Here is a 57,671-nt window from a genome sequence, read left to right on the forward strand (position 1 = left end):
TTTTTTCAACTCCATCCATGGCGGAAACCAATTGCTCGGCTGCGTCACGCACCGCGCCCAAACGCGCGGCCATTTCAGGCGTTTCGCCCTCGATAACGAAACTAACGGAACTGCCATCAATCTGCATGGCACGTACCATATCCCGACTTACGACATCGCCGCCGTCCGGTAACGTGATACGTTTTAATTCAGCTAGAATGCGATCGCGCGTGATGCTCATGGCTTTTCCCCATCTTGTTCGATGGCATTTCTTTAGGGCTTTTAACCAAAGCGCAAGGCCCGTAACGCCATTATGTGACAATGCCAAGACAATAGGTCAGAATTACGTATGCATTTTCTGCATAGCGGCATTGACGCGTTCAGGGATTGTGCAATCGCAGCAACTCCCTATTTTCATCCTTGTTAGCGCAATACGGCGTTCACCGAATGAAGATGAGAAAGACGAACCAATGGCAACTGTATCAACAACCCGCTCCTTTGACGCTGGCATTTTTGACCGCGCAACCACTGCATTTACTTCCGCAACTGAGCGTTTCGCGCAGTATCGGACATTCCGTAAAACAGTGCGTGAACTTTCTGAGTTGAGCGGCCGTGAACTTGCTGATCTGGGTATTGCACGTAGCGCAATTCACTCAGTCGCATACGAAGCCACCTACGGCGCATAAGAATTTTTCACTGCGCTTTCCTCCCTTAGCGCACTGAAAAGCGGTCGCATCGCTCCTCCCTGATGCAACCGCGTGACTAGGGCTTTGCCCACCAACATTGCACCGGATCTTCTCCTCCCTTGAAACGGTGCATCAAGCGATAGCGCGCTCCTCCCTTAGCGTTGTCGCTTCTCTTTCTGGACTTCGGTCCGACGATGTTTGTCTCTTTTCTCCTCCCTTAGGAGATGAACATTGAAAGCGCATCTTTTTCTCCTCCCTGATTGGAGATGCGCAGCAAAAGAACGGCGACTCCCCTCCTCCCTGGGGTCGCCGTTTTTTTATGTTTAAGCGCGCTCATCCTTAGGGGATCCCATAACAACAAGCGATGTGATCGAATTCACCTGCGGTAATGTCCCCAGAAGATCTGTATGAAAAAACTTGTATGATTGCAGATCAGCGGCTTCGACACGAAGTAAGTATTCATGCTGCCCTGCGATGTTATGACATTCACGCACCTCTGGCGACAAAGAGATAGAGCGCTCAAACGCTTCTTGCGATGCTTTGGAATGATCCGAAAGCCCCACCATCACATAAGCGGTAAAACGATCCCCAAGCTTTTCACGATCTAAAACCGCTCGATACCCTTTGATGATACCTTTTGATTCGAGATCTTGCACACGGCGCAAGCAAGCCGAAGGCGACAACGACACGCGTTCGGCCAATTCAAGGTTACTGATCCGCCCATCCTTTGACAGTTCGCGCAATATCTGTTCTGTTTTTTGATCCATCTTCACACTTAAATGCGAAATATGATCAAAAACAAGCAATATAGGAGATTAATTGCGGTAACATCGCGCAATAATTGCGTGAAACAGGAAATATGGCAATGACATTAGAAATATTACTCGCCCTCACGACTTTCGCGTTCGTAAGCTCAATCACCCCCGGCCCAAACAACCTCATGCTGATGACATCGGGAGTGAACTTTGGAATTTTGCGAACTATTCCACACATGCTGGGCGTCGCGCTTGGATTTATGCTAATGGTATTTCTAGTTGGCATAGGGTTGGTGCAGCTTTTTGACACTTATCCGATTAGCTACACCATTCTCAAAATTGTGAGCATTGCCTATTTATTGTACCTCGCATGGAAAATTGCGATGACGCGCAAGGTTTCAAAACTGGAAGGCGAAGAACAAGGCACGCCCATGACATTCATGCAGGCCGCGCTATTTCAGTGGGTGAATCCGAAAGCATGGACAATGGCCCTAACCGCGATCACAGTTTACGCACCCCAACCATCGACGACCATCGGCGTCACGATTGTTGCGGTTATCTTTGGCCTTGTGAACCTTCCAAGCGTCAGCGTTTGGGCTTATCTAGGTCAGGAAATGTCGCGCTTTTTAGGCACACCCACACGTGTTCGGGCGTTCAACATTTCTGCAGCATTGCTATTGGTTGCTTCGCTTTATCCATTGCTTACCCCAGCAACCTAAAACGGCACGTCATCCGCACGGGTGGCGGCAATCACAAATGCAGCTTTGGCTTTTTTCGCGCCGGCCTTGTCGAATTCAATATCCAAAGTGTCTGCTTCGATTCCCATAATCGTGCCATAGCCAAATTTATCATGGAACACACGATCACCTTGCTTAAAACTGGAAACTACCTTGGCATCAATAACCATATTGCGCGCTGCACTTGGGCCGGCACTGGGGCGCGCAGCATTTCTAGCCTGCATCCGTTTCCACCCCGGAGAGTTATAGGCGTCAGCCCGCTGCGCACGCTCTTCCATTTGTGCTGTTGGCCGCGCGGCACCATATCCACCGCCATGCACACCGGACGGCGTTAGAATTTCCACGTGGTCCTCAGGCAGTTCATCAATGAATCGCGATGGCATCTGTGTTTGCCATTGCCCATAAACCAACCGATTTTCCGCAAATGAAATCGTACAAAGGCTTTCGGCCCGTGTGATCCCAACATAGGCGAGGCGGCGTTCTTCCTCCAAACCCTTAAGCCCACTTTCATCCATAGAACGTTGAGACGGAAACAGACCATCTTCCCAACCGGGTAAAAACACGACCGGAAACTCCAAACCTTTGGCCCCGTGCAACGTCATGATCGTGACTTTTTCTTCGTGTTCGTGGCTATCATTTTCCATGATCAACGCGATATGTTCTAAAAATCCCTGAAGATTTTCAAATTGCTCAAGCGCTTTGACCAGTTCTTTGAGGTTTTCCAACCTACCCGGCGCATCAACTTCTTTGGATTTCTGCCACATATCCGTATAGCCGGATTCGTCGAGAATGATCTCAGCAAGCTCAATGTGGCTCAGCGCAGTTTCTGTCTCAAGCGGTTGTGTTTCATCGTCAAACAGAGATGTGTCGTCAGTCACTAAAACAGGGGATAGATGTGCGCGCCAACGGTCAAAGCTGGCCACGAGCTTCGCAAGCTCAATTTTGGCCTTGCCTTTTAGGTCACCAGATTGCGTTAAAACGCGCGCGGCCTCTATCAGAGGCAAGCCTCTTTCGCGCGCGGTTACTTGAATCGTCTGCAACGCCTTATCGCCGACACCACGCTTTGGCGTATTCACAATACGTTCAAACGCAAGGTCATCCTCGGGCGAAGTTACGACCCGGAAATACGCCAGCGCATCCCGAATCTCTAAACGTTCATAAAATCGCGGCCCGCCAATCACGCGGTACGGCAAACCAATCGTCAGAAAACGATCCTCAAACGCGCGCATCTGATGGGACGCCCGCACGAGTATCGCCATATCCTCTAAACTAACCGGGGCGTTTCCACGTGTCCCCCGTTGCTGCGCCTCGATGTCGTCCCCAATCCAGAAGGCTTCTTTTTCGCCATCCCAATGACTGATCAGACGAACAAGATCCCCCTCTTCGCGATCCGTCCAAAGTGTTTTACCAAGACGTCCTTCGTTACCCGCAATCACCGAAGACGCCGCAGCAAGGATATGTGGGGTGGAACGATAATTTTGCTCCAGCTTCACAACCTTTGCACCGGGGAAGTCTTTTTCAAACTTCAGAATATTTCCGACCTCAGCCCCACGCCATCCGTAGATGGACTGGTCATCATCGCCTACACAGCAGATATTCTTATGCCCACCTGCAAGCAATCGCAGCCACATGTATTGCGCAACGTTGGTATCCTGATATTCGTCCACCAAAATATACTGGAACCAGCGTTGATATTGGTTCAGCAGGTCATCGTACTTCTGGAAAATCGTCACAACATGCAGGAGCAGATCACCAAAATCGCAGGCGTTCAGGCTTTTTAATCGCTCCTGATACTGTTTGTACAATCCCGGCCCGTGGCCGTTGAATGCACTCCCCTCCGACGAGGGCAGAGTTTCGGGTGTAAAGGCACGGTTTTTCCAACTGTCGATAATGTTGGCCAGCGTACGCGGCGGCCAGCGTTTTTCGTCCACACCAGCAGCGCGGATCAGTTGTTTTAACAAGCGTACCTGATCGTCCGTGTCTAAAATCGTGAAATTGGTTTTAAGACCAACCAATTCCGCGTGGCGGCGCAGCAGCTTGACACAAATCGCATGGAAGGTCCCTAACCATGGCATCCCATCAATGGGTTGATCCATCATGGATGCGACGCGTTCTTTCATCTCGCGGGCTGCTTTATTGGTAAACGTCACCGCCAAGATTTCATTTGGCCGCGCGCGCCCTGTGCGGATCAAATGTGTAATCCGACTGGTCAAAGCTTTGGTTTTACCCGTACCTGCCCCTGCCAACATCAGCACAGGACCATCTAGAGTTTCGACTGCCTCGCGTTGGGCCGGGTTAAGCCCATCCAAATAAGGAGCGGCTTGCCCCGCAGTGGTTATACCACGGGCACGTTGAGACAACGAGGGTTTAGCTGCCGCATCGGAGGCGTCGAATTCATCATAACTGCTCATGCGAGTCAGCTTAGCGAAAAAACCGCCTGAGTTAAAGAAACGTTCTCAAATTGTTCTTATGATTTTTTCAATTGAATTTCATTGAAATCACATCGTTTTTCTCAGTTAGCGCAACCAATTCCACGATAAGTAACAGAATTATAAAGGTGCTTCGCGCTCGGCTGTGAATTTGTCGTTTTTCGCTCGCGACAGATTAATATGAAACCTTACACAATGCTTGCAAGGATAGCTAAGTCCTGCTTATGCTGCGCCGCAGCAATACCTGCGACATCTGGTCCACATTTTGCACCCGCAAAAGAATAGGAGAGCCACCTGTGCCCGAGTTTAAAAAAATCCTAATCGCCAACAGAGGCGAAATTGCCATTCGCGTTATGCGCGCTGCCAATGAAATGGGAAAACAAACCGTAGCGGTTTTTGCTGAGGAAGATAAACTCAGCCTACATCGCTTTAAGGCAGATGAAGCCTACCGCATCGGTGAAGGCATGGGTCCTGTTGCGGCTTACCTTAGCATCGAAGAAATCATTCGTGTTGCAAAGATGTCCGGCGCGGATGCGATCCACCCTGGATATGGTCTCTTATCTGAAAACCCCGATTTTGTTGACGCTTGTGATGCTGCTGGCATTACCTTCGTCGGCCCAAAAGCGGCGACAATGCGCGCACTTGGTGATAAAGCTTCTGCGCGCAAAGTCGCGGTTGAAGCAGGTGTTCCCGTCATCCCAGCCACCGAAGTTCTCGGCACAGACATGGCTGCGATCCGTGAGGAAGCAGCCGAAGTTGGTTATCCTTTGATGTTAAAAGCGTCATGGGGCGGCGGCGGTCGCGGTATGCGTCCGATCATGGGCCCGGATGAAGTCGAAGAAAAAGTTCTCGAAGGACGTCGCGAAGCCGAAGCCGCTTTTGGCAATGGCGAAGGCTATCTTGAAAAGATGATTCTACGTGCCCGTCACGTCGAAGTTCAAATTCTTGGCGATACGCACGGCGGAATGTACCATCTGTTTGAACGCGACTGTTCTGTTCAGCGCCGTAATCAAAAAGTGGTTGAACGCGCCCCCGCCCCGTATTTGTCAGAAGAGCAGCGCGCAGAAATCTGTGAACTTGGCTACAAAATCTGTAAACACGTAAACTACGAATGCGCCGGCACTGTTGAATTCCTAATGGATATGGACAGCGGCAAATTCTACTTCATCGAGGTGAACCCACGCGTTCAGGTGGAACACACTGTTACCGAAGAAGTGACGGGCATCGACATTGTTCAGGCTCAAATCCGGATTGCCGAAGGTAAAACAATCGCGGAAGCAACAGGCAAAGCATCGCAAGATGAAGTGCGCCTAAATGGTCATGCGCTTCAGACCCGCATCACCACCGAAGATCCATTGAACAACTTCATCCCGGATTATGGCCGTATTACAGCCTATCGTTCTGCGACGGGTATGGGCATTCGTTTGGACGGCGGCACAGCTTACTCTGGCGGCGTCATCACGCGCTACTACGATTCTCTACTAACAAAAATCACAGCAAGCGCCCAAACACCTGAGGCAGCAATCGCCCGGATGGACCGCGCATTGCGTGAATTCCGTATTCGCGGCGTTTCAACGAACATTGCGTTTGTTGAAAACCTGCTGAAACACCCGACCTTCCTCGATAACACTTACACGACTAAGTTTATTGACACGACGCCAGAGCTGTTCCAGTTCAAAAAGCGTCGGGATCGAGCGACCAAAATTCTGACCTACATCGCGGATATTTCTGTCAACGGTCACCCCGAAACCGAGGGCCGTGTAAAACCTGCGGCAGACCTGAAGACACCTAAAGCCCCACGCGTTCTAGGCGAACAAACCTCTGGCACACGCAATTTGCTTGAGGAAAAAGGCCCGCAAGCTGTTGCCGACTGGATGGCGGCGCAAAAGCAGCTTCTGCTCACCGATACAACCATGCGTGACGGTCACCAATCGCTGCTCGCAACGCGTATGCGCTCGATCGACATGATCAAAGCAGCACCAGCCTATTCTGCAAACCTGCCGCAACTGTTTTCTGTAGAATGCTGGGGCGGCGCGACATTTGATGTTGCTTACCGTTTCTTGCAGGAATGCCCGTGGCAGCGTCTTCGTGATCTGCGCAAATCCATGCCAAACCTCATGACGCAAATGTTGTTGCGCGCTTCAAACGGTGTTGGCTACACAAATTATCCTGACAACGTGGTGCAGGAATTTGTCGGCCAAGCCGCGAGCAGCGGCGTGGATGTTTTCCGTGTCTTTGACAGCCTCAACTGGGTTGAAAATATGCGCGTTGCAATGGATGCCGTTGTTGAAGCCAACAAGGTTTGCGAAGGCACAGTTTGTTATACGGGTGACATCCTAAACCCAGATCGCGCGAAATACGATCTTCAGTATTACGTCAACATGGGTAAAGACCTAAAAGCAGCAGGTGCGCATGTACTCGGCCTGAAGGATATGGCCGGCCTTCTAAAACCGGCAGCCGCCCGTGTATTGGTCAAAGCACTTAAGGAAGAGGTTGGTCTACCAATTCACTTCCACACGCATGACACATCCGGCATTGCCGCCGCGACCATCCTTGCAGCCGCGGATGCAGGTGTTGACGCGGTTGATGCGGCTATGGATGCGTTCTCGGGCGGCACTTCACAGCCATGTCTGGGCTCTATCGTTGAAGCACTGGCGCACACAGATCGTGATACCGGCCTTGATATCGAAGCTGTGCGCGAAATGTCTGATTACTGGGAACACGTGCGCGGTCAATACGCCGCCTTTGAAAGCGGCACCTCTGCGCCTGCCTCTGAGGTATATCTGCATGAAATGCCCGGCGGTCAGTTCACCAACTTGAAGGCACAAGCGCGCAGCCTAGGTCTTGAAGAAAAATGGCCTGAGGTTGCCCAAACTTATGCAGATGTGAACCAAATGTTTGGTGACATCGTCAAAGTCACCCCGTCTTCCAAAGTGGTTGGCGACATGGCCTTGATGATGGTGTCACAGGGGCTAACACGGGATGAGGTTGAAAACCCTGATGTTGACGTGGCCTTCCCTGACTCAGTGATTGACATGATGCGCGGCAACCTTGGTCAGCCTCCCGGCGGCTTCCCTAAGGCGTTCCAGCAAAAGGTTCTGAAAGGTGACGCACCAGCGACGACACGTCCAGGCGAACATCTTGCGCCAATCGATCTTGAGAAAGTGCGCAGCGAGCTGTCAGAAGAACTAGAGGGCTTTAAGGTCGATGACGAAGACCTCAATGGTTACCTCATGTATCCGAAGGTATTTCTAGATTATATGGGCCGTCATCGTACCTACGGGCCTGTTCGCACCCTACCGACAAAAACGTTCTTCTATGGCATGGAACCGGGTGAAGAGATTTCAGCCGAAATCGATCCCGGGAAAATTCTCGAAGTTCGCATGCAGGCCATGGGCGAAACCGGTGAAGACGGTAATGTGAAAGTGTTCTTTGAACTAAACGGTCAACCACGTGTTATTCGTGTTCCCAACCGTGCTGTTCAGGCACAAACGGCAAGCCGTCCCAAAGCCGAGGCAGGCAATGCAAACCATATCGGCGCACCTATGCCGGGCGTTGTTGCATCGGTCGTTGTAACAGCTGGTCAGCAAGTCAAAGAAGGCGATTTGCTTTTAACTATTGAAGCCATGAAAATGGAAACCGGCATCCACGCTGAACGCGACGCGACTGTATCAGCGCTGCATGTGTCAGCAGGTGGGCAGATCGACGCAAAGGATTTGTTGGTCGAACTCGAATAACCACAGACCATCTAAAAGCAGCAAACACTTGCTGCTTTTACCACTCATAAGGTTAGGCAGCCACATCGCGGTGCCTAACCTTTTTTTATTGGTCACTCCTTAGCACCCCTCCAACAATAACGCTGCGGATGATCTCGATCCCCTGGACTGCTATCGGGTGATGGGAATGTTTCATTTTATCAAATCTCAAGTTGTAATGTTATAACATATCATTTAAACGATTCCAAAACCACATTGTATCGCTTTCGATTTTCTCTCGCCGCAAAGGTATCAATCAGATGTTAGACACCCGCCTTCCCGTAACCGTTTTATCTGGATTTCTTGGCGCTGGAAAAACCACCCTTTTGAATCGTGTTCTTAACAATCGCGACGGCCTTCGGGTTGCTGTGATTGTCAATGATATGTCTGAAGTGAACATCGATGCAGATCTTGTACGCGCTGACACTGAATTAAGCCGTACCGACGAAACCTTGGTGGAAATGTCGAACGGCTGTATATGCTGTACACTTCGGGATGATTTATTAGAAGAGGTCCGGCGCCTCGCATCCGAGGGGCGTTTTGATTATTTATTAATTGAATCCACAGGCATCTCCGAACCACTCCCTGTTGCTGCGACCTTTGACTTTCGAGACGAAGCCGGCGACAGCCTGTCAGATGTTGCACGCCTAGACACTATGGTCACTGTCGTTGATGCTGCAAACCTTCTGCATGATTATTCGTCCCATGACTTCCTCAAAGATCGAGGAGAAACCATGGGAGAAGAGGATGAACGCACCCTCGTGCATTTGCTCACCGATCAGATCGAATTTGCAGACGTGGTCATTCTGAATAAAGTTGACGACGCAGGACATGAAAAAACAGATGCCGCCCGGAAGATCATTCGCAGCCTAAATGCTGATGCCGAAATTATTGAAACCAACCGCTCAATCGTAGAGGCAGGAAAAATCCTTAACACGGGTCTTTTTGATTTTGATCAAGCACACGAACACCCCATGTGGGCCAAGGAATTGTATGGTTTTGCGGACCATGTGCCCGAAACAGAGGAATACGGCGTTGGCTCATACGTATATCGTGCCAGATTACCGTTCATTCCAGAGCGTATCCTCGAAGTTTTAAACGGGACTCTTCCTGGGGTGATCCGCGCCAAAGGCCATTTCTGGATTTCGACCCGCCCTGATTGGGTCGCTGAGTACTCTTTGGCCGGTTCTCTCTCAAGTGTTAAACCTCTTGGCACGTGGTGGGCCTCCGTACCAAAAGATAGATATCCCACGAACGACAGCGCACAGGCCTATATGCAGGCCCATTGGCAGGAACCATGGGGGGATCGACGCCAAGAACTCGTTTTCATCGGGGCTGGAATTGATTGGCCTGCGCTAAAAACACGATTGGATACCTGTCTTATCCCTGCACTCGCGGCTGTTGGGCCTGACAACCTACCGGACTATCCTGATCCATTTCCAAGCTGGCGTAAGTCGGAGGATGCTGCATGAACGCCATTAGCAATTTGGCCGACGCCACGACGATCAGTGTTCAGAACGTCGACACCCCTAACGCCCTCAGTGCTTTTTTGAACCCAGCATGCGCCGCAGCGATTTGGAATAAACACACTCCCGCCCATATCCAAAGCGGGTTAAACAATCTGAGGCCAGAACAACTGCCCCGCGGACGTATCACCCTTCGGTCTGAACTCGCAGCTGAGGCCGTAACCCACCTTTGCGACATCGCAGAAATGCCTTCGGGACCAGAACGTGATTGGCTTGAGAGCGATATCGCCGCGCTTGCTACGTTATTTTCTGAATTGCTTAATACAAAATACCTAAGGCTTCGGCTGGATGTTGTCACAACCAACGCCTGTCGGAAATTTCATATAGATGCTTTAACCGCACGGTTGGTCTGCACTTATCGTGGAACAGGCACACAATATGGATTCGCCCAGGCAGGCAATGATCCAAAGCGTATCATCACTGTTGATACTGGCGCGCCTATACTTCTACGTGGAACGCTGTGGCCAGAAAAGCCTGCATCGGGATTGCTGCATCGCTCCCCACCTATCGAAGGCACGAATGAAACACGGTTGGTTCTTGTCTTAGACCCCGTTCTTGATCCGGAAGGCGATGCATGACCCGAAACCTTGGACAAAGCAGCCTACGGCGGAAACGCCGTTCACGCGATCCAATGGCTGCTTATGACAGCCTTCCCGCCCCGCTGCGCGAGTGGCTTTCACAGGCAGCACTTCCTTGGTCGCCAGCATCCGCGCGGCGTCTTTGGTCGAAATCTTTGGCAAAAGGGCGCACGCCTGAAGAAACACTAATATTCTTGAGCCACGCAGAAACCCGCACACTTGCCCGAGACCAAGCAGCAGTAAAGCTAGAAAACTAAGCAGTCCCACCTCACGTAAACAGAAACGCTCAACCACCTTTTTTACCTAGACGGGCACATATTCACTTTGACAACGTATTTGACTTCGAGTCTTCTGATACAAATTAAAGGAACACTGTATGCCCTTTGTGACACCGCTATACGCCGGAATTATCGGTCTTTTTTACGTTTTCCTTAGCTTTCGAGTAATTTTCCGTCGGAAGAACGCTCGCGTTTCTATCGGAGACGGAGAAGATAAAGAACTTCAGAAGCGTATTCGGGTACAAGCTAATTGTGGCGAATATGCCCCGATCACACTTTTGCTAATACTCATGGCGGAACTGCAGGGCGCCCCGATCTGGGTAATCCATCTACTGGGTATTGCATTCATTTCAGGCCGGATTTTGCATGCACGGGGTTTCGGTGCACGACCCCAAATTATGGCGCTACGCCAAGCGGGTATGATCCTGACGTTTATAGTCATTGTCGTCGCCAGCCTCGCGAACATTGGACATGCCTTTTATTGATAAAGCCCCACGGATCGGGACTTTACCATTGTTATCGCTTTATAAAACTGGGGTCGACATTCCCCATCAAACACCGCGGGATGATGGGATAATCTACGGTTAAAAAATATGCATAAGTCCCATCTGGATAATCTGCCGTTCTTACCACGGCACCGTTACATTCATCCAGAGTTCCCGATCCAGCAACATAGAGATAGTCCTGAACGAATGCCCCGTCGTAGGCTCCTGTTGGTGCCTGCCCACCGGGCCTATCCCCAGACCTTAATTGATAAGCACTTTCCATCATGACAACCGCGCCATCGACCTCAGCAGTCAAAGCATAGATCGGAAAACCATCGGCCGCCCAGCCAATCAGTGGGCTTTGTTCAGTCGCGGACCAGCCCAACTCCTGCATTAGTCCCACGGGTAAACCGTGATAATGATATGTTCCATCAGGCTGAACATGGGCGTAGTTTGTGTCTAACCCCAATGTCACCGCCCCACCAAGCGCTTCATATTGCCAGCCAAGGTTGGGGTTGCCTTGCCAAAACTCAGCAGCACCTGGGTCAAAGACCACCCCATTCACGGCGACACCGAACAAATCCCCCAACCCCAAGTCATCCATGCGTCGCGTTTCAGGGTCAACGGGCATCTGCAGATTAACATCTTGCATCTGTATTTCGTGTGGATTGCCCGCATTAGGAAAGGCACCAACGGCGTGGGTTGGTAGCCCATTCCCCGACAGACGGCGCGTGGTGCCGCTTTGTTCGATAGAAACCTGTGCATTGCTCATTGTGTATTGAGCAGCGTTCAGCATTAATTCCTGCGCAGCCGTTGTGGTATGCTCTCGCATTTTAGGTCTACCCTGTGCGGTGCTTTCGGCAACAAACCCAATTGCGATCAAAACTGCTAATGACACGCCTTTCAACAATTGCTTATCCATATCTTACCCCTCCACGATAACCAAAACGGGACCGCTCCCGTGGGGACCAAAATCGAGCAGAAGTGAAAACAAATTAGGCGTGGCCCCAATTAAAGTTGCCCGCAACGTTTGCATGGATCCAGCTGGCATTGTGAGCGGCATATCAGCAATCACTTCCATCCCCTGACTCTGGAGGCCATAGAGCGTCACATCGGCCTCTTCGCGGCTCTTGAGTTCTACAATGACCTCCACCCCATCTGGCGTCCTTGTGGCACGTATGACATTGGCATCTATTGCCAAATTTGAATGACCCTCATGCGCAGAACTCGGACCAACGATCCCCCATACGGTCACAAATGCCATCGTTGCACCATTTATGAAACTTCGTCGTGCGATCATGATCCCTGTCCCTTTGCATTTCTTAAGAGTGATACGCAGCGCGATCAGATTTCCGTCGCGCCCCAGCAAAGTTTTTTTCCCGAAGTCTCATTTTCCGCTTGCAGGTTAGGGCTATAATATTTAGATCAGCCCTCACCAGACAGGATGCGGGCGTAGCTCAGGGGTAGAGCATAACCTTGCCAAGGTTAGGGTCGAGAGTTCGAATCTCTTCGCCCGCTCCAGTCTGATAAAATACAATCCGGTTGCGGGCGTAGCTCAGGGGTAGAGCATAACCTTGCCAAGGTTAGGGTCGAGAGTTCGAATCTCTTCGCCCGCTCCAGATTGTAAAACTTCCCAGAACTCAGAATGATCTTCCCAGACAAGCAGCCTTAAACGCTGCGCTGCTAAGCAATTCTCATTATAGTTTTGACGATATTACGCCGGTGTTAAATCCCCCCATGCGTAATTCCCCAAACAAACGCTGATATTCAATTTTCGGGCACCGGTTTTGAATGACCTCAACACCCCTTGCTTCAGCCATTTTCGCTGCATCAACGTGTTCAACGCCGATCTGCATCCAAATTGTCTTCAAATTTGGCAAAACCTCTAGCGCCTCCTCCAGGATTGCGGGCACTTCTTCTGACCGGCGAAAAATATCGACCATATCAATCGAAGATCTATCTGGAATGGCCGACAGGCTTGAATGGACATCCTCTCCAAACAACCTTTGCCCAACGGCAACGGGGTTTACTGGAATCACCCGATACCCGCGCAACGACAAATAGCGCCCAACAAAATGACTTGGGCGAATTGGATTAGGAGACATACCAACACATGCAATGCATTTTGTTTGGGTCAGGATATTTTTCAAAAGTCGATCAGAATACGTCATAAATGGTGATTATCACCGTTCCCCAAAAGAAAAAAGCGCCCCTTGCAGTTGCAGAGGGCGCCAGTAGCGGAACGAGGGACAGTATTAGAAATCAGATGTTCCAAATCTGGCTTCTACTCTTCAATGTAGGTTCTCAAAACTACATTTAAAGATCATGTAAAACACTTGTGAAGACGACGTTAACAGCCAAGACCTATGCCAGCACGTTTGGCCAGTTGTTATCGGCCAACGCAACATTGCCAGCAATATCTTGTGACCAAATCCCACGAACCGTTAAATTATAGTTCAAAAACAACTTACCTTCGTGGATTGTCCATGCATCTGGTTCCGTTGTAGCAACTGCTCCGCGAGAAACAGCATAAGCACAATATCCACCATACTGAGGCGCGTACGCGCTGGGATTCATTTCAAAGGCTTCTAAATTTTCAGCAGTAGCAAACCGCCAGATCGCGCCACCCCACATTAATCTATAAGCGTCATCACCATAAACAGGTGCGGAATCGGTAAAATACGCAACGGGGTCATACCCATTTATCGCCACGCCTTCGTGCTGATACACCATAGGCGACGAAGCCATTGCAGGGCGTACCAATGCTCCGCTTACGGGAATGGTAGCAAGTAATCCCAAAAATGCGCGACGGGTGTTCATTGGTAGTCCTTTCATTCAGATTTACTTAAGAATGATTGCTCTTTGACAGGAAAGCTAGCCGCCTAACAGAACTGTGAAGAAATACCCAATTTTCGCAACAATTCATGGCTGAAATAGACTGAGGAAAAAAATGGTGACTTAAAAACAAGAATTTTTGCTGGACAGTTCTCTGATTTCACTCAGAAACTTAGCATGAATAATTTCTTTGCAGCTTCTGCGAGGAAATATTCTTAGGCACAGAATTCTGGATGTTGCCTAATCTCTTTGTAACTTTAGAAATTTCTTGGAACCTACAGCGCAATCGAGAAATTCGCAATTCTAAGGGCAGCGCGATTCTAAATAGTGCCGCCCTTAGAATTATCGCTTAAGCTTGTCCAACAGCATACAGCCCAATCGCCGCTGCGTTAGAAACATTCAACGAGCCAAAGTTCCCCGCGAAGTTAATTTTCACCAAATGATCTACGGTTTCTTTGGTTTTTTGACGCAACCCCGGCCCCTCTGCACCAAGTACAAGTGCAATCGGGCGGTTTAGAAGGCCAGCGCTTGCCTCTTCGATCGTCATGTCAGCGGTGCCATCCAGCCCAAGCACAAGATAGCCCATATTTTGCAACTCAATAATCGCATCCGCGAGGTTCTTAATTCGTAGATATGGCTGACGTTCCAACGCGCCGGACGCAGTTTTGGCCAAAGCACCCGTTTCAGGCGCGGAATGACGATGAGGCGCAATCACAGCCCGCGCGCCGAATACCTCTGCCGAACGCAAAATGGCCCCGACGTTGTGCGGATCTGTCACCCGGTCCAAGAGCAAGACACGAGGCACCTGTCCGTCTTTGGCCATACAGCATTCATCAATGCTCCCCCAGTTCAGCGGTTTAACCTGTAACGCCACCCCTTGGTGGACAGATTGCGGGTCGATTGGCGCTGAGAACCGCCGAGAATCGGTAAGCTCGGCATCCAGTCCGCTAAGCTCAATCTCATCCGCCAGTTTATCGTAGGCGTTCTTTGTCACAATCAAACGCAGCTTTTCGCGTGCTGGGTTTTTCAACGCGTCACGGACCGCATGTATTCCAAACAACCACACGGTTTCAGCCGCCGCCGCGCGACGCCCCTGCTCTTTTTCGATGACCCACTTAGGCTTTTTCATTGCCATGACCTTTATTTTCTTACTGGCGCGGACAATGCGCTGAGCCTTTCTCAGATACAAGCGATTTTCCTGTTGACGCCCCCGGTCTTACTCTCTAAATCGACCCTTGTTGGGCGATAGGCCGCAAGGTGTGGCAGGGGACTGTAACTCCCTCGAGGCGACTCACGCCTGGTTCGATTCCAGGATCGCCCACCATCATACTATTTCAGTCAATGAAAACAGTATGGTGGTGTCCCGCTCTTTCGTGCATCAGCTCCACTCGGTCCTCGCCCTACCCACTACAATAAACCACCCACTGGCACCCGATTTGAGATGGTCAATTCTCGCGCTTTATCAGCCTACTCTGTTGAAAAACTCTTGTTGATCTGAAGCGTTGTCGTTGATTCAATTGCCTTGTTCATATTGGAGATTGATCGCGATGATGGGACCACGCCAGGAAGCACAATCTGCTCTGTTCTATTATTTCTCGATAGAAGATCATGTTCCATTTGATCAACCTGTTGCGTGCGATTGATGGTGTCGTTGATTTGTCCAGCGTTCGCGCCCATCTGACCGAATTCTACAGCTCCACTGGCCGCCCTTCTGTCGATCCTGATTTGATGATGCGGATGCTGTTGGTTGGATACGTTATGGGCATTCGCTCTGAACGGCAGCTTTGCGAAGAAGTTCATCTGAACCTTGCTTACCGCTGGCTTTTGCAAGATGGATTTATCGGATCCAATTCCGGATCACTCGACATTCTCAAAGAACCGACATGGCCGTTTCCACGACAAAGATGTGCTGTGCCATGTGTTCGAGACGGTGGTCGCCCAATGCACCAAAGCAGGTCTAGCAAGCGGACAACGATACGCGGCTGATGCGAGTATCATAGCAGCCGACGCCAACCGTCAAAAGTCCACCCCAAAGGCGGATTGGAACTCTGAGGCCATTGATCCTAATGACGCGCCACGCGCAGTTCGCGAGTGCCTCGGTACATTGGACGATGCCGCGTTTGGAGATGCCAGCCGAGTTGTGCCCAAGCTCATCTCGCGTTCAGATCCAGCATCTCAATGGACTGGTGCGCGCGGTGGGCCTGCATATTTTGCTTATTCTACCAGCTATTTAATCGATACAGATAATGCTGTGATCCTAGATGTGGAACCAACTAGGTCCATTCGGCAAGTCGAGATTGGGGCCATAAAAACTTGATTGATCGCGTTCGCAAAACGCATGATCTCAAACCTGAACGTTTGATAGCTGACACCGCTTTTGGCTCAGGCCCCATGCTGGATTGGCTGGTTGAGAAACGCGGAATCGCGCCACATATCCCTGCAATCGATAAGTCGGGCCGCAAAGATGGAACATTTGAGCGGCCTGACTTCACTTTCGATACTGAGACGATTTATATATCTGTCCCGGTGGCAAAGAACTCAAACTATTTCGCCGAGCGTATAAAACGCCGCGAACAGGCGTAAACAACGATGAGACAATCCGTTATCGCGACCGCAAACCAGATTGTGATGCCCGTCTATTAAAGCCACGCTGCTGCCCAAAAGAACCGCAACGCAAAGTCACCAGATCAATCTATGAAAGTTCACGTGATGTTGCGCGACAACTGGCCCAGACAAAGCAATACAGCGTCTCATGCAAACCGCGCAAAAAGATCGAGATGTCCTTTGCTCGTCTCAAACACATTCATGGCCTTGGCAGGCTCCGATTGCGCGGCCCATGCGGCGCACATGATGAATTTATCCTCGCTGCAACCACCCAAAACCTCAAAAAGCTAGCAGAACTGGCCCCAAACCAAAACTGCATTGGAAAAACCGCGTAACAGAGACGCTTGGTTAGAATCTTCTACTGGAACCAGTTTTAAAACCTTCGAGTTTTTCAACAGAATAAGTTCAAAGCCGCCGTTGATTTGAAGCACGGCGAATGGCAGGAACGAGCCCCAGTTTACTCAATGCTGCAGTGCGCACCAATGACTGCTAACCCTGAGGTCCAACAGGCTAACATCCTAAGAGCGGTCGGCGCGCATTTCTGCATTTGAAAGATTAGTCAAAAGAGCGTTGACAACCTGAAGGATACCGCCCTAATTTTCGACGCGTCGACTGACGATCTGATTATTAAAAACTTTCGATCAATTCTCATATAAATATATGGAACAATCAGTTTGAGATTTTTTTGCATTGCCGCCTTACTCTTTGTTTTTATTAGTTCTCCCGTTCATGCTCAGTACGTACTGCAGGACGACACACAACTTTCCCCACTCGACATGTTTCAGGAGTGTGATGTTTGCCCTGAAATGATTGTTCTACCTCAGGGTGATTTTACAATGGGTGGACCAATTGGGGACTCCATCAATGGGTTGGTCATACTGGATGGAAAGCTGGCGATGGTTGAGGTCGGACATCCCGCAATTGGTGCTGATGAACGCCCACTTCACCGCGTTGAAGTCGATATCCCGATCGCTATGGGTAGGAACGAAGTCACTCATGATCAATGGATGGCTTGTGTCGATGATGGCGGTTGCAATGGGTATGTTCCCGGCGACACAGTTTTATATATTAACGAGGCACGCGAACGCGTTGAAACTATCGTTCGGGGCAGCCACCCAGTAATCGATGTGTCTTATCTTGACGCGCAAGCCTATGTCGCATGGCTTAACGAAAAGCTTGGCGTTGACGTCTACCGATTGCCAACTGAAGCCGAGTGGGAATATGCCGCCCGTTCAGGGACGCAAACACGCTTTGCGCAGGGCGATGCATTGACCTCTGATCAAGCAAATTTTTTGGGAAGTGGAACAGAACAACTAACTGGGGTTGCTCGTCCTGATCTTCTATCGCGGCGAGTACCCGTTCCAGTGGACGACTTGGACGCAGCGAATGGCTGGGGTCTGCGCCATATGTCCGGAAATGTCATTGAACAGACCCGATCCTGCTACACGAGTGAATATGCTGGGTGGTCAACAACAAGCGAATGGCTGCGTCAGAGCATGGTTGATAGCTGCAAACGGGTATCTCGGGGCGGTGGATACAGCACCGCTATGGATTTTACACGAGTTGCGTCGCGCGGGGCTGGCGAAGAAGATTACAGAAGCACATATTCCGGCTTTCGAATTGTACGGCAAATGATTTGAACCAAGGAAAAAATATGACAATTATAATAGGTAGCACAATTTGTGGACCATTTCAGGGCCGGCCAACAACGCCCACAAAGGTGATTGGAATAATGAAGCAGTAAGTCGACTTTGGGGCTACCGCTGAGAAGGTCGGCTATGTCCCGCATCGTGTAAGTTCGACGCCTGATCTATGCTGCGACATCTACGAATGGCCGGTTGAACCGCAGCGCGGCAGCACGAACTTTTTCGTTCATGCCGAATTTTTCACGCTGCGAGCGCACGCAGCGAAGAATGTGATCGTCTCCTGTGGGCTCTCTTGAGACATTCGCTGCGCAAATCATAGGTGTCCGCTTTTAGTTTCGATCTTCATTGAAGTTTTTTTGCATCACCAAAGTCAAACAAACCTCTCTCACACATCGACATTCGGCAAATCAAGCGCGGCTCAGCGCTTCCCGTTGTCGTGACCACATTTTGGCAAGAAAGGCCTGCTTTATGAGTAATAGAATTTGGGAAAACATCGCGCTCTGGCTTGGCATGGCGCTCACGTGGATGGGAGGCGAAGTTGGCCGGGTGCTTGTTGCTGGAGGCTTTGGCGGGTTCTTTCGCTGGATGCTGTCCAACAAACGCCGCCTTTGGGATGGGTTGTTTTCAGTCCTTGGTGGGTTGATCTCGGCTAAAAACCTCTCCCCAGACGCGCTTGTCATCGTTGAAAAATCCATCGACGATCTGGGGAATGGCCCGGACGTTGTGGCCTCTGCCGCCTTCATTGCGGGATTGGCCGGCATGTCGGTCACCAAGATCGTTATCGCCATTGTTGAAACTCAAGCGGCCCGGATCAAGGGGCCAGCCAATGAGTAAGAAAGCCACAAAAGAAGAGGGTCGCGTCTGGTTGGTCGCGATCCTTGCGCTGGCCACATATTGGGGCGTGAAAGCCCTGTTCTTCTAAGGAGATCAAGGAAATGATTTACCAAGGGAAAAAGCGTTATCCGTTGACTGAAGTGGTTCTGCATACATCTGCAACCACATCCGACTGGTGGAAAGGCAAAGATGTTAATGAAATGCAGGACGAGATCCGACGCTGGCATGTCGAAGATCGTGGCTGGCGTGATATCGGTTATGCGCGCGTATTCTCCCCTGATGGCCGAATGGCACTCGGACGTTCAATCTATTCCATCGGAGCCCATGTCAAAGGCCGCAATCGCGGCACCATCGGCATTTGCATGATCCCGATTAAAACAATCACCAAGATGGGCATCGTGACCGATTACTACACCGACGATCAAATTTACGCAGTTAAGCATTACATCAAAGAGTTGAGCGAGCTCACTGAAATCAAAAAGGGTTCCGGTCACAACGACTATGCGAACAAACTGTGCCCTGACTTCAAAGTACGATCTGAGGATTGGCTATGATCGCGGCCTTACGCCTCCTGCCATTTGTGGCCTCTGGGTTGCTGGTGGCGGCGCTCTGGTGGGTTTGGTCAGATCGGGCCAGCCTGCAAGCTGACAACGCTGCCCTGACGCGGGAGCTGTCCGTTCAGACACAGATTGCCGCCCAAATGCAAGAGGCGCGCGCTGTGGCCCAAGCCCACGCCGCCCGCGTTCAATCCAAAGCCACAGAGTTTGACACTCTGCGCGAAACCATCCTGAGAGGAGAAGACGATGCGGATTTACCTGATTGGTTCACTGATCATCTTGACCGCCTGTTCAGCGCCCCGAACTGAAACCCGATTTGTGGCGCCGGAAATCCCGGCCGCTTTGCTCGCGCCCTGCGAAGTACGAGAGCGCCCAAGGCAAACATTGCGCGACGTGGCGCTGATCCTCACCGATCACGTCGAAGCACTGGACGCTTGCAATGGGCAGATTGAGGGAATTGCGAAGATTGTAGGGGTGAAGGGCGAGAAATAATCCCTACAAGCTTCAATAGCACCCTTATTCATGCGCTTCCTGATCAGAGTCTTTTGAGGAAAACGCTTGGCAATCCCGCTCTGACGGGCCAAGAATAGAGTAAGTGTTCACTATCGTAGTAATAACCCTTCTAAGCGCATCAGACGATCACTCAACGCTACGCCCGTTCCACGATCTTGATCGCGGTCAATAACCCATTCCCCCGCCCTCTCGTTCTTCATCTGGTTGCCGACTCTCGCGGAGTGAAATTCCGAATGCCGTTTCACATCCCCTCACTGTGGATGCAGTTACCGCGCCAATGCCTGTCCTACATTGTGCGACCACATTCAAATGGTGCGGGTCTGCACCCTTAGGAACCAAAACGAGGTAACTGTCGTTCGTTACGCCGTCAGTATGTTCGACGTCATCGGCGGTATAAACGTCAAATTCTTCACCCTCGTATGCATAGACTCCAACGCGCTGAAAATTCTCGAATGCTGAACAAGCACTCATCACCGCAAGAGTGCCAAATACCGCTAAAATTTTGATTGTATCAAATCGTACCCTCATTCCTTCGCCCTCCAATATCGATCCAGAGGGTAGCACAATCGGCATGACTAGTCGAGAATCGGCCCTATGGTCAGTTCGCTCCCTTTAGATCATCATTCCCAGCGCCGTCTTGAATTACCGTTTTGGGCAGTAAGTGACATTTGCAAAGTTTGGCCCGTCTCCCGACAGCGGCCTTTCGTGTAGCGTGCGGCGAAAGCCAGGTGAGAGCCCGAACTCACCGATGCTGCAATTGGAACGAAGGTCCGCTGTTCACTTACCTCAGCACAAACCTCTTGAATCATTCTTCTGGATTAACCAGATCGCCCCGCTCGACGATTCCGTCCTCTAGTATATCCGCGCGCAGACCTCCACGATGCACGAGACCGCGTAACATGCCCGGGGGTGTTGTCTTTTGCAGCCATGCGCAGGGCTCGGCGAGGCGTGATCCCTGACAGAGAAGACCGCCGATGCGAAAGCGCTTTCCCATCAGGGAGTTTAGGTCGATGTTGCGCGTGACAATGTTACGACGAGCCTCAGCAGCAGGCATCTCAACACCATGTTCTGATGCCAGAAACTCAATAGCTTCCGCCTCGATTAATGTAAGTGCTTGCCCCCAACGGCCTACTTCCGAAAAATGGCCTTTTCCAAAGGCATAGCGGTCCCCATCGATTCCAACTCCAGAAATCAGCCGGGCCGTTTGCAGCTCCTCAGCTGGCGCACCGGAATCAGCAAACCGATATATAGCCTCGACTATTCCGCTCTGTGCATCACGCGAGGGCAAAGCCAGCGCGGGTGCGGCGACAACCCAGCCTTCTACTATCTCCTGCGAGCCGCGTGTCACACCCCCCGGAATCCAGGCAACATCGGACGGCGTGCCAGCCATCACGACGTACCCATCGCCATCAGCCAAACGTGCGATCCACCAACCTGCCCACTGAAATTCGGCCGGATCTCTCACAGGGATCAAAGCGAGGTTCTGCGCAGCCAGCCAATATCCGATACCATCCAAGCCAATGCCAGTTGAAGAGGCAGGCACTTCATCAACATCTACGCCAAGAATTTCGGCAAGACAGATCGAAAACGTTGCGTTTTCTGTTGAGCGAACGGCAGGCGTAGAAGTGGCTGTTGTCATATCCGGTTGTACTCCTTTTGGTGGTCGGTTTCTTGTCCAGCACGGTCGAAAGAAATACCCAGACCGCCGCCAGAATACGTCAGGAGACAGGCCCTTACATCCACATTTTTTTCTTCCGTATTGTCCAAAATGCCAGTATTCGGTCATATTATGCCAAACGTACAAAACGCACCTGAAACAGACGGTTCCGTGACCAGTCATTTGCCCGCAAACCGAGATAATTTGCGCGTCAGCCTACTCGCCTACGATGGGCTATGCGCGTTCGAATATGGGATTGGCCTTGAAGTGTTCGGGCTTCCTCGGCCAGAGTTTGATCGTTGGTATGACCTAACAACTGTTGCTGCGGAGCCAGGGCCTCTAAGGGCAATTGGCGGCATAAGTGTTTTGCCGGATGCTGGGATCGAACAGATATCTAAGGCAAACGTCGTTATTGTCCCTGGCTGGCGCAGCGCCCACGCGACAGTGCCAAATGACCTGATTGAGGTTTTAAAAGCAGCTCATTCCAACGGTGCAAAAGTGGCATCCATTTGTTCAGGTGCCTTTGTCCTCGCTGCGGCTGGCCTCTTGGATGGGAAGCGGGCGACAACCCACTGGCGTTATGCCGAAATACTCGCGGACAGATACCCGAAGGTTCAGGTGGAACCGAACGTGCTGTACGTTGATGATCAATCGGTTCTGACATCAGCGGGTTCGGCCGCCGGTCTGGACCTGTGCCTGCATATTGTCCGGCAAGACTTCGGCGCAGAGTTCGCAAATACAGTCGCACGAAGGTTGGTGCTTCCAGCGCATCGCGACGGCGACCAACAGCAGTTTCTTACGGCACCTGTGCCGCATGAATTAGGAGGACGAATATCTCCATTGCTCGACAAAATCCGCGCAACGCCTGACCAACACTGGCCGCTGTCTCGGATGGCGGACGTCGCAGGCCTTACACCTCGCACCTTTCAGAGGAAATTTCACGCTACCACTGGGAAAACCCCACTGGCATGGCTGACGAAAACTAGAGTGGCTCATGCAGCGGATCTTTTGGAAGTGACCGATTTATCGCTCAGCAGCGTTGCTCAAGCATCAGGATTTGGCAGCAGTGAAACTTTTCGCAGAGAGTTTCGCCGCCTACGCGGAGCATCACCATCGCAATACCGAAATATGTTTTGGCGCAATTGAGCACCAAATATTATCCAAACAGAAGCGGACACTCGCGCAGTCGCGGCGAAAGTTAACTGTGTCCGCATTGTGTGAATTTCCCAGTTTCGCGGCGAAGGTCTGCAATTCCAAATATGCGTGTTTGCTTGACGACTGCTTTGGGCTGGGTACAGTCATAGGCGGCTTAGGGCAGAAAAGTGACATTTGCAAAGTCTCTCATTAGGCACCAGCCTAGCCTTAACATTGCTTGGTTTCGCTGCCGCGCGGCAATCCCAACGGGGATGGGGTGGATAGCTCCTGACCCACCCCGCGTCGCAATGCGCCATACTGCAGTTGTCTATCACTGCTAGGAAAGGAGCTACCTAATGCAAGTTACACCAGTCGGCATCGATCTGGCCAAACATGTTTTTCAGGTCCATGGGATTACTAAGGATGGGGAGGTTGTTTTCAATCGAGCTATCCGTCGCGCACAACTCATGCAGTTCTTCACCAAATTGGAACCCTGTTTGATCGGTATGGAGGCATGCGGGTCCAGCCACTATTGGGCGCGAGAACTCACCAAGCTTGGGCACGATGTTCGCCTGATCCCCGCCAATTATGTGAAGCCCTATGTCAAACGCTGCAAATCTGACGCCAATAATGCCGAAACAGTGACACGTCCGACGATGCGGTTTGTTGCGCCCAAGTCCGAGGAACAGCAAGCCGTCTTGTTCCTGCATCGTGCGCGCGATTTGGTCGTCAGGCAGCGAACTCAACTGAGTAACATGCTTCGCAGCCTGCTCGCCGAGTTTGGTGTCATCATTCCACAAGGGACTGGGGCTGCCGTCAAATACGCAAAGGGTGTTTTGGAGGGAGAAAAACCTGCCCTTCCCGAGATTGCCATAGATGTCCTGAGACTACTCAGCCATCAACTTGTTGCGATGCACCTACGTTTCCGTTGGTACGAGATGCGCATGTGGCGGCATTCGAAATTAGACAAACGTGTCATATTGTTGCGCACGATCCCAGGCGTTGGACCTGTGACCGCTTCAGCCATTGTAGCCACTGTCGGCGACGCAAAGCAGTTTAAGAATGGTCGGCAATTTGCAGCTTGGTTGGGCCTAACACCCCTGAACTTATCCAGCGGCGGAAAAGAACGCCTGGGGCGGATCACGAAAATGGGCGATCGCTACATCCGGCGTCTTTTGGTGACCAACATGACTGCGCGATTGCGACAAATGAAAGTGAACCCTGACCGCGTCGATCCATGGGCCATCGCCCTTCTTGAGCGCAAGCCTGCACGACTGGCGACCTTCGCAATGGCAAATAAGACCGCACGAATAGTCTGGGCGGTGTTAGCCAAGAACGAATACTATCGGCCTCACTCAGCCTAACAAAAGGAACACCTGAGACAGCAAAACCTATGAAATAATGGCGCACAGTCAGCCCGCCAACCAATACACCCCGTCGAATGTCCAGGACACATTGTTGTTCGATAAGCCGTTTGGGACTTGGTCGCGGAAACCATCAGGGCCAGCGGCTACGAGTGCCGCGCAAACAGGCCGGACACACGTCTGCTTCTGACCAGTGCAAAATTACTTCAAATATGTCTTGCTATGCAGGAGCTATCCACACAAGCCGTTCGCGCATCGCGCAGCATTTTTGTCGGCTAAAACGTCGGTGTGCGGACGAAGTTAACTTTCGCTGCGTTTGCTTCCAAGGCCTGCTTTCTAGCATTGGTCAGGCAGACGCCGAGTTGTAGATTACCGGCATCTTGCCCCGCCAAATGTTCCAAGTGCTTTCTGTAGTGATCAGCTTTGTCATAAAGTGAGCGACGTTGATACGGCTGGTAGTCCCAGCATCAAAAATTGCGCTTCGGGTTGGTGACTTGTAGATTTTGTAACCCGTGGCCTCAGTCTCATCCACTAGCTCATCAGGTCGCACTGCAACCCATTCGATCATCGGATGATTCTGACCAACGTTTAGCCAGCAACGCGACCTGATCCAGTGCAGCGTTTTCTATTCCTTCAGCACGTGCACGCCGGGTATGCGAGTGTATCGCCCCTTCAAGAGCCGCACCAATAGCGAGTGCCAGTTTGACCAATCGTCTTTCGCGATCACTTAAAGGACCAGCGTTGGCGCAAGCTTTGCCCAAATCACAATAAGCCAACCAGATGTCTGGATGTTGTTCGGCGAGGTCTCCTGCAGCACCGGGGCATCGCTTTTGTCATTTTGTTTTCCTTAGATTGAGTAATCGTCGATTAGCGAGAAAGGCTTCGCAAATTTGACGAGATCATCCTGGTCAGAAATTCGAATAAGATTTCCGTTCACTTCCACGCCGTAGGGTTGCAAGCCCTTAAACGCCCGGCTCAGGTTTTCAGGTGTCATGCCCAGGAAAGATGCCAGCCGCCTCTTTTCCATCTTGAGCTCAAATTCTTGCGGCCCTTTTGCCAAATGTTGTTGGCGCAGCAAGTAGTTTGCCAGCCTCTCAAGAGATGTTCTAAGTTTCAGGTCCTTTTGAGATTTGATCACCGATCGGTAACACTGAGCAAGTTCAGCAACGATTGCACGGGCAAAGTTGTTATCAGTGTCGAATACCCTGCGGACATCGAGACTTGGGATCAAAGCAATCCGGCTCTTTTCCAGCGTTTTGGCAGACATCAGATATGGCGCATCTTTGATTGTCGCCGCCAAAATGAAGGTAGAAACTGGCCGCACCGTCGCCATTGTCGTCTCGCGCCCGTTCCAGCTTGCAGATAGCTCAACTGATCCAGAGAGAATGACATGCAAAAAGTCGCTTTGTTCGCCCTCTGTTATAAGGTCAACTTGTGGCGGAAAATTCTGAAGATATGTTCCGCGCATTAGCGCATTAAAATTCTCGTGCTCCATATCAGAGAAAAGATGAAGCTCCCGGATATCCGGATAGTCCGACTCGGGCATACCCATATGCATCTCAAAAATCTCCTTTAACATTTATCAGTTTCAGACTTGATAAATGTCAAGGGTGCGATTGATGGTTTTTCGAACAGCAATTGACACCTCGTAGAGCCTTGCCTGACAAATATTGCTAACTCATTTATTTTGCTATGCTTTTTTACATTTCTTGATCTGGATCAAACTCACCCAACCAAGAAAGCCCGAACATCCTGTCAACGCGCAAAACCCGAACGGCGGGTCGTCGCAAGACAGTGAAGGGGACATAAAATGACAAGACTAAACAAAGCAAAGACCTCGTGGTCCAAATTTTTCAGCGTAAGAATAAAGAAGATCAATCCTGTCCACGCTATGCGGTTCTCATTTTTTGCAGGAATTGACCCGTCTTTTCCTTGGTCGTTTTCTGGCGTGAACCCGGTCCAAGCCAACTTGCCCAGCCCCGTCCAGCCAACGGGTCACGTTCGTCAGGAGAGTTGAGTTATGCACAATATCGATGATGTAACATCAGGTGAACAGTATCGCGCGCTTGGCCTTAGCACGCTGGCGTTCACGGTGTGCTTCGCCGTTTGGACAATCTTTTCGATCATCGGCGTTCAAATTAAACAGGATCTCGGTCTCTCTGAGACGCAATTCGGACTATTGGTTGCGACACCGGTTCTGACTGGATCGCTTAGTCGCATATTCCTAGGCGTTTGGACAGATCAGTTTGGCGGGCGCATTATGTTGCCGCTGCAAATGCTGATTACTGCCGTATCTGTTTGGTTACTAGCTTCGGTTCAAACCTATGCGGTCTTTTTGATGATCGCACTTGGTCTTGGATTGGCAGGCGGTTCATTTATCATAGGTGTCGCCTATGTCTCCCGTTGGTTCGAAGCTGAACGTCAGGGAACCGCGCTTGGTATATTTGGTGCTGGCAACGTCGGCGCTGCGGTAACTAACTTCGCAGCACCATTTCTGGTGATTGCGGTTGGATGGGAAGACACTGCACGCATCTATGCGGTGGCTTTGGTCATCATGGCGGTTGTGTTCTATGTCTTCGCCAAGGAGGATCCGGTTCGCGTTGAACAGCGTAAGACTGGAGCCAAACCCATATCCGCAGCCAAGCAACTTGAACCGTTGAAAGACATTCAGGTCTGGCGCTTCGCAACCTATTACTTCTTCGTCTTTGGTGCCTTTGTTGCGTTCGCATCGTTTCTGCCACGCTACTACGTCGGTGCTTACGGTGTTGCACTAACCTCTGCTGGTGTATTTGCGGGCATGTACTCATTGCCGGGTTCGGTGTTCCGGGCTCTTGGCGGCTGGATGTCCGATGTCTGGGGTGCGCGATTTGTCATGTATCTGACCTTCATTGTGTCACTGGTCGTGCTGTTCGTGATGAGTTACCCGCAAACAACTTATCTGGTGCAAGGTATTCCCTCGGCAGATGGTGAGCCCCGGATTTTCGAATTTAGCTTTGGCATTCCGCTTTACGGTTTCGTTTTCCTGACGGTTATTCTTGGCTTTGTGATGAGCCTTGGCAAGGCGGCCGTATTCAAGCACATCCCGGTCTATTTTCCTAACAATGTCGGCGCCGTTGGCGGCTTGGTAGGCATGATCGGCGGCTTGGGCGGCTTCATACTGCCAATCTCGTTCGGCATTCTTCTAGACGTGTTTCAGGTTTGGTCGGTCGTATTCATGCTGATGTTTGTAATCGTCGGGATCAGCACAATTTGGATGCATCTTGCCATTCGAAGAATGGAACGCAGCAAATACCCGGAACTGACATCTGAGACACACCTGTCTGACGTGCCACATTAACTCAACAAATCAATCCATCGGCGGGCACAATCACGCCCGCCCACACTGGAGGACGCCATCATGGCAATATCAGAAACTCAAACTACCAATAAAGGTTACATGTTAACCGATTGGCGGCCAGAAGATCCAAACTTTTGGGAAAGCGAAGGCATGCGCATCGCAACCCGAAATCTCTGGATCTCAATACCAAACCTCCTACTGGCTTTCTCTGTCTGGATGGTATGGTCCGTCGTCGTGGCTAAAATGCCGGCAATCGGATTTGACTTCTCCGTTGGACAACGTTTCTGGCTGGCAGCCCTGCCCGGTCTGTCCGGTGCAACCTTGCGTATTTTTTACAGCTTTATGGTACCAATCTTTGGCGGTCGCCGTTGGACAGCTCTCTCCACAGCCTCCCTGTTGCTACCTGCCATCGGGATCGGCTTCGCGGTTCAGAACCCTGAATCCAGCTACATGACTTTCCTAATCCTTGCGTTGATGTGTGGGTTTGGCGGAGGCAACTTTGCCTCTTCCATGGCGAACATCGCCTTCTTTTATCCCAAGAAAACAAAAGGCAATGCGCTCGCGCTAAACGCTGGTTTGGGCAACCTAGGCGTGTCTGTCATGCAATTTCTGGTGCCGCTTGTTATTACCATGGGCGTCTTCGGTGCTATCGGGGGCGAGCCGCAACAACTGTCAGATGGTGGTCAACTTTTCGTTCAAAATGCAGGCTTCATTTGGGTGCCATTCATTTTGGTCAGCGCAATCGCAGCGTGGTTTGGAATGAACGATATCGCCGATGCTCAGTCTTCTTTTTCTGAGCAATCGATCATCTTCAGCCGCAAGCACAATTGGATCATGTGTATCCTCTACACCGGAACTTTCGGTAGCTTCATCGGCTATGCCGCTGGTTTCCCGCTATTGATGCGGACACAGTTCCCCGAAGTCGATGTCTTACGCTATGCCTTCCTTGGCCCTCTTGTTGGCGCGTTGAGCCGGGCTGCAACCGGGTGGATTTCCGACAAATTTGGTGGGGGGCGCGTTACCTTCTGGACCTTCCTTGCAATGATAATCGCAGTGTTCGGTGTGTTACAGTTCCTGCCATCCGAAGCATCACCCACCGGTAACTTCTGGGGCTTTTTCGCCTGCTTCATGGCACTGTTCTTTTTGACCGGTGTTGGTAACGCATCTACCTTCCAGATGATCCCATCCATCATGCGCCAAGAAGTGCCTCGTCTGATGCCGAACCTCGACGAGGACGCGAAACTCAAGCAATCCGCACGGGAAAGTGCTGCGATCATTGCTTTCACTTCTGCAATCGCTGCTTACGGCGCATTCTTTATTCCAAAGATGTACGGCACATCCATTGCGATAACGGGTGCTCCCAACGGTGCGCTTTGGGCTTTCCTTGGCTTCTATGCCGTCTGTGCCGCGATTTGTTGGATTTTCTACAGCCGTAAATCGGCACCAGTACCCTGCTGAAACACCCAAAAAATCTCTGCTGTGCCGTTCAATCGGCGCGGCCCATCAAACAAGGAGACAGCAACATGAGCCATCTGCTCGACAGACTGAACTTCCTCCAATCAAATGAGTTGGAAAAGTTCTCAAATGGCCACGGTCATGTGACGCGCGAGAACCGCGATTGGGAAGATACGTATCGCAATCGCTGGCGCCACGATAAGATAGTGCGTTCAACCCACGGTGTGAATTGCACAGGGTCATGCAGTTGGAAGATTTACGTCAAATCCGGGATAGTGACCTGGGAAACCCAACAAACAGATTATCCGCGTACTCGCGCTGACTTGCCAAATCACGAGCCCCGCGGCTGTGCTCGTGGCGCAAGCTATAGCTGGTATTTGTATTCAGCTAACCGCGTGAAAAACCCGCTGGTTCGCGGTCGTTTGATGAAGATTTGGCGCAAGATGCGCGAAACCTTGGACCCGATTGCTGCGTGGACCAAGTTGCAAGCAGATCCGATCCTGCGTGCCTCATACGTGGAAACACGCGGTAAGGGTGGGTTTGTACGTGCGACATGGGACGAAGCGACCGAAATTACTGCTGCGGCCAACGCCTATACTGCCAAGACGTATGGTCCTGACCGCGTATTTGGCTTCTCGCCGATTCCTGCGATGTCGATGGTGTCTTACGCCGCCGGCTCGCGCTACCTGTCGTTGATGGGCGGTGTTTGCATGTCATTCTACGACTGGTATTGCGACCTACCGCCAGCATCCCCCATGACCTGGGGCGAGCAGACAGACGTACCCGAAAGCGCCGACTGGTACAACTCTGGTTACCTACTGCTATGGGGCTCTAACGTGCCACAAACTCGGACGCCGGATGCGCACTTTTATACCGAAGCCCGCTATAAAGGCACCAAGTCCGCCGTCATCTGCCCTGATTATTCAGAGGCCGCGAAATTCGGCGATGTCTGGTTAAATGCCAAGCAAGGCACCGATGCAGCACTTGCAATGGCCTTTGGCCACGTGATCTTGCGCGAATTCCACCTTGATCGTCAGTCCGAGTATTTTGAGGACTACACTCGCAAGTATTCCGACTTCCCCATGTTGGTGAAGTTGGACGAAAAGGACGGCAAAATTATCCCGGGCCGCTTTCTGCGTGCGGATGATCTGGATGGCAAACTGGGCGAGGACAACAATCCAGAATGGAAGACCGTTGCATATGACGAGACCTCCAAAGCCTTTGTCGCACCAAACGGATCGGTCGGATACCGCTGGGGCGAGGATGGCGAATGGAACCTTGAAGAAAGAGCGCATGAGGCCGAGACATACCTCAAGATGTCTCTGGTTCTGGAAGAAGATCATGACGACGTGCTGGGTGTCGATTTCCCCTACTTCGGCGGTGAGGCCTATGGCCAGTTCGCGACCGATGCCGATCACCCAGATGTCCTGACCCGCAACATTCCGGTCAAAAAGATCAAGAGCGCCCAAGGCGAGATTGCTGTCGCCACCGTGTTTGACCTGTTCTGCGCCAACTATGGTCTGGATCGCGGGCTTGGCGGTGATTGGGTTACTGACGATTTTTCTAACGACATGCCCGGCACTCCCGCCTGGGCTGAAAAAATCACAGGCGTTCCTGCGGACAAAATCGCCCATGTTGCCCGTGAATTTGCGGACAACGCTGAAAAAACTAATGGCAAGTCGATGATTATCATCGGTGCCGCGATGAACCACTGGTTCCACATGGATATGAACTATCGTGGGGTTATCAACATGCTCGTCATGTGTGGGTGTGTCGGTCAATCGGGCGGCGGCTGGGCACACTATGTGGGTCAGGAAAAACTACGCCCGCAGACCGGTTGGCAGCCTTTGGCCTTTGCGCTAGATTGGAACCGCCCGCCGCGTCACATGAATTCCACCTCTGCGTGGTACGCCCACACAGATCAGTGGCGTTATGAGACATTGAAAGCGGATGAAATCTTGTCCCCGACGGCCCCCGAAGGGGATTGGGACATCAGCTTGATCGATTACAACATTCGCGCTGAACGTATGGGCTGGTTGCCCTCTGCACCGCAGTTAAAAACCAACCCGTTGGAGGTCGCAAAAGCGGCAAAAAACGCGGGCAAGGAAATCCCGGCTTATGTAGCCGAGAACCTGAAATCCGGTAATCTAGAAATGTCCTGTGAGGATCCTGACAACCCGGCCAACTGGCCAAGGAACCTATTTGTGTGGCGCTCTAACTTGCTGGGGTCTTCCGGCAAAGGGCACGAATACTTCCTCAAACACCTGTTGGGCACCGATCACGGCGTCTTAGGCAAGGATCTGGGCGAAGATGGCGGCCAACTGCCCAAAGAAGCAAAATGGCACAAAGATGCGCCACGCGGCAAACTGGACTTGCTGGTCACGATCGATTTCCGCATGTCCACCACAGCCGTCTATTCGGACATCGTTCTGCCAACGGCCAGCTGGTATGAAAAAGACGACATGAACACTTCGGACATGCACCCGTTCATTCACCCGCTTCAGGCAGCGGTTGATCCTGCGTATGAAAGCAAATCAGACTGGGAAATCTTCAAATCTATTGCGAAGAAATTCCAAGAGATCACACCGGGCTACCTTGACAAGGAAACAGATATCGTCGCTTTGCCGATCCTGCACGACACCCCTGCCGAGATTGCGCAAGATCAGGTGAAGGACTGGAAAAAAGGCGAATGCGACCTGATCCCCGGCAAAACTGCGCCGGCGTATGTTGCCGTCGAGCGGGATTATACCGCGATCTATGACCGTTTCACCGCACTTGGCCCCATGCTTGACAAGCTTGGGAATGGCGGCAAAGGCATCAGCTGGGATACCCAAGAAGAGATCGACAATCTGACTGCACTCAATGGTGTGCAACTGGATGGCGCAGCCGCTGGTCGTCCAAAAATCGAAAGCGCGATTGATGCCTGCGAAATCATCTTGATGCTGGCACCCGAAACAAACGGTAACGTAGCAGTTAAAGCGTGGAAAGCGCTTAGCAAAGCCACAGGACGCGAGCACGCGCACTTGGCCGAGGGAGAACATGGCAACAAAATTCGCTTCCATGACATTGCAGCCCAACCGCGCAAGATCATCTCATCACCCACTTGGTCGGGCATCGAAAGTGAAAAAGTCAGTTATAACGCAGGCTACACCAATGTGCATGAACTGATCCCGTGGCGCACCCTGACTGGGCGACAACAGTTGTATCAGGATCACCTGTGGATGTTGGCATTTGGTGAAGGCTTTATGTCCTACCGCCCGCCAGTTGACCTGAAAACGATCACCAAAGATGTGCAGGATGAAGGCGACAATCTTGTGCTGAACTTCATCACACCGCACCAGAAATGGGGCATCCACTCGACCTATTCCGACAACCTGCTGATGCTGACGCTGAACAGGGGTGGGCCGGTGGTCTGGATTTCTGAAGTAGACGCGAAGTCCGCGGGCATCGTCGATAACGATTGGATCGAGGTCTACAACGCCAACGGTGCGTTAACCGCGCGGGCCGTGGTGTCCCAGCGGATCAAAGAAGGGACAACCTTCATGTATCACGCGCAGGAAAAGATCGTGAACACACCCGGTTCTGAAAAGACAGGGCATCGGGGCGGCATCCATAACTCGGTCACCCGCACCGTCCTAAAACCCACCCACATGATCGGTGGCTATGCCCAGCAGTCCTATGGTTTCAACTACTACGGAACTGTCGGATCAAACCGCGATGAATTCGTGGTCATCCGCAAAATGAAGAAAGTGGACTGGCTCGATAAAGAAAAAAGCTGGAAAGCACCTGCACAGGAGGCAGCGAAATGAGAGTCCGCGCACAAATCGGCATGGTGCTGAACCTCGACAAATGTATCGGGTGCCACACTTGTTCTGTCACTTGTAAGAACGTCTGGACGAGCCGCGATGGCGTTGAATACGCTTGGTTCAACAACGTTGAGACAAAACCAGGTACGGGTTATCCGACAGATTGGGAAAATCAGGACCGTTGGAAGGGCGGCTGGGAACGGACTAAATCCGGCAAGCTCCAGCCGAAACAAGGGGCCAAGTGGCGCATCCTGTCCAACATATTTGCCAACCCGTCTATGCCTGAAATCGACGACTATTATGAGCCGTTTGATTTCGACTATGACCACCTGAAATCCGCGCCAGAAATGGAGGCGTTTCCAACGGCCCGCCCCCGTTCCAAGATTACGGGTGAACGGATCGAGAAGATCGAGAAGGGGCCAAACTGGGAAGAAATCCTTGGCGGTGAGTTTTCAAAGCGGTCGGAAGACTACAACTTTGAGGGCATCCAGAAAGAGATCTACGGGGATTATGAGAATACATTCATGATGTACTTACCCCGTCTTTGCGAACACTGCTTGAACCCGGCTTGCGCGTCTTCCTGCCCATCCGGCGCGATTTATAAGCGCGAAGAAGACGGTATCGTGCTGATCGACCAGGAAAAGTGTCGCGGCTGGCGCATGTGTGTGTCCGGCTGTCCCTATAAAAAGATTTACTACAATTGGGAAAGCGGCAAATCCGAGAAATGCACATTGTGCTACCCACGGATCGAGAGCGGCAATCCGACTGTCTGTTCGGAAACCTGCGTCGGACGCATCCGGTACTTAGGCGTCATGCTATATGATGCCGACAAGATCGAAGATGCGGCGAACATGGAGGACGAACAAGACCTTTATGATGCGCAGCTGGGCGTGTTCCTTGATCCCAACGACCCCGAAGTGCAAGCCGCCGCTATTGCGGACGGTGTACCGCAGGATTGGGCAAAGGCCGCACAGGAGAGCCCGATCTGGAAGATGGCGATGGAGTGGAAGGTTGCCTTCCCATTGCATCCTGAATACCGGACTTTGCCGATGGTGTGGTATATCCCGCCACTCTCTCCAATCCAAAACGCCTCTGAGGCGGGTGCAATTGCCAGCAAAGACGGCATGCCGGACGTTCAGAACCTGCGAATTCCGGTGAAGTATCTAGCCAACATGTTGACAGCGGGTGACGAAAAACCGGTCGTCACGGCATTGGAACGGATGCTGGCGATGCGGTCTTACATGCGTTCCAAAACGATTGAGGGCGTCATTGACGAAGGCATCGCAGAGCGCGTCGGCTTAGACGCACGCATAATCGAAGATATGTATAAGATCATGGCCCTTGCCGATTACGAAGACCGGTTTGTCATTCCGACAACCCACAGGGAGCAGGTGGAAGAAGCCTATGACTTGCGTGGGGGATGCGGTTTTACCGACACCAATGGATGCTCGACCGGTATCTCTAAGGGCTCGCTGTTTGGCGGTTCCAAGAAACCATTAAAAATGCCAACGGAGGCGATGTGACATGACACAGATCCTAAATGACCGTACCCTCAAAGCCCTTTCCCTTATCTTGAGTTACCCGACATGCGAGCTGCAGCATGCAATGCCGGAGATAGGCGCAGTCCTCTCTTCCGACACGCGATTGACAGCAGCAGCACGTCGGGCGTTGCGCCCGTTAGTGGAGGAGCTAGCGGTGCGCGACATCTATGACCTCGAAGAGCAGTTTGTGCTGCTCTTCGACCGCTCGCGCACTCTGTCGCTCAACCTTTTTGAACACGTTCACGGTGAAAGTCGTGATCGCGGCGGTGCAATGGTTTCGCTTGTAGAAACTTACAGGGATGGCGGTTTTGACCCCGCTACCTCTGAACTTCCAGACCATTTACCCGTTCTTCTGGAATTCTTAGCCACGCGACCATTTACAGAGGCGCAAGACACGCTCGCAGATGCAGCTCACATTTTTGAGGCGCTCAATGCACGTCTCGTTCGTCGGGAAAGCCTTTATGGCGCTGTTTTCGCCTGCCTTATGCAACTTTCTGGTGTCAAAGGCGACCAAGAAGCCGTCGCCGAAATGTTGGCACAAACCGACGACGACCCAAGTGACTTGGAGGCTCTTGATGAGGTCTGGGAGGAAAGCGAAGTGGTTTTCGGACCTGACCCGAATGCTGGCTGCCCACAGGTGCGTGACATGCTTGCCCGTATGAATGATCCAGTAAATCCAACTCCGCTTACAGCGGCTGAATAAGGAGACGGCAGATGCATAATTTTCTATTTGGTATCTTCCCCTACATCGCGCTTGGTGTGGGAATTATGGGTTCGGTCGCACGCTACGATCGGGATCCGTTTACTTGGAAATCCTCGTCTTCGCAGATGTTGCGCCGCAAACAACTTGTTCTTGGTTCAGTCTTATTCCACATCGGTGTGCTTGTGATTTTCTTCGGACATCTGGGCGGTTTGTTAACGCCAATTTGGGTCTTTGATGCCCTCGGTATCAGCCACGGGGCTAAACAATTGTTGGCGGTCGTCGCTGGCGGCATTGCAGGTATCATGGCTTTGATCGGTGGCGCGATGCTTTTTCATCGCCGCTGGACCGACCCGCGAATTCGGAAAACTTCGAGTGTGTGGGACATCGCGATCCTTGCGATGCTGATTGCGCAGTTGGTTTTAGGGTTAGGTACGGTTTTTGTCTCACTCGGTCATCTGGATGGTCATGAGATGGTGAAGTTCATGTCTTGGGCGCAGGGAATATTTACCTTCGACGGAGCGGCAGCTGATCACATTTTTAACGTTGCACTAGTATTTAAGTTGCACCTCCTGCTGGGTTTAACAATCATATTGGTCTTCCCATTCACACGGTTGGTCCATCTTGTATCCGGCTTTGCTGCGCCCATTCGATACTTGTTACGGCCGGGTTTTCAGATTGTGCGATCGCGCAGACAAACTGCTTTGCCAAAACGCAATGCTAACAAATCCACCACAGCGGAGTAACTCAGATGAATTCAGCACTCTTTCCTGATTTGATCGTCAACGGCGAAATCGTACCACACACTTTGATTGCAGCGGAAACACAAAACCACGAGGGGCCTGCCGATAAGCCGGGCATCGCTTGGCGCAAAGCCGCTAACGCTGTGGCGATCCGCACCCTTCTTTTGCAAGAAGCCAAAGCCAGAAAGCTGACGGTAGAACAGCAAGAGGTTGGGCCAGGCCGTTTTGAGACCAATGAGGAGGCCCTTATCAGGGGCCTCTTAGACACCGCAATTGACGTCAAAGCCCCTCACAGTAACGCGATCTTTGCCGAGTGGGAAAAAGATCCCGCACGCTTTCGCGCCCCACCACTTTGGGAGGTATCTCATATCCTATGCGCCTGTGATCCACATGATGACGAAGCCCGCCAAAAAGCTAAGCACCGGGCGGAAGCTCTGACCGAGCTGACAATCAAAGATCCCAAAGGCTTTTCTGCCATCGCATCACAAGAGAGCGATTGTGGGTCCAAAGCATCGGGTGGCGCATTGGGACAGCTTGGACCGGGCGATACAGTTCCAGAGTTCGAAGCGATATTGCACCAGCTTGAAGAAGGTACCATCACCCAAACACCAATCCTCACCCGACACGGATGGCACATCGTTCGCATGGATGCTGTCGCGCTAGGTGAAACTCTTCCCTTTGAAGCGGTCAAACAAAAAATTTCAGACGCCATGGAAAAAGCCGCTTGGGCCAATCATGCTCGGGTGTTTGTCGACCACCTAGTCGCATCTGCCGACATAACGGGTGCGGATTTCCGACCCATCTGATCAAAGGAGGGCAAGAACATGGGCATCGACAAAAACCGCGCCGTGCGAGGGGGCTGTTCCGAACCAACTTCGCTAGCGATTTTAGCCCAACCATTGGAGTTCATCCACGATGACCACTTAAGGGAACGACACATTTGCGCAATGATTGATGAGATTGCACAGCACCATATGAAAGAAGGGGCCGTTCGCGCGGTCCTCAACTTTCTTACAAATGAACTGCCCCTACATCTACAGGATGAAGAGGAAGATATCTTTCCTTTACTCATGCGACGTTGTGAACCCGAAGACGAAATAGAACTCGCGATTTCAAAACTGACGGTCGATCATGCTCATGCAGGTGCCGACATACCAAAGATTGTTGAAATCCTTGAAAAGCTGGACGCCGAAGGCGCTAAACCGAACGAAACCGAAAGCTCGGTGCTCACTCACTTTATCGCGCATTCACGTCGGCATCTTATTCTGGAAAACGCGGTTATCCTTCCGCTCGCGCGCGCGCGTTTGACGGATGCTGACCTGAACAATCTTAGTATCCGAATGGGTCAACGCCGCAGCGTGAAACCACCACAGGAGAAACGTCATGAAGAACACGATTAGGACTGCACCACGAGGTGATCGAGGCCTCATGGTGCAAAGGCCGATCTTCTTGTTTGCGAAATGTGCGTGACAATGCTCGCTAATCTTATTGCCAGAAACCGCGAATGGGCGGAGAAAAAAACAACGACGCAACCGTCCTACTTTGCAGAACTCGCGGGACAACAGACCCCTGAGTTCTTCTGGATTGGTTGTTCTGACAGTCGCGTGCCAGCAAACGTTGTCGCTGGTTTAGATCCCGGTGAAGTTTTCGTCCACCGTAACGTGGCTAACGTGATCCATTCTTCGGATATGAACATGCTGTCCGCTCTTGAGTTTGCTGTTGAAGCACTTGGCATCAAAGAGGTCATCGTTTGTGGGCACTACGGGTGTGGCGGCGTGGAGGCAGCAACCGAAGACCTGCCCCATGGGCTGGCCGATCATTGGCTAGAGCCTATTCGTCGTCTTGCGCGCGTTTATGCAATTGATTTGGCTCAGGCCGAGAACGTCGAAGCAAGACGAGATAGACTGTCTGAACTCAATGTTATCGAAGGGGTGCGACGGGTTGCAGAAACACCAATCATACAGCGTGCATGGTCCAAAAACTGCGACCTGCGGGTGCATGGACTCATCTACGGACTTAAGGACGGGCGCCTTAGAGATCTGGAATGCACCATCGCCCTGCCCATTGGCCGAAAAGAAGAACGGAAATCAAGATGAAGAAACGTAGGGACACTACCCGCGCTAAGCAGGGTCGCTCATTCTCTCATTGCATCAAGAATCCCCCCAGAGGAGTTGCCAAATGATCGCAGTTGAAACACGGCACACGGATCACTGCAAATGCTGCACCGATGATCCCAATTCGCTGCTTTTAAGCATGGATAACGCGCTCAGCACTATCTCTAAACGGACCTCCCCCATCTGTGACACGGAAACAGTGGCCTTACATGCCGCGCAAGGTCGTGTGATTGCACAGGATGTTACCGCTCGTGCTGACGCGCCGCCGTTTGATAACGCGGCTGTGGATGGATATGCGCTGCATACTGACGCCTTGCTAGGGGACGGGCCATGGAAACTGCGCGTCATCGAACGCGTCGCAGCAGGACAGACCGCCAGACCAAAAGTGAGCGGCCTGTTTGCGACCCGCATTTTTACTGGTGCAGCTGTACCATCTCACGCCAATGCGATCATCATGCAAGAGGATGTAGCGCGTTCGGGTTCAGCTGCCACAATTGTTCGCAATGTAAAACCCGGCGCACATATTCGATATGCTGGCGAAGACATGGCAAGAGGAGACACGGTTTTGCAGCGTGGAGCAGTTTTTTCACCTACGGAGATTGCCGCCTGTGCGGCTGCCGGTTTCGGGCAAGTTGATGTCGTGCGTAAGACCCGAGTGGCCTTAGTTGTCACCGGTGATGAAGTGCAAACACCAGGTACTAGGCTGTCACCAGGCTGCATTTGGGACGTGAACACGCCAATGCTGTCCTGCTTGCTTACACGGCCCCTGATTGACCTCGTCCAAGTGGTTCACATCAACGATCAAAATCAATGCACCCATACTCTGCTGCGTGAACTTTCAGGCCAAGTGGACCTTATCATTACGTCCGGCGGCCTGTCCGTGGGAGAAGAAGATCACGTGAGGCCCGCCATTTCTGAACTTGGTGGGCAAATCGATTTCAGCGGTGTCGCAATAAAGCCAGGTAAGCCCGTGTCATTCGGTCGCTTGGGTAGAAGCCTCTGGCTGGGACTTCCTGGAAATCCCCTTGCCGCTTTCACTACATGGAAGATCTTCGGAGAAGCCATCCTACGTGCACTCACTAATCAAGAAATTCACAAGAGCTTGAGGCGGAATGTGCTGCTCAGCAAATCAATTCGCCGCAAGGCTGGTAGATGCGAGCTGCGATTGGCACAAGTCGCAGGTTTTGCCGCGAACGGACAGGAGATGGTGAGCTTTCAAGACGCCACACATTCCGGACGCGTCGGGTCTCTCCCTACGGCTGATGGCGTGATTTACCTGCCCAAAGATGTCGATTTTTTCCCCACTGGCGCAATGGTTGAGTTCCTGCCGTTTCGCCAATCAAAAGGATAATCAAATGAAGATAGCATATACAATTGCACCCGGTCAGGGTGATACAGACTTGCTCTTGGAACGCGTTGCTACACAGCTTGCGGCAAAAGGATTTCGGACATGTGGGACCGTGCAAATTAACACCGAAATGAGCGATGGACCTTGTGATATGGACGTACGCGTTTTGCCAGATGGGCCAGTGCTGCGCATTTCGCAAAACTTAGGAGCAGGATCTCGTGGTTGCAGACTTGACCCGACCATTTTGGAAATCGCCGTTGATCTCGTTTCCAAGACGCTGGACCTGGGCGCAGATCTGCTCATCGTGAACAAGTTCGGCAAGCAGGAGGCCGGCGGTCGCGGATTTCGTACCGTGATCGCTGACGCTCTTGAGCGTGACGTCCCCGTTATTGTCGGTGTCAGTGCCCTCAACCTCTGTGCTTTTGAAGAATTTGCCGGGTCAGACATCATGCGGCTTGCTCCAAACACAGCCGTCATCAGCGATTGGTACTTCAACTGTGTTGACAACATGCGGTTGGCTAGCGGCGACGTTTTTATGATCTAAATCAAAGACCTGCAGATGCTACTGTGCTGAATATGACTTCAAAGACCGAACTGCCGTTCGACCTGAACGCAATGCTGTACGATCGCGACATTCTGAAAGAGATAGAGAAGCAATGAGTGACACGTTGAAAGCCTATCCAAGCCGTAACGTGCCGCGCTACACCAGCTATCCAACGGCACCACATTTATCAAAAGACTTCAGTGCCAAGTCATATGCTGATTGGTTAATCTCCCTTCCCGCACATGAACCGATTTCGCTCTACCTACATGTCCCGTTTTGCCGAGAACTGTGTTGGTATTGCGGGTGCAACATGAAGCTTGCAAAGCGCGACGAACCCGTAGCGGCATACGCAAAAATACTGGTGAAAGAGGTCGAATTACTGGCACAGCATTTGCTGATCCTGTCATCACTGGCAGAAGTGATGCTAAAGCGGGAACGAAAAGCAATTGCCGATCTGTTCGCGATGGAGAAACCCGCGATTGAGGTAAACAACGCCGCTGGACTGCTTGCTTTTGGCGACGCCCGAACCTCAGAAGTTTACACACGAGGTGCGCAACGCAGCCTCTTAGCCGCTGAAGGCATGAAAGCTCTGGCCACGCTTGATTGGTAACGTGGCCCGCAGTCGATTTACGCGGGACACCTGATTATAAAAAAGGGAAAAACTGGTTGCTTTGGGGTTCAGGATCTCCCAGCACGCTCATCTTTCAAAAGGGAGAGTGCTGGACCAACTCAAACCCATGATTTGAAATAAAATAACAAAGTATCGCAGGCTTTGTTTCAGCCTGTGACAATTGCTTTTACACTTATGTAATTGAATTGAGCGCAAGCGCTCAATTCCGTTCAGCGCAGCAAGCCGCCATTAAACGATATACAATTTGGGCCGCTGTAAAATCCCATGCCTCATTTCCATTAGGGGCAAGTTCAACAACATCAAATCCCACACATTTGCGCCCTTTAAGCGCGTTCTCAACCAAGCGCAAAGCCTGATAATATCCCAGTCCGCCGGGCACAGGAGTGCCTGTTGCTGGCATCAATGACGGGTCCAATCCATCCACATCAAAGCTGACATAAATATGTTCGGGAAAATCATCTGGCAGATCGACGGCGAGCGTATTTTTAGTTACCAATTCCTCCGCATCTACGCAGAATACTTGATGCTGGGCACGGCTATCCACCTCTTGCTGACACAGGGCCCGCACCCCAAACTGGGCAAGCCGAACACCCTCTTCTGACAACAGATGCATGACCGACGCGTGAGAATGCTTTTCACCCTGATACGCCACCCGTAAATCTGCGTGGGCATCAATTTGAACGATACCAATAGGTTTCCCCAAAGCGCGCGACACCCCCATGACAGCACCATAAGACAGGGAATGCTCCCCTCCTAACGTGACGGGTATCTGACCTGCATTGACCGCCGACTCTGTTCTTTGTGCCAAGCGTTCCATAACGTCAGGTAGCGGTCCATCACAGTTAACTTCAGCCTCGGTGTGAATTCCGTGAATGCATGGCTCAGATCCGTTGCAAATCCGTTCAAGTTCATCTGACGCGGCGATGATTGCATTTGGTCCGCTTTTGGTACCTGCACCATAGGATACTGTGCGCTCAAGCGGCATTGGGATGACACGAAAACGCGCCGTATCTGCCCGCTCACCTGATGTCAGTTCACTGTCTAAAAAAATACCCATATCAGCCTCAGCTCAGTCGTGATTTAAAATCGTCGTAATCGAAAGACCGCACAATACGCAACGCATCTGTCTCGCTGTTCCAAAGCGCGATTGTTGGCAAAGCGACACCATTAAACGTATTGGTTTTGACCATGGAATAATGCCCCTGATCCAGAAACGCAAAACGGTCCCCTACAGATAGGGATTGCGCCCAAGTGTAATCACCGATCACATCCCCAGCCAAACAGCTCGGCCCACCTAAACGGTAGCTGTAACCTGCTTCTACTTCGTCCAGCAACGCGGGGCGATACGGCGCCTCGATAACGTCAGGCATGTGGCACGTTGCAGAAATATCAGTTATAGCAAGCTTGATGTCATTTTCAGGAAGATCAAGAATTTCACCCACCAGAATCCCCGCGTCAAGCGCAACCGCTTCGCCGGGTTCAAGATATACCTCGACTCCGTATTTGGTGCGAATGTCTTTTATAAACTCAACCAACGCAGCGCGATCATAATCAGCGCGCGTAATGTGATGGCCGCCGCCAAAATTCACCCATTTAAGCCCGTGAAGATAAGGCTGAAGCTGCGCTTCTATTGCTTCCCAAGTTCGTGCAAGAGGCTCAAACCCTTGTTCACACAGCGTGTGCATATGGATTCCATCGACGCCATCTAACGCGTCAGCATTCAACTGGGAAATGGGCATCCCCAACCGTGAGCACGGCGCACAGGGGTCGTATTTTGGGATTTCGCCTTCGGAATGTTCAGGATTGATCCGCAACCCAACCTGAACGCCACCATCCCTGCATTGCCGCAAAAACCTGATTTTCTGAGAAACTGAATTGAAAATAACATGGTCAGATAATTCAATAATTTCAGAAATTTCATCCGCTTTATAACCAGCACAAAAAGTCGCGACTTCGCCGCCATATTCCTCTCTGGCAAGCCGTGCTTCATACAACCCCGAAGCGCAAGTACCTCGCAGGTATTTACGAACAAGCGGCGCAAGCGAAAACATCGAAAACGCTTTGAGAGCGGAAAGAACATGCGCGCCTGATTCAGCACCAACATCTGCCAGGATTTTCAGGTTTCTCTCAACAGCGATTTCATCCACGACGAAGCAGGGGCTTGGGACCCGCGATAAATCAAATTCGCGGAATGCCCCGGCGTCGCCCGCCTGAGTTTGCATTATATCTGTCATAAATGCCTCTAAAGTTTAGAAAACGCAGGCGCGTACTCGACGGCAAACGGGCGCTCCAAAGCACCTGTTTTCAACTCGATCGCCATGAAGTTCTTCCCTTCGTAGGGACATGAAAACCCTTTGGCCAAAGCTGCGGAAAAGCCAAACCTGCTATAATAGTCAGGGTTGCCCAAAACAAACGCTCCGGAATACCCTTTGATCCGCGCCATATCTAAGCCAGCTTTAATCAATGAAGCACCTACGCCTTTGCCCTGCATAACCGGTGCTACGGAAACAGGAGCGAGACCTAAGATAGGCTTTTCCCCTGACATAGGGGAAAACATAATATGGCCGATAATCACCCCCACCCGATGTGCCACAAGCGAAATCGCGGAATCGCCATCCGCGCGCAACAGATCCACAAGATTGGCCTCATCCGGTTGCCCGAATGCTGCCTCGGTGATCGCATAGATCGCCTTTCTGTCTGTGTCTCGTTCCGCGCGAATGTCAAACTGCATTAGAAGTCAACCGGACCGTCTAGTTCATGAACCTGCCATGGTAAGCCATGCGCATTGAGCATATCCATGAAGTTATCTGGGTCGAGCTGCTCCATGTTCCAAACACCCGGCTCACGCCAATTGCCCTTCATCACTTGCGCGGCACCAATCATCGCCGGAACGCCAGTGGTGTAGGATACCGCTTGTGATCCAACTTCTGCGTAGCATTCTTCGTGGTCACAGATGTTGTAGATATAGTAGGTTTTTTCGCCTGACCCATCTTTGGCCTGACCGGTTGCGATGTCTCCAATGCAGGCTTTGCCTTTGGTCAATTCACCCAAATCCCCGGGGTCTGGCAACAAGGTTTTTAAGAACTGAATTGGAATGATTTCTTGGCCGTCATGCATCACCGGATCAATCCGCGTCATACCGACGTTTTGCAAAACAGTCGCGTGCATGATGTAAGCATCACCAAAAGTCATCCAAAAGCGCGCGCGCTCAATCTCAGGGAAGTGGGTCGACATTGACTCCAGTTCCTCATGATACATGAGGTACATATTTTTCGTACCAACACCCGGAAAGTCGTATTCAACTTTGTGCGTCAGGGCCGGGCTATGCTTCCATTCCCCATTTTCCCAATGACGCACTTCGGACAACACTTCGCGCAGGTTGATTTCAGGATTGAAATTCGTCGCGAAAGCCTGACCATTGTCGCCGCCATTAGCATCCAAAACGTCAATCTGGCGAATGGTTTCTAATTTATGCTTTCGCAACCAAGTCGCAAAAACGGATGTCACCCCCGGATCAAAACCTGACCCCAAGATCGCAGTCAGACCTGCCTCTTTAAACTTATCTTGATAAGCCCATTGCCAGTGATATTCGAATTTGGCCACATCTTCGGGCTCATAATTCGCAGTATCGAGATAATGACACCCCGCCTCAAGACACGCATCCATCAACACCAAGTCCTGATAGGGAAGTGCAAGGTTCACCAAAAGCTCAGCCCCGGTTTCACGGATCAACGCAGCAGTTGCGGCCACGTCCATCGCGTCAATCGCGGCAGTTTTAATGGTCACGCCAGTGCGTTCCAACACAGCGGCAGCAATCGTGTCGCATTTTGATTTTGTGCGGCTCGCCAGCGTAATATCGGTAAAAATATCCGCATTCATCGCCATTTTGTGAACAGCAGCGTGCGAAACACCCCCTGCCCCGATGACCAGTGTTTTACCCATCCGTTCTCTCCCGTCTGAGGTTATTCATAATACGTATAGCCGTTGATACTATCGCGATACGCGCTCATTAACAGTTTCCGCTCAGAGGCTTTCAGGTTCTTGGCAGAAATCGCTTCATCCACCATCTTCCGAAAGACATCGACACAATCACGTGGGTCAAATTCTACATAAGACAACACCTCAGAGATTGTATCGCCCTCTTGCTCGTGCAGCAGGTCAAAGCCGCCATCATCACGTAAATCGATGGTCGCGACATTTGTGTCACCAAACAAGTTGTGCAAATCACCCAGTGTTTCCTGATACGCGCCAACAAAGAACACACCTAAATAATAGGGTTCATTTTCTGGTAAACTATGCACGGGCAAAGACGGCGAAATTCCATCTGCGAGGATAAAGCGATCGACCTTACCATCACTGTCGCATGTAATGTCGGATAGAACCACACGACGGTCTGGCAACGTGTTTAGATTTTGCAAAGGGATAATTGGGTGAATTTGATCGATAGCCCAAACATCAGGAAGTGACTGAAACAGCGAAAAATTACAGTGATAAATATCAGCGAGTTTTTCCAGTTGCGCGTCAACTTCTTCGGTGGTTTCGACCTTGGGTGCCAACGCCTTTATCCGCGCCATAAGATGCAAATAGATTTGCTCGCCACGCGCCATTTCGCGCAACGAGACATATCCCCGCCGAAACAATGCGCGTAACTCGTCCCGGTAAAATGTCGCGTCATTCAGGCATTCTTGTAAGCGCTCTTCGCTCAGATACCCATGTACAGCCGCGAGATCAGGAATGAGGTGATGATCCCCCTCTTGGGGTTCAGGTGCGGTAGGCGCATCATAATGCGTTGCCTCAAGCACATCAAAAATCAACATCGACGATGTAGCAACAACCGCTCGTCCACTTTCGGTGACCAAAGTCGGGTGTTCAATCCCGGCTTCATCCATTGCATAGCCAACGGTTTCCACGACATTTGCGCAGTATTCTTCTGGTGAATAATTGACCGAATTTTCGGTGGCTTTCTTTTCACCTGTGTAATCGACGCCCAATCCACCACCTAAATCAAGGTGGGTAAGCGCGACACCCTCGCGTTTAAGTTCAGCAAAATAACGGCATGCCTCCCCGACTGCGCGACGCACATCATTTACATCAGGCACTTGCGACCCAAGATGGGAATGCTGCAATTTTAGGCAGTGCAACAATCCCTCGTCTCGCAGACGATCAATAACGGAAATCAGTTGATCCGAATTCATGCCAAAGCTTGATCGATCCCCAGAGCTTTCAGCCCAATTTCCACTGATTTGGTTTGCCAGCTTTACGCGCACCCCAAGCAAAGGCTCTTCGCCCAGCTCTTGGACAACTTCTAGCACGGTCTCCAGCTCTTTCGCACTTTCGAGTACGATCACCGTATTGAAACCCAGTTTGCGCGACAGGATAGCAAGACGAATAAATTCAGCGTCTTTTACACCGTTGCATACAATTAGCGCGTCTTTGGGCAGTCGATGCGCCAAAGCAATCACCAACTCCGGCTTTGACCCAGCCTCTAGACCATAAGAAAAGGGCCGGCCAAACTCTACAATGCGATCAATAACCTGCGCTTGTTGGTTGACCTTAATCGGAAACACCCCACGGTAGGAGCCTTTGTAACCAGTCCGCTCGATTGCTTCGGCGAAACTTTCATTGATCCGACGGATTTCGCTTTCAAGAAACGAACTCACGCGCAACAGAACAGGCGTGTGAACCCCGCGTTCCTTCAGATCGGAAATAATTTGGGGTAAGCTAACATGCGGATGATCCGGCTGAAGCGGATTAATCAGGCCAACGTCTCCGTCTTCCGTAACCGAAAGCAAATCATGCCCCCAGCGATCCAATCCATATAGCGAATTCGCCAAACAATCCGTTGCGCCCAATCCCGTATCTCCCTCGGCTAAGTGTGGTGATCCAGTCATACAGTTTCAGCACGCAGGTTCAAGTGTTGAAACGGCCTACTAGACCGCACAAATCAATATTTCAGCGTAATAAAACTGTAAGGTCACAACCAATAAATCTAAGGTTGTTTTAATATCCAAAACTCACTTGCGAAACCTGTCTAAAAGACCGTTTTAGTCTGGATAAGCACACATCAGAGTAGTTACCCGGCGCGATTATTACACCGGGTAACATTACATATTACCGGCGACGGTCGCGACGTGACGACATAGGTTGGAATGCAACACCAACATGGGCCTCGCAATAAGGCTTACCTGCCTGAGTCCCCAATCCGCAGAACCAAAAGTCTTCGGTAGACGGGTCACCAATTGGCCATTTACAGGTCTTTTCGGTCAATTCCATCAAAGACAAACGCTTGGCTGTCTTTTCGACTTCACGCACAGAAGCCAACGCCTCAGGACTAATTTCATTCGCTGAGGGTTGCGGCGGCAACGGCTGACCCGCAGGAATGATGGCCCGGCGCGCCGCGCTCATTGGGGTGGTTGCAGGCACCGCAGCGTGTGTGGCTGGTTCAACCTTCGGCTTCGGTTTAGGCGCGGCTGCAGCTGCGGGCTTAGGGGCCGCTGGTTTAGGTTTAGCCGCCGGAGCAGCCGCCTTTGGCGCAGCTTTATCTTTTGGCGCAGCCTTTGCACCCGTTGTTGCGCGATTAGAAAGGCCCAAACGGTGTACTTTGCCGATAACAGCGTTGCGGGTTACACCCCCAAGCTCCTTGGCGATTTGACTTGCGGATTGGCCTTCGCCCCACATCTTCTTCAGGATTTCGACACGATCTTCGGTCCAGGACATCGGCTTTCCTTACGATTGCGTAGAGAGAAATAGGTTTTGCGACGCTTAGCGTCCCTTCCTTTTCGCCCATCTACGGAGAAATTTCTGATCCCCTATTTTAATCATGGCGTCAGAGGATACAAGGACCACAAGCAAATGAGTCGAAAAAACACGCAAGGATGCACAAAATGGCACAGATCGGGGACATGGGAGAACGACGGTTTGGCCGCGTGAACTGGTTAGGGCTTTACACTTTGGCCCAACGCGAAGTCATGCGCTTTGTAGCAGTGTGGACGCAAACGCTCCTCGCCCCTCTTGTAACAGCCGGTCTTTTTCTTTCAATATTTACACTGGCAATTGGCTCCCAACGGGGCGATGTGATGGGCGTACCCTTCCTGCATTTTTTGGCTCCGGGGATTTTGATGATGACCGTCATGCAGAATGCTTTTGCCAATACATCATCGTCATTGGTGATTTCGAAGGTTCAGGGGAACATCGTTGATACGCTCATGCCGCCATTGTCGCCGCTGGAAATCGTAGCGGGTTACATTGCTGGCGGAGTATTGCGGGGTTTGTTCGTGGCTTTTGCCATCGGACTCATTTTGATCTTAGCTTTAGGAATCGGTATTGCGCATCCGCTTTGGGCCTTAGTGTTTGTATTTTTAGGGGCAACATTTTTAGCGGCATTGGGTGTTCTCGCGGGAATCTACGCCAATAAGTTCGATCAAATGGCAGCGATTACAAATTTCATCGTGACACCACTATCGTTCCTATCCGGCACGTTTTATTCAATCGAACGCCTTCCTCCAGTGATGCAGGCAATTTCACATGCCAACCCCATCTTTTATATGATCGACGGCTTGCGTTACGGGGTTATTGGCCAGTCGGACAGTTCGCCTTATTTAGGGTTAGCAGTCGGAATCGGCGCATGCGCTGCAATGATTTTTCTATGTTGGGCTTTGATCAAAAGCGGAACACGGCTGAAGCCTTAACGTCGCTTCGCGCGAGCTTCGCGCACAGCCAACAATACCGCTCCGCCGACAATAATGGCGGAGCCAATAAAACTAACACCATCAGGCACCACCCCAAAGATGAGATAATCAAGCAGCATCGCAAACACGAGTGCAGAAAAAGAAACCGGCGCGACGAAACTTGCCTCGCCACGTTTCATTGATTGAATAAAACAACTTTGCGCCAATGCCATCATGCCACCCAGCGACACCAAAGCAATCCACTGCGCCGGTGTCGGCATGACCCACACGAACAACACCGCAACTGATGAAATCATCGCACCAAGACCGTTATTGGTGAATAAAATCTGTAACGGAGCCTGCCGCCCCGACAGCATTTTAATCAATGTGATCTCAAAACCGGTCAAGACAGCCGCCCCCAACGCCAACAAAGCAGCGGGTTGAAACGTTTCGGGGGTTGGCCGCAATAGCACCATCGCCCCCGCCAGCGCGATCCCAGCCGCCAACCACCGTATCGGGCCGACACGTTCCCCCAAAATAGGAATGGCCAGCACCATCGCGAACACGGGATTGAGGAAACTAATCGCCTGAGCATCAGACAAAGGAATATACGCGATTGATGCAAAGATAAGCGTGATGCCCATCCACCCTGACGCGGTGCGGGCGATATGAATGGGTAGTAGAAGTGGCCCAAATTTTGGCCGCAAGAACGCGACAAATGAACTGATCAGTATAAACGCGAAAATAAAACGCCCATGACTAATCTGCAGCGGGTGCAATCCCACGCCAAGAATATCCTGCCCCAAAGCTTTGGCCAGCAAACTGGTCCCCGCTAATAAGGCAGACGCCAGCAACATAAATGCTACGGCCAACAAAGGCTGAGAGTCGGATTTCGGTGTCATACCTTATCGGTAGGCTGCCCCTTGCCAAAAGGAAAGAACTGCTTCCCAAATATGCGACAATTCCTACCCCTTATTGAAGGTATCAATAAAACGCTGGACAAAAGACACTTCCCTCCCTTAAGTCAGCCGTATGAACATGAACCAACATATTGCCCTTGCAAACCGACGCCGACGCTTTAGCGTCTGACGTCCACTGTTCTGTTCACTCGCGCAAATTGCGCATCGCTTTTTCTGAAAATGTTGACTTGGCTACGGGTGTAAGGCACCCATTGGCTTTCTGATCTAAGGATATCGCTATGATCCCCTCTGTTTTACCTACTTATGCACGCGCCCCTTTGACTTTTGTCAAAGGCGAAGGCAGCTGGTTGATCGAAGCAGATGGCCGACGTTTTCTAGATCTTGGGGCAGGCATTGCTGTGAATGCCCTTGGGCACGCACACCCAAAATTGGTTGCGGCCGTAACAAACCAAGCCGCAAACCTTTGGCATGTATCCAACCTGTATAATATTCCACAACAACAGGCTCTGGCTGATAAATTGGTTGCCGACACGTTTGCGGACACCGTATTTTTTACCAACTCAGGCACAGAGGCCTGTGAACTGGCCGTAAAAATGGCGCGTAAATATTGGTATGAAAAAGACCAACCTGATCGCATGAACATCATCACCTTTGATGGATCCTTTCATGGGCGTTCCTCCGCGGGTATCGCCGCAGCTGGTACAGAAAAGATGGTCAAAGGCTTCGGCCCGCTTTTACCCGGTTTTGTGCACCTCACCTTTGGGGATCTGGATGGTGTTACCAACGCGATTGATGATACAACTGCGGCTATTTTGGTGGAACCGGTGCAGGGCGAAGGTGGTATTCGCCCGATGCCTGATGCCGAGCTAAAAGCGCTGCGTCAGATTTGCGATGATACGGGTGTATTGCTGATCCTTGACGAAGTACAATGCGGAGCAGGCCGGACCGGGAAACTCTTTGCACATGAATGGGCGGGCATCACACCTGATATTATGATGGCAGCAAAGGGGATTGGCGGTGGTTTCCCTCTTGGGGCTGTTTTGGCGACCGAAAATGCCGCGTCCGGCATGGTCGCTGGAACCCATGGATCGACTTATGGCGGCAACCCATTGGCCTGTGCCGTCGGGCTTGCCGTTATGGAAGAGATCGCTGAGCCTGCATTTCTGGCAGAGGTTAATCGCAAAGCCAGCCTTTTCAATCAAAAGCTCGAAGGCTTGATTGCAACTCATCCAGATGTGTTTGAAAGCGTACGCGGTTCAGGTCTCATGATTGGATTGAAATGCAAAGCCACCAATATGGATGTGGTCAATGCAGGTTATGATGTCGATCTACTGACCGTCCCTGCCGCTGACAACGTCATAAGGCTTTTGCCCGCTTTAACCATCACTGATGAAGAAATTTCCGAAGCCGTTGCGCGGCTTGATCAGGCAGCAACTGTTGTCAGCAAAGGACAGTAAGATGAACCATTTCCTAGACATTCACAAAACCGATCCCGCGCACTTGCGGGGCATTATCGACAACGCAGCCGACATGAAGAAAGCCCGGCTTGGGCGTCCCAAAGGCGCACTTGATGACGATCAACCACTCAAAGACCACATGGTCGCGCTGATTTTCGAAAAACCCTCGACCCGGACCCGTGTTAGCTTTGATGTAGGGGTTCGCCAGATGGGTGGTCAAACTATGGTGCTATCGGGCACAGATATGCAATTGGGGCACGGTGAAACCATTGCTGATACAGCACGCGTTTTATCACGGTATGTAGATCTGATTATGATCCGCACATTCGAAGAGCAAACGCTTCTGGAGCTGGCTGAATATGCAACTGTCCCGGTTATCAATGGCCTGACCGATCGCACCCACCCTTGTCAGATCATGGCCGACATTCTGACCTTCGAGGAAAAGCATGGCCCGATCAAAGGCAAGAAAGTCGTATGGTCCGGCGATGGAAATAACGTCTGCGCCAGTTTCATTCATGCAGCGGGACAATTCGGGTTTGATCTGACATTTACCGGCCCTCAAACGCTTGATCCCGAGGAAGAGTTTGTAAACCTTGCCCGTTCGCAAGGATCAACCATCACAATTGAACGCGACCCTGTCAAAGCCGCTGAGGGTGCTGACTTGATTGTGACCGACACGTGGGTTTCCATGCATGATCCACAATCCGCAAGAGAACGCCGCCACAATCAATTGTACCCTTATCAGGTCAATGAGAAGCTGATGAGCCACGCCAATTCGGACGCTTTGTTCATGCATTGCTTGCCTGCACATCGCAATGAAGAAGCCACAAATGCTGTTATGGATGGCCCTCAATCCGTGGTCTTTGACGAAGCTGAAAACAGGCTTCATGCGCAAAAGGCCGTCATGCGCTGGTGCCTAGAAAAATAAACCCTACCCAAAGCCCCGCCATTTTGCGGGGCTTTTTGCTTATGTATCAATTGTTACCGGTAACCGCTGGAAACCCCGGTCAATTCCACTTAGATTATTTTCAACAACAGATTTTTAGGAGCAGGCACAATGGGACAAACACATTTAGGCCTCGTTGGCTTAGGGACGATGGGCAGCGCGCTGACGCTGAACATCGCGGAAAATGGTTTTCCAATAGCTGTGATGACGCGCAACCCTGAACGGGTCACAGAATTTTTGGCTGACGCGGGGCCTCTTGCGGAAAAAATCACAGGATGCGGCAACAGCGCTGAAGCGCTGGTCGAGGCTTTAGAAGCCCCTAGAACAATCATCCTCATGGTTCCCGCAGGGGAAATCGTTGACAAGCTTGTCGCGCAAATCATGCCGCTTCTTTCGGCTGGTGACACGATCGTTGATGCAGGCAACGCAAATTTTCACAATACCCGACGTCGCGGCGATATTATGGCGCGCGAGGGAAAGCACTTTATCGGCATGGGCGTTTCTGGCGGCGAAGATGGCGCACGCCATGGCCCCTCAATTATGGTTGGAGGCGACCCCGCAAGTTACGCCCCTATTAAACCAGTAATCGAAGCCATCTCAGCAAAGTTTGAGGGAGAGCCCTGCGCAGATCACCTAGGCCCCGATGGTGCTGGTCACTTTGTGAAAACCGTTCACAACGGCATCGAATACGCCGACATGCAGTTGATCGCGGAAACCTACGGCATTTTGCGCAACGGCCAAGGTCAAAGCCCAGAAGACATCGGTGCGCTTTTTGAAACTTGGAATGCAGGCAACCTAAATTCCTACTTGATGGAAATTTCCGCCAAAGTGCTACAAGCACACGACAGCAAAACAGGCGCGCCAGCGGTAGACGTTATTTTGGACAAAGCAGGCCAAAAAGGCACCGGGCGCTGGACTGTTATTGAGGCCCTGACGCTCGGGCAGTCTGCGTCAGCGATTGAGGCTGCGGTCGGCGCACGCGGTTGGTCTGCGGATAAGCCTATTCGCGAAAAGGCTGCAGTTATTTTCCCCGAAACTGTTTCACCTAACGTTGATCTCTCAACAGAAGATATGGCCGCAGCTTTGCTTGCAGGGCGCATTTTGGCCTATGCACAGGGTTTCCAAATTTTGCAGGCCGCTTCGGATCATTATGAGTGGAATGTCGATATGGCACGTGTTGCCGAAATTTGGCGTGCGGGCTGCATTATTCGTTCTGCACTGCTAGACGATATTTCAAATGCGTTTCGGTCGGACCTTCCAGATGGTCGACTGTTGCTTGCCCCTGCCTTCACCGATGCGCTTCAAACTGGCACGGTAGCTATGCGTAAGCTCGTAGCAGCGGCGGCCCTCGCAGGCCAGCCTATCCCAGCCTTTAGTGCTTCGTTGGCTTGGTTTGATACAATGCGCAAAGCACGCGGCACAACAGATTTGGTTCAAGCCCAACGGGATTTCTTCGGGGCGCACGGGTTCGAACGTATTGATGCTGATGGCGGTAAACATCATGGACCGTGGTGGGATTAACATTCCCCATATAAGCCAAGTAAAAAGAGCGCCTACTGGCGCTCTTTTCTTTTGATCAAATCAGAATGTTTCTAGTGCTAGGTTGGCACTACAATTGCCACCCATAGATCCGATCCAAATGTCATATGTGCCGCTCGCGGCACCATTCAGATAGATTTTTGGATCAAGATTACCATTGCTGTCATCATCCCACATCCAGCTTCCGCTTGGAGTGTTGATCAGCAAGGTCGCATCACAATCGCTATAGACAGAAATCTGTAATGCGAAGTTAGACGCGCCATTATAGTTCAATTCAAAATCGGGGGCACTTGCGTAATTTCCTGCAACGCCGCCCAATCCACATGCCGCAGCAGAATTATTGCCACCTGCAACGACACCATAAGTCCGCTGCGTGTAGAAATCGGTTGCAGAACCGTTAATTCCTGCACCACTCAAAGACCAATCAGGACATGCTTGTGCTGCCGTGCTGAAAAGAACACCAAATGCTAGGGCACCGAACCCAGTTTTCAACGCCGCAGAAATCTTAGTTTTATTTGAGACTGTCAAAAAAACATCTCCCTCATATTGTATTTAGCTTATCTCACCATCTACCAAGCTCCTGGCAGACAACGTCAGAAATACTAAATTCCCCGACAGGCACTAGTGCTAATTCCTTACTTTCACAGGAAAATACGTGAAATGCGCAGCTTATCCGCCAATTGCACCTCAGTTTCCACCTAAGAGATTGAGCAACTCGTTTGTTACCGTTTCCTCCAGCCCTCTGCGTAACGCATCTTCTGTGCTTTCACCTTCTTGTTGTGTCACACCCAACGCTTCTTCAGCTTGTTGGCGCAAGCGTGCCTCGGCAGCATCACGTTCTGCAGCAAGTCGTTCTTCTAATGCGCGACGCTCTTCCTCTAGTTCTGCATCCAATAGCGACTGCAGGTCAGGACGGAACTTTGGATCTACCCAAGTTCCAGTGATTAATACCGGAACACTAATGCCTCCGGTGCCATCCTCGCCAGCCAAAGCAACAGGAACTACACGATAATCAAGTGTTTGCGCCCCGATCCCGACGGAGCCCGCCCCTGTTGCCGTAAAAAGTGGTGATTGGAAATTCAGATCATCATTGCGAAGCGTCCCATCCGTAATCTGAAAACTGGCCCCAATACGATCAAAAATTGTTCGACTGCCCAGCCCCTCATAAGAAGCATCCAGATTACGCAACATGCCAGCAAGGTCAAACCCGCGCAACTCACCGCCTTCAATACTAAACTGTCCGTCACCTGATATCGAACGCATCAATCCATCCATAGAACGCCCAGACACCAAAACATCAAAGCGCGCATCCGCAGTTCCGCTCAATCGTTCATAACCAGCAAGCTGAGACAGAAGCGGTTCTAGCGACAAACCCGAAAGCGATAAATTGGCGCGCGATGACAGTCCGCCCCGCCCATTCACGATGAATTCACCACTGGCAGCGCCGCCATATGCGCTGACTTGTGTCAGGTCAAAAACGGCACGGCGGTCATCAATAGTTGTGGTAATTTGACTAGCCCCGAAAGTAAGACTGCCCAAATTGATGCTGTCCGCAACAACCGTTATCCGACCATCCATAATCCCCAATGCGCTTACGTCGATAGGATCTGTAGACCATCCGGCGGATTGCGCGCCACTTTCATCCGCCCCCCTTGGAATAAAGGGGGTAACATCCAGCGCGCCAACATTTAGGTTTGCGTTCATCACCGGCCGCGCACCCGTTGGGTCTAAATCGACCGATCCCGTAATCCGGTTTTGGTTCACCCTTAAGTCCCAATCCCGGAGATGGAGTGTCCCAGCACTGGCATAGGTCATGTTTGCACTAAAACCTGCACCATCCAACGACCCCGAAGGCACCGCCGGTGCGGGCTGTCCAAGTAGAGAAAACAAGCCGGGCACGTCAGGCAACGTAACCTCTACGGCACCTTGTGCACCCAGCGGAGCATAGCCAGATTGGCCGCTAAAGTTGATCGTGTTCCCCGCTGCAGCAATAGCGAGCGTCAACTCCGTTTGCGCACCAGACAAAAATGCCGATGTATTCTCGAAATCGCTCTCGATAGAAAACGGCTGGCCATTCATCATGGCTGCAAACCCAACGGTCCCCGGTCCCGTAAAGTCGGGTAAACGTGCTTCAATTTCCATTTCGTTCAAGACAAGCTGTGATCCTGCTGCATGATTGAAAAACCTAAGAGAGCCGCTAGAAATGGAGGCCTTATCAAGAGTAAATGCGGGAATTTCTGCTGTTTGCGCAGTCTGCGATGATGTGCCCGTCGCGGCACCCTGAGCTGAAAACGCCCAATTCACCCGACCATCAGATGCGATTTCAAGCAATATTTCGGGCGCAACGGCTTCGATCTCCTTGACTTGAATATCTCCGGACATCAAAGCGATTAATCCAACGCCGACACGCAGGCGTTCAACCGTAAACATTGGCCCTGCGTCAGACCAATCTGCATTTGCGATTTCCACACCTTCAATTGAAACGCCCAATTGCGGGTAAATCGAAGGCTTAACAGCACCGGAAATAACCATCGCCCGCCCGGTCGCGGTTTCAAATTGGTCAGCTGCGATTGACGCAATTCTTTCGGATGGAATTAGGAATAGTGCCCCAATAGCCATCGCTATCAGAATTACAACCGCACCCAAGATTCGAAAAATCCACCGCATATTCTGCCCTCACATTCAAAGTGTTAGTCTGAATCTAAGTTCGCAGAGAAAGAAGAACAACCCGCATAGGCAATTCGCCGCCGGTAAAGCCTAAAACAAGTGTTTCGCGGGCGGAATTGAATTTATAGCGGCACCAAAACACCATTTTCCAAGCGAACTTGCCGGCCCATCCTAGCTGCAAGTTCCAGATTGTGCGTTGCGATAAGCGCTGAAAGCCCCGTTTCCTGAACCAATTCCATCAAAGCCCCAAAAACACGGTCAGACGTATTTGGGTCCAAATTACCTGTTGGTTCATCCGCCAATAATATCGAAGGATTATTGGCCAAAGCGCGACAAAACGCGACGCGCTGTTGTTCGCCACCAGACAATTCCGCAGGTCGGTGGTGCGCACGATCTTCGATACCAACACGTTTCAGTAACTCAGCCCCGCGGGCCTCAGCGGCCTTTTGCGTAACCCCGTTCACCAATTGCGGCAATACAATATTTTCCAAAGCAGTAAATTCTGGCAAGAGGTGATGAAACTGATAAATGAACCCCACGTCGTTACGACGCATCTGGGTGCGGCGACGATCTGACAACCCAGCGACACTTTCGCCTTTGATCCGTTGATCCCCGGCGTCGGCAAAATCGAGTAACCCTGCTATATGCAAAAGCGTTGATTTACCTGCGCCAGAAGGCGCGACCAAAGCAACGACTTCCCCTGCTTCTAACCGCAGGTTCGCCCCCTTTAAGATCGCAATCTCATTGGATTTCCCGACGTTATATGCCTTGTGAATATTGTTTAGCTCTAGCACTGGATCATTCATAGCGAAGCGCCTCAACGGGATTCATTCGGGCGGCACGGCGCGCCGGAAACAAGGTGATCCCAAACGATAGTATCAATGAAAGACCAACAGCAGCCAGAACATCCTGCAATTGTAGAATGGCTGGTAGCCGGTAAATCCCGCGCACGGACGGATCCCAAACGCCCCCTCCGGCAGCCCCATTTACAAAGGCCAGGATTGGGTCGAAATAAATCGCAAACAAACACCCCAGCACGACGCCCAACGCCGTCCCGATCACCCCAACAAGCGCACCGCAAATAAAGAAAACGCGCATGACAGCACCCTCAGTCAGACCCATGGTGCGCAAAATGCCAATGTCACGCCCTTTGTTTTTCACAAGCATCACCAGCCCTGAAATAATATTCAGGGATGCAATCAAAACCAAAACAGACATTAAAACAAACATCACCGTATCTTCGACATCAAGCGCCCGCAAGAACGACGAGAACACGTCTCGCCAGGTGTGAATCGTCGCCCGTTCCCCCGCATTACGCAAAATCGGCAGTACGAGATCGTCGACCGTTTCCGGGTTTTCTGTCATCACTTCGAGTTCGTCTGCGGCGCCTTCGCGGTTAAAAAAACTCTGCGCCTCGGCGAAGGGCATATAGATACGACTGTTATCAATATCGTATCGACCAGCTGAAAAGATAAACGTGACTTCATAGGTATTCACCCGTGGCGTCACCCCAAAGGCTGTACGCACCCCGTTTGGCGAAATAATTTTAATCATGTCACCGATCACCAAACCAAGGCTTTGCGCGATACCTGATCCGATCGCCACCCCGTCGTTAAAATTCGCGATATCACCCCAAGCATTAATAGGCTCAGCAACCCGAGGAATAGCCCGCAGGTCATCCTCCGTTATCCCAAAAACAAGCGCTGCGGTGTTGTTGCTTTGGTGGTTCGCCATCACTTGTCCTTTGACAAGCGGTGCAACACGTGTGACCCCCTCGACCGCGCGCAGGGCATCGGCCCGCTCTATGTAATCGGTAATAGACCGGTCCAAAACACCATTTTCATTCGCCGTTGGGTAAACGCGCACCGTCACATGGGCATTCGCGCCGACAATCGTGTCAACAA

53 protein-coding genes, 3 tRNA genes and 1 pseudogene (2 of these 57 only partly in view) are annotated in these 57,671 nt (G+C 51.4%); 34 read left to right on the top strand and 23 right to left on the bottom strand.

All coding sequences use genetic code 11. The features are described from left to right. Positions 1-220 carry the 5' portion of an Mrp/NBP35 family ATP-binding protein gene (locus G9C99_RS04420; RefSeq protein WP_166416209.1) on the bottom strand. 878 nt of this gene lie to the left of the window's left edge, so only the first 220 of its 1,098 coding nucleotides appear in the window; the start codon lies at positions 218-220; the stop codon falls past the left edge of the window. A gap of 229 nt (positions 221-449) precedes the next feature. Between G9C99_RS04420 and G9C99_RS04425 the strand changes: the two genes are divergently transcribed. Beyond that, positions 450-665, top strand: a complete 216-nt coding sequence (locus G9C99_RS04425; protein WP_166416210.1) for a DUF1127 domain-containing protein — start codon at positions 450-452, stop codon at positions 663-665. A gap of 323 nt (positions 666-988) precedes the next feature. Here the strand turns inward: G9C99_RS04425 and G9C99_RS04430 are convergent, their stop codons facing one another. Continuing rightward, positions 989-1,432 (bottom strand): Lrp/AsnC family transcriptional regulator, encoded by a 444-nt coding sequence (locus tag G9C99_RS04430; RefSeq protein WP_166416211.1) that lies wholly within the window; start codon positions 1,430-1,432, stop codon positions 989-991. A 98-nt stretch (positions 1,433-1,530) separates the two neighbouring features. Here G9C99_RS04430 and G9C99_RS04435 point away from each other — a divergent pair, with 98 nt between their 5' ends. Then, positions 1,531-2,139 (top strand): LysE family translocator, encoded by a 609-nt coding sequence (locus tag G9C99_RS04435; protein ID WP_166416212.1) that lies wholly within the window; start codon positions 1,531-1,533, stop codon positions 2,137-2,139. Here G9C99_RS04435 and G9C99_RS04440 read toward each other — a convergent pair. Further along, positions 2,136-4,568 (bottom strand): ATP-dependent helicase, encoded by a 2,433-nt coding sequence (locus tag G9C99_RS04440; protein ID WP_166416213.1) that lies wholly within the window; start codon positions 4,566-4,568, stop codon positions 2,136-2,138. The two genes, G9C99_RS04435 and G9C99_RS04440, sit on opposite strands and share 4 nt — an antisense overlap. A gap of 314 nt (positions 4,569-4,882) precedes the next feature. Here G9C99_RS04440 and G9C99_RS04445 point away from each other — a divergent pair, with 314 nt between their 5' ends. The 5 genes from G9C99_RS04445 (at position 4,883) to G9C99_RS04465 (ending at position 11,208) form a co-directional block, all read left to right on the top strand. Continuing rightward, complete coding sequence (locus tag G9C99_RS04445; protein WP_166416214.1) at positions 4,883-8,323, top strand: pyruvate carboxylase; 3,441 nt, start codon at positions 4,883-4,885, stop codon at positions 8,321-8,323. 278 nt (positions 8,324-8,601) lie between these two features. Next, positions 8,602-9,813, top strand: a complete 1,212-nt coding sequence (locus tag G9C99_RS04450; protein WP_166416215.1) for a GTP-binding protein — start codon at positions 8,602-8,604, stop codon at positions 9,811-9,813. After that, entirely contained in the window at positions 9,810-10,445 is a 636-nt protein-coding gene (locus G9C99_RS04455; RefSeq protein WP_166416216.1) for a DUF1826 domain-containing protein, read from the top strand. The genes G9C99_RS04450 and G9C99_RS04455 overlap by 4 nt, the downstream gene beginning before the upstream one ends. After that, the gene (locus G9C99_RS04460) at positions 10,442-10,702 is read left to right on the top strand and encodes a DUF6525 family protein (protein WP_166416217.1); all 261 of its coding nucleotides are present in this window, start codon (positions 10,442-10,444) and stop codon (positions 10,700-10,702) included. Before G9C99_RS04455 ends, G9C99_RS04460 begins: the two co-directional genes overlap by 4 nt. 119 nt (positions 10,703-10,821) lie before the next feature. Beyond that, a complete protein-coding gene (locus G9C99_RS04465; protein WP_166416218.1) occupies positions 10,822-11,208 on the top strand; it encodes an MAPEG family protein in 387 nt (128 codons plus the stop codon). A gap of 31 nt (positions 11,209-11,239) precedes the next feature. On the opposite strand, the gene G9C99_RS04470 is transcribed toward G9C99_RS04465, so the two are convergent. Both G9C99_RS04470 and G9C99_RS04475 read right to left on the bottom strand, forming a co-directional pair. Beyond that, a complete protein-coding gene (locus tag G9C99_RS04470) occupies positions 11,240-12,130 on the bottom strand; it encodes a YHYH protein (protein ID WP_166416219.1) in 891 nt (296 codons plus the stop codon). A 3-nt stretch (positions 12,131-12,133) separates the two neighbouring features. Continuing rightward, entirely contained in the window at positions 12,134-12,508 is a 375-nt protein-coding gene (locus G9C99_RS04475) for a putative periplasmic lipoprotein (RefSeq protein WP_166416220.1), read from the bottom strand. A 146-nt stretch (positions 12,509-12,654) separates the two neighbouring features. Between G9C99_RS04475 and G9C99_RS04480 the strand changes: the two genes are divergently transcribed. Together G9C99_RS04480 and G9C99_RS04485 are read left to right on the top strand one after the other, a co-directional pair. After that, positions 12,655-12,729: transfer RNA gene (locus tag G9C99_RS04480), tRNA-Gly, on the top strand. Positions 12,730-12,752: 23 nt separating this feature from the next. Beyond that, positions 12,753-12,827: transfer RNA gene (locus G9C99_RS04485), tRNA-Gly, on the top strand. A gap of 78 nt (positions 12,828-12,905) precedes the next feature. Here the strand turns inward: G9C99_RS04485 and G9C99_RS04490 are convergent. The 3 genes from G9C99_RS04490 to rlmB all read right to left on the bottom strand — a co-directional run bounded on the left by G9C99_RS04490 (position 12,906) and on the right by rlmB (position 15,172). After that, positions 12,906-13,379, bottom strand: coding sequence for a CoA-binding protein (locus G9C99_RS04490; RefSeq protein ID WP_166416221.1), 474 nt, complete (start codon positions 13,377-13,379; stop codon positions 12,906-12,908). Between the two features lie 193 nt (positions 13,380-13,572). Continuing rightward, the gene (locus G9C99_RS04495; protein ID WP_231703958.1) at positions 13,573-14,043 is read right to left on the bottom strand and encodes a YHS domain-containing (seleno)protein; all 471 of its coding nucleotides are present in this window, start codon (positions 14,041-14,043) and stop codon (positions 13,573-13,575) included. Between the two features lie 349 nt (positions 14,044-14,392). Beyond that, a complete protein-coding gene (gene rlmB, locus G9C99_RS04500) occupies positions 14,393-15,172 on the bottom strand; it encodes a 23S rRNA (guanosine(2251)-2'-O)-methyltransferase RlmB (RefSeq protein WP_166416223.1) in 780 nt (259 codons plus the stop codon). Between the two features lie 111 nt (positions 15,173-15,283). On the opposite strand from rlmB, the gene G9C99_RS04505 reads away from it, so the two are divergent. The 7 genes and pseudogenes from G9C99_RS04505 to lysC all read left to right on the top strand — a co-directional run bounded on the left by G9C99_RS04505 (position 15,284) and on the right by lysC (position 20,176). Next, positions 15,284-15,367 (top strand) — tRNA-Tyr (locus G9C99_RS04505). A 223-nt stretch (positions 15,368-15,590) separates the two neighbouring features. After that, positions 15,591-16,982: pseudogene (locus G9C99_RS04510) on the top strand (transposase). Between the two features lie 471 nt (positions 16,983-17,453). Then, positions 17,454-18,287 (top strand): formylglycine-generating enzyme family protein, encoded by an 834-nt coding sequence (locus tag G9C99_RS04515; protein ID WP_269434811.1) that lies wholly within the window; start codon positions 17,454-17,456, stop codon positions 18,285-18,287. A gap of 474 nt (positions 18,288-18,761) precedes the next feature. Continuing rightward, on the top strand, positions 18,762-19,127 hold the full coding sequence (locus tag G9C99_RS04520) for a hypothetical protein (RefSeq protein WP_166416225.1): 366 nt from the start codon (positions 18,762-18,764) through the stop codon (positions 19,125-19,127). 101 nt (positions 19,128-19,228) lie between these two features. Then, positions 19,229-19,681: an N-acetylmuramoyl-L-alanine amidase gene (locus tag G9C99_RS04525; protein ID WP_166416226.1), complete on the top strand. Its 453-nt coding sequence runs from the start codon at positions 19,229-19,231 to the stop codon at positions 19,679-19,681. After that, positions 19,678-19,992, top strand: coding sequence for a hypothetical protein (locus tag G9C99_RS04530; RefSeq protein WP_166416227.1), 315 nt, complete (start codon positions 19,678-19,680; stop codon positions 19,990-19,992). Before G9C99_RS04525 ends, G9C99_RS04530 begins: the two co-directional genes overlap by 4 nt. After that, entirely contained in the window at positions 19,931-20,176 is a 246-nt protein-coding gene (gene lysC / locus G9C99_RS18740) for an Rz1-like lysis system protein LysC (protein WP_456236824.1), read from the top strand. The genes G9C99_RS04530 and lysC overlap by 62 nt, the downstream gene beginning before the upstream one ends. 186 nt (positions 20,177-20,362) lie before the next feature. Here the strand turns inward: lysC and G9C99_RS04535 are convergent, their stop codons facing one another. Further along, positions 20,363-20,725 (bottom strand): hypothetical protein, encoded by a 363-nt coding sequence (locus tag G9C99_RS04535; protein ID WP_166416228.1) that lies wholly within the window; start codon positions 20,723-20,725, stop codon positions 20,363-20,365. 277 nt (positions 20,726-21,002) lie between these two features. Then, entirely contained in the window at positions 21,003-21,836 is an 834-nt protein-coding gene (locus G9C99_RS04540) for an MOSC domain-containing protein (RefSeq protein WP_166416229.1), read from the bottom strand. Between the two features lie 150 nt (positions 21,837-21,986). On the opposite strand from G9C99_RS04540, the gene ftrA reads away from it, so the two are divergent. Continuing rightward, entirely contained in the window at positions 21,987-23,000 is a 1,014-nt protein-coding gene (ftrA, locus tag G9C99_RS04545) for a transcriptional regulator FtrA (RefSeq protein ID WP_205859822.1), read from the top strand. Between the two features lie 344 nt (positions 23,001-23,344). Continuing rightward, positions 23,345-24,352 carry an IS110 family RNA-guided transposase gene (locus G9C99_RS04550; protein WP_166416231.1) on the top strand — a complete coding sequence of 336 codons (1,008 nt, stop codon included), beginning with the start codon at positions 23,345-23,347 and terminating at the stop codon, positions 24,350-24,352. Positions 24,353-24,891: 539 nt separating this feature from the next. On the opposite strand, the gene G9C99_RS04555 is transcribed toward G9C99_RS04550, so the two are convergent. Further along, positions 24,892-25,128: a carboxymuconolactone decarboxylase family protein gene (locus G9C99_RS04555; RefSeq protein WP_168713240.1), complete on the bottom strand. Its 237-nt coding sequence runs from the start codon at positions 25,126-25,128 to the stop codon at positions 24,892-24,894. A 71-nt stretch (positions 25,129-25,199) separates the two neighbouring features. Beyond that, the gene (locus G9C99_RS04560; RefSeq protein ID WP_231703959.1) at positions 25,200-25,931 is read right to left on the bottom strand and encodes a cyclic nucleotide-binding domain-containing protein; all 732 of its coding nucleotides are present in this window, start codon (positions 25,929-25,931) and stop codon (positions 25,200-25,202) included. Positions 25,932-26,372: 441 nt separating this feature from the next. On the opposite strand from G9C99_RS04560, the gene G9C99_RS04565 reads away from it, so the two are divergent. From G9C99_RS04565 to G9C99_RS18410, 12 genes are all read left to right on the top strand, one after another. Further along, entirely contained in the window at positions 26,373-27,689 is a 1,317-nt protein-coding gene (locus G9C99_RS04565; protein WP_166416232.1) for an MFS transporter, read from the top strand. Positions 27,690-27,749: 60 nt separating this feature from the next. Continuing rightward, positions 27,750-29,147: a NarK family nitrate/nitrite MFS transporter gene (locus G9C99_RS04570; protein ID WP_166416233.1), complete on the top strand. Its 1,398-nt coding sequence runs from the start codon at positions 27,750-27,752 to the stop codon at positions 29,145-29,147. Between the two features lie 65 nt (positions 29,148-29,212). Further along, positions 29,213-32,953 (top strand): nitrate reductase subunit alpha, encoded by a 3,741-nt coding sequence (locus tag G9C99_RS04575; RefSeq protein ID WP_166416234.1) that lies wholly within the window; start codon positions 29,213-29,215, stop codon positions 32,951-32,953. Further along, entirely contained in the window at positions 32,950-34,473 is a 1,524-nt protein-coding gene (gene narH / locus G9C99_RS04580) for a nitrate reductase subunit beta (RefSeq protein WP_166416235.1), read from the top strand. Before G9C99_RS04575 ends, narH begins: the two co-directional genes overlap by 4 nt. A 1-nt stretch (position 34,474) precedes the next feature. Beyond that, the gene (gene narJ, locus G9C99_RS04585) at positions 34,475-35,194 is read left to right on the top strand and encodes a nitrate reductase molybdenum cofactor assembly chaperone (protein WP_166416236.1); all 720 of its coding nucleotides are present in this window, start codon (positions 34,475-34,477) and stop codon (positions 35,192-35,194) included. A gap of 11 nt (positions 35,195-35,205) precedes the next feature. Then, positions 35,206-35,937, top strand: a complete 732-nt coding sequence (narI, locus tag G9C99_RS04590; protein WP_166416237.1) for a respiratory nitrate reductase subunit gamma — start codon at positions 35,206-35,208, stop codon at positions 35,935-35,937. 5 nt (positions 35,938-35,942) lie between these two features. Beyond that, a complete protein-coding gene (locus G9C99_RS04595) occupies positions 35,943-36,740 on the top strand; it encodes a peptidylprolyl isomerase (RefSeq protein WP_166416238.1) in 798 nt (265 codons plus the stop codon). Positions 36,741-36,758: 18 nt separating this feature from the next. Beyond that, entirely contained in the window at positions 36,759-37,334 is a 576-nt protein-coding gene (locus G9C99_RS04600) for a hemerythrin domain-containing protein (protein ID WP_166416239.1), read from the top strand. A gap of 72 nt (positions 37,335-37,406) precedes the next feature. Beyond that, the gene (locus G9C99_RS04605; protein WP_166416240.1) at positions 37,407-38,030 is read left to right on the top strand and encodes a carbonic anhydrase; all 624 of its coding nucleotides are present in this window, start codon (positions 37,407-37,409) and stop codon (positions 38,028-38,030) included. 82 nt (positions 38,031-38,112) lie between these two features. Beyond that, positions 38,113-39,399 carry a molybdopterin molybdotransferase MoeA gene (locus G9C99_RS04610; RefSeq protein WP_166416241.1) on the top strand — a complete coding sequence of 429 codons (1,287 nt, stop codon included), beginning with the start codon at positions 38,113-38,115 and terminating at the stop codon, positions 39,397-39,399. 4 nt (positions 39,400-39,403) lie between these two features. Continuing rightward, positions 39,404-39,940: a DUF2478 domain-containing protein gene (locus G9C99_RS04615; protein ID WP_166416242.1), complete on the top strand. Its 537-nt coding sequence runs from the start codon at positions 39,404-39,406 to the stop codon at positions 39,938-39,940. A gap of 112 nt (positions 39,941-40,052) precedes the next feature. After that, positions 40,053-40,550 carry an oxygen-independent coproporphyrinogen III oxidase gene (locus G9C99_RS18410; protein WP_231703960.1) on the top strand — a complete coding sequence of 166 codons (498 nt, stop codon included), beginning with the start codon at positions 40,053-40,055 and terminating at the stop codon, positions 40,548-40,550. Positions 40,551-40,770: 220 nt separating this feature from the next. On the opposite strand, the gene speB is transcribed toward G9C99_RS18410, so the two are convergent. From speB to G9C99_RS04650, 6 genes are all read right to left on the bottom strand, one after another. Next, positions 40,771-41,628, bottom strand: a complete 858-nt coding sequence (speB, locus tag G9C99_RS04625) for an agmatinase (RefSeq protein WP_166416243.1) — start codon at positions 41,626-41,628, stop codon at positions 40,771-40,773. A gap of 7 nt (positions 41,629-41,635) precedes the next feature. After that, on the bottom strand, positions 41,636-42,805 hold the full coding sequence (gene nspC / locus G9C99_RS04630) for a carboxynorspermidine decarboxylase (RefSeq protein ID WP_166416244.1): 1,170 nt from the start codon (positions 42,803-42,805) through the stop codon (positions 41,636-41,638). An 8-nt stretch (positions 42,806-42,813) separates the two neighbouring features. Next, positions 42,814-43,302, bottom strand: coding sequence for a GNAT family N-acetyltransferase (locus G9C99_RS04635; RefSeq protein WP_166416245.1), 489 nt, complete (start codon positions 43,300-43,302; stop codon positions 42,814-42,816). After that, a complete protein-coding gene (locus tag G9C99_RS04640) occupies positions 43,302-44,513 on the bottom strand; it encodes a saccharopine dehydrogenase family protein (protein ID WP_166416246.1) in 1,212 nt (403 codons plus the stop codon). Before G9C99_RS04640 ends, G9C99_RS04635 begins: the two co-directional genes overlap by 1 nt. A gap of 20 nt (positions 44,514-44,533) precedes the next feature. After that, complete coding sequence (gene speA / locus G9C99_RS04645) at positions 44,534-46,462, bottom strand: biosynthetic arginine decarboxylase (protein WP_166416247.1); 1,929 nt, start codon at positions 46,460-46,462, stop codon at positions 44,534-44,536. 220 nt (positions 46,463-46,682) lie between these two features. Further along, entirely contained in the window at positions 46,683-47,288 is a 606-nt protein-coding gene (locus G9C99_RS04650) for a GcrA family cell cycle regulator (RefSeq protein WP_166416248.1), read from the bottom strand. A 167-nt stretch (positions 47,289-47,455) separates the two neighbouring features. Here G9C99_RS04650 and G9C99_RS04655 point away from each other — a divergent pair, with 167 nt between their 5' ends. Then, positions 47,456-48,259 (top strand): ABC transporter permease, encoded by an 804-nt coding sequence (locus G9C99_RS04655; RefSeq protein ID WP_231703961.1) that lies wholly within the window; start codon positions 47,456-47,458, stop codon positions 48,257-48,259. Here G9C99_RS04655 and G9C99_RS04660 read toward each other — a convergent pair. Then, positions 48,256-49,140 (bottom strand): DMT family transporter, encoded by an 885-nt coding sequence (locus tag G9C99_RS04660; RefSeq protein WP_166416249.1) that lies wholly within the window; start codon positions 49,138-49,140, stop codon positions 48,256-48,258. The two genes, G9C99_RS04655 and G9C99_RS04660, sit on opposite strands and share 4 nt — an antisense overlap. 296 nt (positions 49,141-49,436) lie before the next feature. Here G9C99_RS04660 and G9C99_RS04665 point away from each other — a divergent pair, with 296 nt between their 5' ends. The 3 genes from G9C99_RS04665 (at position 49,437) to gndA (ending at position 53,082) form a co-directional block, all read left to right on the top strand. Then, a complete protein-coding gene (locus tag G9C99_RS04665; protein ID WP_166416250.1) occupies positions 49,437-50,615 on the top strand; it encodes an aspartate aminotransferase family protein in 1,179 nt (392 codons plus the stop codon). A gap of 1 nt (position 50,616) precedes the next feature. Next, positions 50,617-51,543 carry an ornithine carbamoyltransferase gene (argF, locus tag G9C99_RS04670; RefSeq protein ID WP_166416251.1) on the top strand — a complete coding sequence of 309 codons (927 nt, stop codon included), beginning with the start codon at positions 50,617-50,619 and terminating at the stop codon, positions 51,541-51,543. A gap of 129 nt (positions 51,544-51,672) precedes the next feature. After that, positions 51,673-53,082 carry an NADP-dependent phosphogluconate dehydrogenase gene (gene gndA / locus G9C99_RS04675; RefSeq protein ID WP_166416252.1) on the top strand — a complete coding sequence of 470 codons (1,410 nt, stop codon included), beginning with the start codon at positions 51,673-51,675 and terminating at the stop codon, positions 53,080-53,082. 60 nt (positions 53,083-53,142) lie between these two features. Here the strand turns inward: gndA and G9C99_RS04680 are convergent, their stop codons facing one another. From G9C99_RS04680 to G9C99_RS04695, 4 genes are all read right to left on the bottom strand, one after another. Next, positions 53,143-53,628, bottom strand: a complete 486-nt coding sequence (locus G9C99_RS04680) for a hypothetical protein (RefSeq protein ID WP_166416253.1) — start codon at positions 53,626-53,628, stop codon at positions 53,143-53,145. Between the two features lie 159 nt (positions 53,629-53,787). Next, positions 53,788-55,767, bottom strand: coding sequence for an AsmA family protein (locus G9C99_RS04685; protein WP_166416254.1), 1,980 nt, complete (start codon positions 55,765-55,767; stop codon positions 53,788-53,790). A gap of 122 nt (positions 55,768-55,889) precedes the next feature. Next, positions 55,890-56,573, bottom strand: a complete 684-nt coding sequence (locus G9C99_RS04690) for an ABC transporter ATP-binding protein (RefSeq protein WP_166416255.1) — start codon at positions 56,571-56,573, stop codon at positions 55,890-55,892. Beyond that, a protein-coding gene (locus tag G9C99_RS04695; protein ID WP_166416256.1) for a lipoprotein-releasing ABC transporter permease subunit crosses the window boundary here: on the bottom strand, positions 56,566-57,671 show its 3' portion. It continues 181 nt past the right edge of the window; the window shows 1,106 of its 1,287 coding nt (coding positions 182-1,287); the start codon falls outside the window, past its right edge — the gene reads right to left on this strand; the stop codon is at positions 56,566-56,568. Before G9C99_RS04695 ends, G9C99_RS04690 begins: the two co-directional genes overlap by 8 nt.

The organism is Cochlodiniinecator piscidefendens, from assembly GCF_011326755.1.
GTDB lineage: Bacteria > Pseudomonadota > Alphaproteobacteria > Rhodobacterales > Rhodobacteraceae > Cochlodiniinecator > Cochlodiniinecator piscidefendens.

Bases quoted from the DNA above. Each gene is read 5' to 3' on its own strand.
- G9C99_RS04425 (WP_166416210.1), top strand. From the start codon at position 450: ATGGCAACTGTATCAACAACCCGCTCCTTTGACGCTGGCATTTTTGAC.
- G9C99_RS04430 (WP_166416211.1), bottom strand. From the start codon at position 1,432: ATGGATCAAAAAACAGAACAGATATTGCGCGAACTGTCAAAGGATGGG.
- G9C99_RS04435 (WP_166416212.1), top strand. From the start codon at position 1,531: ATGACATTAGAAATATTACTCGCCCTCACGACTTTCGCGTTCGTAAGC.
- G9C99_RS04440 (WP_166416213.1), bottom strand. From the start codon at position 4,568: ATGAGCAGTTATGATGAATTCGACGCCTCCGATGCGGCAGCTAAACCC.
- G9C99_RS04450 (WP_166416215.1), top strand. From the start codon at position 8,602: ATGTTAGACACCCGCCTTCCCGTAACCGTTTTATCTGGATTTCTTGGC.
- G9C99_RS04455 (WP_166416216.1), top strand. From the start codon at position 9,810: ATGAACGCCATTAGCAATTTGGCCGACGCCACGACGATCAGTGTTCAG.
- G9C99_RS04460 (WP_166416217.1), top strand. From the start codon at position 10,442: ATGACCCGAAACCTTGGACAAAGCAGCCTACGGCGGAAACGCCGTTCA.
- G9C99_RS04465 (WP_166416218.1), top strand. From the start codon at position 10,822: ATGCCCTTTGTGACACCGCTATACGCCGGAATTATCGGTCTTTTTTAC.
- G9C99_RS04470 (WP_166416219.1), bottom strand. From the start codon at position 12,130: ATGGATAAGCAATTGTTGAAAGGCGTGTCATTAGCAGTTTTGATCGCA.
- G9C99_RS04475 (WP_166416220.1), bottom strand. From the start codon at position 12,508: ATGATCGCACGACGAAGTTTCATAAATGGTGCAACGATGGCATTTGTG.
- G9C99_RS04490 (WP_166416221.1), bottom strand. From the start codon at position 13,379: ATGACGTATTCTGATCGACTTTTGAAAAATATCCTGACCCAAACAAAA.
- G9C99_RS04495 (WP_231703958.1), bottom strand. From the start codon at position 14,043: ATGAAAGGACTACCAATGAACACCCGTCGCGCATTTTTGGGATTACTT.
- rlmB (WP_166416223.1), bottom strand. From the start codon at position 15,172: ATGAAAAAGCCTAAGTGGGTCATCGAAAAAGAGCAGGGGCGTCGCGCG.
- G9C99_RS04515 (WP_269434811.1), top strand. From the start codon at position 17,454: ATGATTGTTCTACCTCAGGGTGATTTTACAATGGGTGGACCAATTGGG.
- G9C99_RS04520 (WP_166416225.1), top strand. From the start codon at position 18,762: ATGAGTAATAGAATTTGGGAAAACATCGCGCTCTGGCTTGGCATGGCG.
- G9C99_RS04525 (WP_166416226.1), top strand. From the start codon at position 19,229: ATGATTTACCAAGGGAAAAAGCGTTATCCGTTGACTGAAGTGGTTCTG.
- G9C99_RS04530 (WP_166416227.1), top strand. From the start codon at position 19,678: ATGATCGCGGCCTTACGCCTCCTGCCATTTGTGGCCTCTGGGTTGCTG.
- lysC (WP_456236824.1), top strand. From the start codon at position 19,931: ATGCGGATTTACCTGATTGGTTCACTGATCATCTTGACCGCCTGTTCA.
- G9C99_RS04535 (WP_166416228.1), bottom strand. From the start codon at position 20,725: ATGAGGGTACGATTTGATACAATCAAAATTTTAGCGGTATTTGGCACT.
- G9C99_RS04540 (WP_166416229.1), bottom strand. From the start codon at position 21,836: ATGACAACAGCCACTTCTACGCCTGCCGTTCGCTCAACAGAAAACGCA.
- ftrA (WP_205859822.1), top strand. From the start codon at position 21,987: ATGCCAAACGTACAAAACGCACCTGAAACAGACGGTTCCGTGACCAGT.
- G9C99_RS04550 (WP_166416231.1), top strand. From the start codon at position 23,345: ATGCAAGTTACACCAGTCGGCATCGATCTGGCCAAACATGTTTTTCAG.
- G9C99_RS04560 (WP_231703959.1), bottom strand. From the start codon at position 25,931: ATGTTAAAGGAGATTTTTGAGATGCATATGGGTATGCCCGAGTCGGAC.
- G9C99_RS04565 (WP_166416232.1), top strand. From the start codon at position 26,373: ATGCACAATATCGATGATGTAACATCAGGTGAACAGTATCGCGCGCTT.
- G9C99_RS04570 (WP_166416233.1), top strand. From the start codon at position 27,750: ATGGCAATATCAGAAACTCAAACTACCAATAAAGGTTACATGTTAACC.
- G9C99_RS04575 (WP_166416234.1), top strand. From the start codon at position 29,213: ATGAGCCATCTGCTCGACAGACTGAACTTCCTCCAATCAAATGAGTTG.
- narH (WP_166416235.1), top strand. From the start codon at position 32,950: ATGAGAGTCCGCGCACAAATCGGCATGGTGCTGAACCTCGACAAATGT.
- narJ (WP_166416236.1), top strand. From the start codon at position 34,475: ATGACACAGATCCTAAATGACCGTACCCTCAAAGCCCTTTCCCTTATC.
- narI (WP_166416237.1), top strand. From the start codon at position 35,206: ATGCATAATTTTCTATTTGGTATCTTCCCCTACATCGCGCTTGGTGTG.
- G9C99_RS04595 (WP_166416238.1), top strand. From the start codon at position 35,943: ATGAATTCAGCACTCTTTCCTGATTTGATCGTCAACGGCGAAATCGTA.
- G9C99_RS04600 (WP_166416239.1), top strand. From the start codon at position 36,759: ATGGGCATCGACAAAAACCGCGCCGTGCGAGGGGGCTGTTCCGAACCA.
- G9C99_RS04605 (WP_166416240.1), top strand. From the start codon at position 37,407: ATGCTCGCTAATCTTATTGCCAGAAACCGCGAATGGGCGGAGAAAAAA.
- G9C99_RS04610 (WP_166416241.1), top strand. From the start codon at position 38,113: ATGATCGCAGTTGAAACACGGCACACGGATCACTGCAAATGCTGCACC.
- G9C99_RS04615 (WP_166416242.1), top strand. From the start codon at position 39,404: ATGAAGATAGCATATACAATTGCACCCGGTCAGGGTGATACAGACTTG.
- G9C99_RS18410 (WP_231703960.1), top strand. From the start codon at position 40,053: ATGAGTGACACGTTGAAAGCCTATCCAAGCCGTAACGTGCCGCGCTAC.
- speB (WP_166416243.1), bottom strand. From the start codon at position 41,628: ATGGGTATTTTTTTAGACAGTGAACTGACATCAGGTGAGCGGGCAGAT.
- nspC (WP_166416244.1), bottom strand. From the start codon at position 42,805: ATGACAGATATAATGCAAACTCAGGCGGGCGACGCCGGGGCATTCCGC.
- G9C99_RS04635 (WP_166416245.1), bottom strand. From the start codon at position 43,302: ATGCAGTTTGACATTCGCGCGGAACGAGACACAGACAGAAAGGCGATC.
- G9C99_RS04640 (WP_166416246.1), bottom strand. From the start codon at position 44,513: ATGGGTAAAACACTGGTCATCGGGGCAGGGGGTGTTTCGCACGCTGCT.
- speA (WP_166416247.1), bottom strand. From the start codon at position 46,462: ATGACTGGATCACCACACTTAGCCGAGGGAGATACGGGATTGGGCGCA.
- G9C99_RS04650 (WP_166416248.1), bottom strand. From the start codon at position 47,288: ATGTCCTGGACCGAAGATCGTGTCGAAATCCTGAAGAAGATGTGGGGC.
- G9C99_RS04655 (WP_231703961.1), top strand. From the start codon at position 47,456: ATGGCACAGATCGGGGACATGGGAGAACGACGGTTTGGCCGCGTGAAC.
- G9C99_RS04660 (WP_166416249.1), bottom strand. From the start codon at position 49,140: ATGACACCGAAATCCGACTCTCAGCCTTTGTTGGCCGTAGCATTTATG.
- G9C99_RS04665 (WP_166416250.1), top strand. From the start codon at position 49,437: ATGATCCCCTCTGTTTTACCTACTTATGCACGCGCCCCTTTGACTTTT.
- argF (WP_166416251.1), top strand. From the start codon at position 50,617: ATGAACCATTTCCTAGACATTCACAAAACCGATCCCGCGCACTTGCGG.
- gndA (WP_166416252.1), top strand. From the start codon at position 51,673: ATGGGACAAACACATTTAGGCCTCGTTGGCTTAGGGACGATGGGCAGC.
- G9C99_RS04685 (WP_166416254.1), bottom strand. From the start codon at position 55,767: ATGCGGTGGATTTTTCGAATCTTGGGTGCGGTTGTAATTCTGATAGCG.
- G9C99_RS04690 (WP_166416255.1), bottom strand. From the start codon at position 56,573: ATGAATGATCCAGTGCTAGAGCTAAACAATATTCACAAGGCATATAAC.